Source organism: Paenibacillus sp. P4_A7 (assembly GCF_056402455.1).
In genome coordinates this window covers 1-57671 of record NZ_JBFUHJ010000006.1, presented here as the reverse complement: position 1 = coordinate 57671, position 57671 = coordinate 1, and the positions used below count along the sequence as shown (strand labels likewise).

52 protein-coding genes (1 of these 52 running past the window's edge) are annotated in these 57671 nt (G+C 44.1%); 16 read left to right on the top strand and 36 right to left on the bottom strand.

Going from position 1 to position 57671, the window contains the following annotated elements:
- From AC1DWN_RS01975 to AC1DWN_RS01935, 9 genes are all read right to left on the bottom strand, one after another.
- On the bottom strand, nucleotides 1-305 hold the 5' end (the start) of the coding sequence (locus AC1DWN_RS01975) for an MBOAT family O-acyltransferase (RefSeq protein WP_477557271.1). The gene continues 1129 nt to the left of window position 1, outside the view; 305 of the gene's 1434 nt are visible here — the first part of the coding sequence; the start codon lies at nucleotides 303-305; its stop codon lies off the left edge, out of view.
- 2 nt (nucleotides 306-307) lie between these two features.
- On the bottom strand, nucleotides 308-1315 hold the full coding sequence (locus AC1DWN_RS01970; protein WP_477557270.1) for a hypothetical protein: 1008 nt from the start codon (nucleotides 1313-1315) through the stop codon (nucleotides 308-310).
- A 636-nt stretch (nucleotides 1316-1951) separates the two neighbouring features.
- Nucleotides 1952-4621 carry a pyruvate, phosphate dikinase gene (gene ppdK, locus AC1DWN_RS01965; protein ID WP_477557269.1) on the bottom strand — a complete coding sequence of 890 codons (2670 nt, stop codon included), beginning with the start codon at nucleotides 4619-4621 and terminating at the stop codon, nucleotides 1952-1954.
- Nucleotides 4618-4782 (bottom strand): hypothetical protein, encoded by a 165-nt coding sequence (locus AC1DWN_RS01960; RefSeq protein WP_477557268.1) that lies wholly within the window; start codon nucleotides 4780-4782, stop codon nucleotides 4618-4620. Before AC1DWN_RS01960 ends, ppdK begins: the two co-directional genes overlap by 4 nt.
- Nucleotides 4761-5807 carry a type I glyceraldehyde-3-phosphate dehydrogenase gene (gene gap, locus AC1DWN_RS01955; RefSeq protein ID WP_477557267.1) on the bottom strand — a complete coding sequence of 349 codons (1047 nt, stop codon included), beginning with the start codon at nucleotides 5805-5807 and terminating at the stop codon, nucleotides 4761-4763. Before gap ends, AC1DWN_RS01960 begins: the two co-directional genes overlap by 22 nt.
- 253 nt (nucleotides 5808-6060) lie before the next feature.
- Entirely contained in the window at nucleotides 6061-6927 is an 867-nt protein-coding gene (locus tag AC1DWN_RS01950) for a sugar phosphate isomerase/epimerase family protein (protein WP_477557266.1), read from the bottom strand.
- Nucleotides 6924-7979, bottom strand: a complete 1056-nt coding sequence (locus AC1DWN_RS01945) for a Gfo/Idh/MocA family protein (protein ID WP_477557265.1) — start codon at nucleotides 7977-7979, stop codon at nucleotides 6924-6926. The genes AC1DWN_RS01950 and AC1DWN_RS01945 overlap by 4 nt, the downstream gene beginning before the upstream one ends.
- A gap of 21 nt (nucleotides 7980-8000) precedes the next feature.
- A complete protein-coding gene (locus AC1DWN_RS01940) occupies nucleotides 8001-8894 on the bottom strand; it encodes a Gfo/Idh/MocA family protein (protein ID WP_477557264.1) in 894 nt (297 codons plus the stop codon).
- On the bottom strand, nucleotides 8878-9114 hold the full coding sequence (locus tag AC1DWN_RS01935; RefSeq protein ID WP_477557263.1) for a hypothetical protein: 237 nt from the start codon (nucleotides 9112-9114) through the stop codon (nucleotides 8878-8880). The genes AC1DWN_RS01940 and AC1DWN_RS01935 overlap by 17 nt, the downstream gene beginning before the upstream one ends.
- A 62-nt stretch (nucleotides 9115-9176) precedes the next feature.
- On the opposite strand from AC1DWN_RS01935, the gene AC1DWN_RS01930 reads away from it, so the two are divergent.
- From AC1DWN_RS01930 to AC1DWN_RS01905, 6 genes are all read left to right on the top strand, one after another.
- On the top strand, nucleotides 9177-10094 hold the full coding sequence (locus tag AC1DWN_RS01930) for a helix-turn-helix domain-containing protein (protein ID WP_477557262.1): 918 nt from the start codon (nucleotides 9177-9179) through the stop codon (nucleotides 10092-10094).
- Nucleotides 10095-10279: 185 nt separating this feature from the next.
- Nucleotides 10280-11386 (top strand): alanine racemase, encoded by a 1107-nt coding sequence (locus AC1DWN_RS01925; protein ID WP_477557261.1) that lies wholly within the window; start codon nucleotides 10280-10282, stop codon nucleotides 11384-11386.
- A 32-nt stretch (nucleotides 11387-11418) separates the two neighbouring features.
- Nucleotides 11419-11805: a RidA family protein gene (locus tag AC1DWN_RS01920; protein WP_477557260.1), complete on the top strand. Its 387-nt coding sequence runs from the start codon at nucleotides 11419-11421 to the stop codon at nucleotides 11803-11805.
- A gap of 33 nt (nucleotides 11806-11838) precedes the next feature.
- Nucleotides 11839-13155 (top strand): M20/M25/M40 family metallo-hydrolase, encoded by a 1317-nt coding sequence (locus AC1DWN_RS01915; protein WP_477557285.1) that lies wholly within the window; start codon nucleotides 11839-11841, stop codon nucleotides 13153-13155.
- 69 nt (nucleotides 13156-13224) lie between these two features.
- Entirely contained in the window at nucleotides 13225-13983 is a 759-nt protein-coding gene (locus AC1DWN_RS01910) for an SDR family NAD(P)-dependent oxidoreductase (protein WP_477557259.1), read from the top strand.
- A 15-nt stretch (nucleotides 13984-13998) separates the two neighbouring features.
- Entirely contained in the window at nucleotides 13999-14781 is a 783-nt protein-coding gene (locus tag AC1DWN_RS01905; protein WP_477557258.1) for an IclR family transcriptional regulator, read from the top strand.
- A 224-nt stretch (nucleotides 14782-15005) separates the two neighbouring features.
- On the opposite strand, the gene prmC is transcribed toward AC1DWN_RS01905, so the two are convergent.
- The 3 genes from prmC to ychF form a co-directional block, all read right to left on the bottom strand.
- The gene (gene prmC, locus AC1DWN_RS01900; RefSeq protein ID WP_477557257.1) at nucleotides 15006-15893 is read right to left on the bottom strand and encodes a peptide chain release factor N(5)-glutamine methyltransferase; all 888 of its coding nucleotides are present in this window, start codon (nucleotides 15891-15893) and stop codon (nucleotides 15006-15008) included.
- A gap of 346 nt (nucleotides 15894-16239) precedes the next feature.
- A complete protein-coding gene (gene prfA, locus AC1DWN_RS01895) occupies nucleotides 16240-17310 on the bottom strand; it encodes a peptide chain release factor 1 (protein WP_477557256.1) in 1071 nt (356 codons plus the stop codon).
- Between the two features lie 261 nt (nucleotides 17311-17571).
- The gene (gene ychF, locus AC1DWN_RS01890; RefSeq protein ID WP_477557255.1) at nucleotides 17572-18672 is read right to left on the bottom strand and encodes a redox-regulated ATPase YchF; all 1101 of its coding nucleotides are present in this window, start codon (nucleotides 18670-18672) and stop codon (nucleotides 17572-17574) included.
- Nucleotides 18673-19044: 372 nt separating this feature from the next.
- On the opposite strand from ychF, the gene AC1DWN_RS01885 reads away from it, so the two are divergent.
- Complete coding sequence (locus AC1DWN_RS01885) at nucleotides 19045-19188, top strand: hypothetical protein (protein ID WP_477557254.1); 144 nt, start codon at nucleotides 19045-19047, stop codon at nucleotides 19186-19188.
- 882 nt (nucleotides 19189-20070) lie between these two features.
- Here AC1DWN_RS01885 and AC1DWN_RS01880 read toward each other — a convergent pair.
- The 3 genes from AC1DWN_RS01880 to AC1DWN_RS01870 form a co-directional block, all read right to left on the bottom strand.
- Nucleotides 20071-22437, bottom strand: coding sequence for an S-layer homology domain-containing protein (locus tag AC1DWN_RS01880; protein WP_477557253.1), 2367 nt, complete (start codon nucleotides 22435-22437; stop codon nucleotides 20071-20073).
- A 167-nt stretch (nucleotides 22438-22604) separates the two neighbouring features.
- Entirely contained in the window at nucleotides 22605-22916 is a 312-nt protein-coding gene (gene trxA / locus AC1DWN_RS01875; protein ID WP_477557252.1) for a thioredoxin, read from the bottom strand.
- Nucleotides 22917-22989: 73 nt separating this feature from the next.
- Nucleotides 22990-23409, bottom strand: a complete 420-nt coding sequence (locus AC1DWN_RS01870) for an RrF2 family transcriptional regulator (RefSeq protein WP_477557251.1) — start codon at nucleotides 23407-23409, stop codon at nucleotides 22990-22992.
- Between the two features lie 301 nt (nucleotides 23410-23710).
- On the opposite strand from AC1DWN_RS01870, the gene AC1DWN_RS01865 reads away from it, so the two are divergent.
- Complete coding sequence (locus tag AC1DWN_RS01865) at nucleotides 23711-23920, top strand: hypothetical protein (protein ID WP_477557250.1); 210 nt, start codon at nucleotides 23711-23713, stop codon at nucleotides 23918-23920.
- Nucleotides 23921-24006: 86 nt separating this feature from the next.
- Here AC1DWN_RS01865 and AC1DWN_RS01860 read toward each other — a convergent pair whose 3' ends face one another.
- From AC1DWN_RS01860 to AC1DWN_RS01850, 3 genes are read right to left on the bottom strand one after another with little or no spacing between them, the layout of a single operon-like run.
- Nucleotides 24007-24324, bottom strand: coding sequence for a DMT family transporter (locus AC1DWN_RS01860; protein ID WP_477557249.1), 318 nt, complete (start codon nucleotides 24322-24324; stop codon nucleotides 24007-24009).
- A 2-nt stretch (nucleotides 24325-24326) separates the two neighbouring features.
- The gene (locus tag AC1DWN_RS01855) at nucleotides 24327-24683 is read right to left on the bottom strand and encodes a DMT family transporter (RefSeq protein ID WP_477557248.1); all 357 of its coding nucleotides are present in this window, start codon (nucleotides 24681-24683) and stop codon (nucleotides 24327-24329) included.
- A gap of 3 nt (nucleotides 24684-24686) precedes the next feature.
- Nucleotides 24687-25313, bottom strand: coding sequence for a TetR/AcrR family transcriptional regulator (locus AC1DWN_RS01850; RefSeq protein ID WP_477557247.1), 627 nt, complete (start codon nucleotides 25311-25313; stop codon nucleotides 24687-24689).
- A 254-nt stretch (nucleotides 25314-25567) separates the two neighbouring features.
- Here AC1DWN_RS01850 and AC1DWN_RS01845 point away from each other — a divergent pair, with 254 nt between their 5' ends.
- On the top strand, nucleotides 25568-28627 hold the full coding sequence (locus tag AC1DWN_RS01845) for an FAD-dependent oxidoreductase (RefSeq protein WP_477557246.1): 3060 nt from the start codon (nucleotides 25568-25570) through the stop codon (nucleotides 28625-28627).
- 85 nt (nucleotides 28628-28712) lie between these two features.
- Here AC1DWN_RS01845 and AC1DWN_RS01840 read toward each other — a convergent pair whose 3' ends face one another.
- The 3 genes from AC1DWN_RS01840 to AC1DWN_RS01830 all read right to left on the bottom strand — a co-directional run bounded on the left by AC1DWN_RS01840 (nucleotide 28713) and on the right by AC1DWN_RS01830 (nucleotide 32226).
- Nucleotides 28713-29153 carry a hypothetical protein gene (locus tag AC1DWN_RS01840; protein WP_477557245.1) on the bottom strand — a complete coding sequence of 147 codons (441 nt, stop codon included), beginning with the start codon at nucleotides 29151-29153 and terminating at the stop codon, nucleotides 28713-28715.
- Entirely contained in the window at nucleotides 29153-30214 is a 1062-nt protein-coding gene (hisC, locus tag AC1DWN_RS01835; RefSeq protein ID WP_477557284.1) for a histidinol-phosphate transaminase, read from the bottom strand. The genes AC1DWN_RS01840 and hisC overlap by 1 nt, the downstream gene beginning before the upstream one ends.
- An 86-nt stretch (nucleotides 30215-30300) precedes the next feature.
- On the bottom strand, nucleotides 30301-32226 hold the full coding sequence (locus AC1DWN_RS01830) for an FAD-dependent oxidoreductase (protein WP_477557244.1): 1926 nt from the start codon (nucleotides 32224-32226) through the stop codon (nucleotides 30301-30303).
- A 195-nt stretch (nucleotides 32227-32421) separates the two neighbouring features.
- Here AC1DWN_RS01830 and AC1DWN_RS01825 point away from each other — a divergent pair, with 195 nt between their 5' ends.
- Nucleotides 32422-33603 carry an acyltransferase gene (locus tag AC1DWN_RS01825; protein ID WP_477557243.1) on the top strand — a complete coding sequence of 394 codons (1182 nt, stop codon included), beginning with the start codon at nucleotides 32422-32424 and terminating at the stop codon, nucleotides 33601-33603.
- Nucleotides 33604-33628: 25 nt separating this feature from the next.
- Here AC1DWN_RS01825 and AC1DWN_RS01820 read toward each other — a convergent pair whose 3' ends face one another.
- The 4 genes from AC1DWN_RS01820 to AC1DWN_RS01805 form a co-directional block, all read right to left on the bottom strand.
- Nucleotides 33629-34306: a Yip1 family protein gene (locus AC1DWN_RS01820; protein WP_477557242.1), complete on the bottom strand. Its 678-nt coding sequence runs from the start codon at nucleotides 34304-34306 to the stop codon at nucleotides 33629-33631.
- A gap of 26 nt (nucleotides 34307-34332) precedes the next feature.
- A complete protein-coding gene (locus AC1DWN_RS01815; RefSeq protein ID WP_477557241.1) occupies nucleotides 34333-34785 on the bottom strand; it encodes a VanZ family protein in 453 nt (150 codons plus the stop codon).
- Between the two features lie 129 nt (nucleotides 34786-34914).
- The gene (locus AC1DWN_RS01810) at nucleotides 34915-35628 is read right to left on the bottom strand and encodes a metallophosphoesterase family protein (RefSeq protein WP_477557240.1); all 714 of its coding nucleotides are present in this window, start codon (nucleotides 35626-35628) and stop codon (nucleotides 34915-34917) included.
- Nucleotides 35625-36128, bottom strand: coding sequence for an N-acetyltransferase family protein (locus AC1DWN_RS01805; protein ID WP_477557239.1), 504 nt, complete (start codon nucleotides 36126-36128; stop codon nucleotides 35625-35627). Before AC1DWN_RS01805 ends, AC1DWN_RS01810 begins: the two co-directional genes overlap by 4 nt.
- A 476-nt stretch (nucleotides 36129-36604) precedes the next feature.
- Here AC1DWN_RS01805 and AC1DWN_RS01800 point away from each other — a divergent pair, with 476 nt between their 5' ends.
- Both AC1DWN_RS01800 and AC1DWN_RS01795 read left to right on the top strand, forming a co-directional pair.
- A complete protein-coding gene (locus tag AC1DWN_RS01800) occupies nucleotides 36605-37156 on the top strand; it encodes a PadR family transcriptional regulator (protein ID WP_477557238.1) in 552 nt (183 codons plus the stop codon).
- A complete protein-coding gene (locus AC1DWN_RS01795; protein ID WP_477557237.1) occupies nucleotides 37143-38666 on the top strand; it encodes a DHA2 family efflux MFS transporter permease subunit in 1524 nt (507 codons plus the stop codon). Before AC1DWN_RS01800 ends, AC1DWN_RS01795 begins: the two co-directional genes overlap by 14 nt.
- Before the next feature lie 225 nt (nucleotides 38667-38891).
- Here AC1DWN_RS01795 and AC1DWN_RS01790 read toward each other — a convergent pair whose 3' ends face one another.
- The 7 genes from AC1DWN_RS01790 to cls form a co-directional block, all read right to left on the bottom strand.
- Entirely contained in the window at nucleotides 38892-40565 is a 1674-nt protein-coding gene (locus tag AC1DWN_RS01790) for a glutamine--tRNA ligase/YqeY domain fusion protein (RefSeq protein ID WP_477557236.1), read from the bottom strand.
- Nucleotides 40566-40696: 131 nt separating this feature from the next.
- On the bottom strand, nucleotides 40697-42061 hold the full coding sequence (locus AC1DWN_RS01785) for a sodium-dependent transporter (protein ID WP_477557235.1): 1365 nt from the start codon (nucleotides 42059-42061) through the stop codon (nucleotides 40697-40699).
- A 204-nt stretch (nucleotides 42062-42265) separates the two neighbouring features.
- Nucleotides 42266-42403, bottom strand: coding sequence for a hypothetical protein (locus AC1DWN_RS01780; protein ID WP_477557234.1), 138 nt, complete (start codon nucleotides 42401-42403; stop codon nucleotides 42266-42268).
- Between the two features lie 1197 nt (nucleotides 42404-43600).
- Nucleotides 43601-44146: a glutathione peroxidase gene (locus tag AC1DWN_RS01775; RefSeq protein WP_477557233.1), complete on the bottom strand. Its 546-nt coding sequence runs from the start codon at nucleotides 44144-44146 to the stop codon at nucleotides 43601-43603.
- Between the two features lie 194 nt (nucleotides 44147-44340).
- The gene (locus AC1DWN_RS01770; protein ID WP_477557232.1) at nucleotides 44341-44823 is read right to left on the bottom strand and encodes a CcdC family protein; all 483 of its coding nucleotides are present in this window, start codon (nucleotides 44821-44823) and stop codon (nucleotides 44341-44343) included.
- A gap of 115 nt (nucleotides 44824-44938) precedes the next feature.
- The gene (locus AC1DWN_RS01765; RefSeq protein WP_477557231.1) at nucleotides 44939-45775 is read right to left on the bottom strand and encodes a winged helix-turn-helix transcriptional regulator; all 837 of its coding nucleotides are present in this window, start codon (nucleotides 45773-45775) and stop codon (nucleotides 44939-44941) included.
- Nucleotides 45776-46338: 563 nt separating this feature from the next.
- Nucleotides 46339-47814 (bottom strand): cardiolipin synthase, encoded by a 1476-nt coding sequence (gene cls / locus AC1DWN_RS01760; protein ID WP_477557230.1) that lies wholly within the window; start codon nucleotides 47812-47814, stop codon nucleotides 46339-46341.
- A gap of 158 nt (nucleotides 47815-47972) precedes the next feature.
- Here cls and AC1DWN_RS01755 point away from each other — a divergent pair, with 158 nt between their 5' ends.
- A complete protein-coding gene (locus tag AC1DWN_RS01755) occupies nucleotides 47973-49289 on the top strand; it encodes a deoxyguanosinetriphosphate triphosphohydrolase family protein (RefSeq protein WP_477557229.1) in 1317 nt (438 codons plus the stop codon).
- A gap of 103 nt (nucleotides 49290-49392) precedes the next feature.
- On the opposite strand, the gene AC1DWN_RS01750 is transcribed toward AC1DWN_RS01755, so the two are convergent.
- Nucleotides 49393-50274: a M15 family metallopeptidase gene (locus tag AC1DWN_RS01750; RefSeq protein ID WP_477557228.1), complete on the bottom strand. Its 882-nt coding sequence runs from the start codon at nucleotides 50272-50274 to the stop codon at nucleotides 49393-49395.
- A 211-nt stretch (nucleotides 50275-50485) separates the two neighbouring features.
- On the opposite strand from AC1DWN_RS01750, the gene AC1DWN_RS01745 reads away from it, so the two are divergent.
- Nucleotides 50486-52348 carry an LTA synthase family protein gene (locus AC1DWN_RS01745; protein WP_477557227.1) on the top strand — a complete coding sequence of 621 codons (1863 nt, stop codon included), beginning with the start codon at nucleotides 50486-50488 and terminating at the stop codon, nucleotides 52346-52348.
- Between the two features lie 196 nt (nucleotides 52349-52544).
- On the opposite strand, the gene bcp is transcribed toward AC1DWN_RS01745, so the two are convergent.
- From bcp to AC1DWN_RS01730, 3 genes are all read right to left on the bottom strand, one after another.
- Complete coding sequence (gene bcp, locus AC1DWN_RS01740; RefSeq protein ID WP_477557226.1) at nucleotides 52545-53018, bottom strand: thioredoxin-dependent thiol peroxidase; 474 nt, start codon at nucleotides 53016-53018, stop codon at nucleotides 52545-52547.
- 50 nt (nucleotides 53019-53068) lie between these two features.
- Complete coding sequence (locus AC1DWN_RS01735; RefSeq protein WP_477557225.1) at nucleotides 53069-54145, bottom strand: asparaginase; 1077 nt, start codon at nucleotides 54143-54145, stop codon at nucleotides 53069-53071.
- 75 nt (nucleotides 54146-54220) lie between these two features.
- Nucleotides 54221-55375, bottom strand: coding sequence for an ABC transporter substrate-binding protein (locus AC1DWN_RS01730; protein ID WP_477557224.1), 1155 nt, complete (start codon nucleotides 55373-55375; stop codon nucleotides 54221-54223).
- A gap of 365 nt (nucleotides 55376-55740) precedes the next feature.
- On the opposite strand from AC1DWN_RS01730, the gene AC1DWN_RS01725 reads away from it, so the two are divergent.
- Both AC1DWN_RS01725 and AC1DWN_RS01720 read left to right on the top strand, forming a co-directional pair.
- On the top strand, nucleotides 55741-56340 hold the full coding sequence (locus tag AC1DWN_RS01725) for a PadR family transcriptional regulator (protein WP_477557223.1): 600 nt from the start codon (nucleotides 55741-55743) through the stop codon (nucleotides 56338-56340).
- On the top strand, nucleotides 56340-57671 hold a 1332-nt coding region (locus AC1DWN_RS01720), incomplete at its 3' end, for an ABC transporter ATP-binding protein (protein WP_477557222.1). The genes AC1DWN_RS01725 and AC1DWN_RS01720, both read left to right, overlap by 1 nt.

The window sequence follows — 57671 nt, the reverse complement described above, 5'->3', positions numbered from 1 at the left end:
ATATCCAAAGCACGCTCAATATTTTCGAGCAGGAACATAGAATATTTGAAAAATAACAAATTGCCAAGCACAACGGTTAGACCGCCCGCCAAAGCCCACTTTCCTTTAGCCCCATTCAGAAATCTGGATATCAGGTAGACTACGGCTACAACAGCAGCGAACAACAGGAAGTACCCGACGCCTGCGTAAGCGTAAAAAACAGCATTCGCTATTCCCAGCACGAGCATCCTTGCCTTAGGGAAGAAATAATAGCATGCAAAAACAACGACCAAATAAAGCAAAAATGTCGGTGAATTAAATAACATAGTTACGCCTCCTTACCCGTCCAGCAATCCCAAACCAAACGGGCAAGCTGTTGATAGCCATCCTTAGTCAGATGAACATGATCAGTAAACATCTTTTGGTCAATAAGACCCTCAAGCATAATATATTGAATGGGTTTACTTGCGAGATAGCTGTCTACCTTTTTCAAATTATTTTGATAGCCCGGATTACTAATTTCTTTCTTCGATAACTCTCCATTGCCGCCAGCTACAAACACTAGTGTCCGCTTTCCTTCCTGATGCTCAATGATTCTGTTCATGAAGTAGACGCCCCAGTTAGCTTCCGTCATATCAAACGGAGTAGGATTGAAGAAATTCAAATAGTCACGACTAGTCAGTTTTTTCGCCGTTTGTGTCTTCTCGTACCAAGGCTTTGGATTGCCTAGCAAATCCGTTCCTTTTGCTTTTTGCTTCGTGTAGGCAGGAATGACATCCTTGTATTTTATAATTGGGAGTTCATGAAACACTGTTTCCAAAAGCTCTTCTTCGGCATTCTTCCAGCCCGTCTTGTACTTGTAGCCATTCTTAATCAATTGAGGCAATACTTCAGAAAAAGCTTCTGGGTCTTCCTTACGTAAGTAATCTCCTAGCCAAAATACCGCCCTCGGTCCTGCTTCTCGATTATTGAAAGCCGTGTAGGTCAGTCCGATCATAACGTTATCTGTCTTAATACCTTTCTTATCAAGCATTAGCAGTAAGGTATATGCGTCACCTGCTTGCATGGAAGGTGCAGATAAGTTGAATATAGCTTGAACGCTATCCTTTTCCTCACTAATAGCGAGGTCACTCATGTAACGGCCCATTGAATGATCGGAGCTTTCGTTCGTGCCCCAAGCAACTGAATTTCCTATTAAAATGACATAATTCGATAGATTTTTCTTCTTAATCGTTTTCGCTATTTCGTCAATAACAACTTCAATCGATTGTTGATCCTTTAAGAACATATTATAGTTGATTCGATAGTTATAAACGGTGTTCAGGTTTACGTACATGCTGATTGCCGCTTGGAACAAGATGAAGAAAATCAATGCAAAAATTAGACCGAGTAAGCTTTTTCTCTTCTTTTTAATTATAGAGTAGGTGTATTTTCTTGGCCTTGAACTTCGCGTGGTTATTATCGGTATATCATTCATATAACAACTGCAATCTCCCTTTTTCGTTAATAAGTCAGTCCTAATATAAACTATTTCTTCTATTTGATCCAGAGTTTATTGATAGATTAATACATTTAACCAAGTTTAAATATTTTCTTATATTTTTTGAAAACTTATCCCCATAATCAACATTAACAACTGCAAACATAGAGATAAGCATACTTGCCAGGATTAAATACCTACTAACGTAATTGGACCAATTAAAAAAGACGATTATTATAAGTTATCTAAGTAAATATGTTTTATTCATCTCCAATCTCCTTTTTTACCCATATTAACCATAGACTGATTTGAGTCAGAAAAAGTTGCGAACATAGGAAGGGGGGAGATGCAAAGTTGGTGGTTTTAGGAGAAGGAGCGGTAAGACGCTTGAACGGATTCAGATTAAACTGAAAAAGCTGACACCAATAGAATATCGGTGTCAGCTTTCAGCCATATGGAGCAAACGAAAATGTAACCGATCCGATTAATGGATCACACTGCTTTTACTTCCACCTGCTTCTCTACCTGTCCATTATGTTCAATCGCGGCTTGAGCGGCGGCAATTCTAGCCATCGGAATTCGATATGGGGAACAGCTGACATAATCCAGTCCAGTTTGGTGGCAGAAAGCGATGGAATCCTTATCCCCTCCATGCTCCCCGCAAATTCCTGTTTTCAGTGATGGCTTCAAAGAGCGTCCTGCTGTCACAGCAAGATCGATTAATTGGCCTACCCCTTCAGTGTCAAGCACTTGAAATGGATTATGGGGCAAAAGTTTTTTGTCCAGGTAATGTGCTAAAAATTTACCCTCCGCGTCATCCCTGCTGTAGCCAAAAGTCATTTGCGTCAAATCATTGGTACCAAAAGAGAAAAAGTCTGCATGAGCTGCGATTTGCTTAGCCGTAAGGGCGGCACGCGGCACTTCGATCATAGTCCCAACCTTATACCTGCATTCTCTTTTTTTGTCCGCGCTGAGCACTTGTTCGGCCACTTCATCTACGAGCTCTCTCAATATTTTCAGCTCGCTCGCATCGCCGACAAGAGGGATCATAATTTCCGGATGTACAAAAATTCCCCTATCCATACATACGGATGCTGCCCTGAAAATAGCCTCGATTTGCATATCGTAGATTTCCGGGTAAACGATACCCAATCTACAGCCCCTATGACCAAGCATCGGATTGGATTCATGCAGGGCATTAACTTTGCGGATCATTTGCTGCAGCTGTACTCTTTCCTTGTCTGAATCCGCACTTTGAAGCTTGTGCTGCAGCTCGTTCACATTCGGCAAAAATTCGTGTAAAGGCGGATCAAGAAGCCGAACGGTGACAGGAAGTCCGTCCATAGCTTTAAAAATCCCCTCGAAATCGAATTGCTGCATAGGCAAAAGCTGATCCAGCGCCGTCTTGCGTTCCTCTAGCGAATCGGCCATAATCATTCTCTGCATCACCGTCAAACGAGATGGAGCGAAGAACATATGCTCCGTCCGGCACAATCCGATTCCCTCTGCTCCAAAGCCACGCGCTATTTCCGCGTCTTCTGGATTATCAGCATTAGCGTAAACACGTAATTTGCGGATTTCATCGGCCCATTGCAGGATCTCGAGAAGCTCATTCGTCACGGTTGCCTCTTTTAGAGGGATGGCGCCTTGGATAACCCTTCCGCTCACCCCATCCAATGTAATCCAGTCACCCTCTTCAATGATTCGTTCACCTGCAATCATCCGCTTTGCTTGCATATCAATATGCACACCTTCACAACCGCACACACAAGGCTTACCCATTCCTCGCGCCACAACTGCAGCGTGGCTAGTCATTCCTCCGCGGCTAGTAAGTACGCCCTCGGCTGCAAGTACGCCATGAATATCTTCTGGCGTCGTTTCAGAACGAACCAAAATCACCCTTTTACCCGATTTATTCCACTCATCTGCGGTATCCGCATCAAACGCGACGACACCGATCGCGGCTCCTGGGGAAGCCGGCAGTCCTACTGCTATCACGTCAGTAATTGCACTTTCGTCGATCCCCCTGTGCAGCAGCTGGTCGAGATGGGAAATTTCAATTCTTTGCAAGGCGTCCTCACGGCTAATCACACCTTCCGATACGAGGTCGACGGCAATTTTTAATGCCGCTTGAGCATTACGTTTTCCATTTCTCGTTTGAAGCACGTACAACTTCCCATTCTCAACCGTGAACTCTATATCCTGCATATCCGTGTAATGCAGTTCCAATTGCTTGCACACTCGATCAAGCTGGTCATACATTTCCGGCAGTTTGTCTTTTAATGTCTCAATGGTTTGCGGGGTTCTCACACCTGCAACTACATCTTCGCCTTGAGCATTGATGAGATATTCACCGAACACAGCATTGTCACCCGATGATGGGTTCCTTGTAAATACGACCCCAGTACCGCAATCTTCCCCCATATTGCCAAATACCATACTTTGCACATTGACAGCAGTTCCTTGTTCGTCAGGAATACGATTGATTTTACGGTAGACTTGCGCCCGATGGTTATGCCATGATTTGAAAACTGCTTTCACAGCCAAGGTAAGCTGATCGTGCACATCTTGCGGGAAATCAACTCCTGAATACAGCTTTACGCACTTTTTGTATTCGGAAATGAGCTGCAGCCAACCCTCAGCAGTAACCTCTTGATCCTGCAGGATGCCGAGATTTTTTTTCACTCGATTCAAGAGGCGCTCGAACTGAAAGGCCTCAATGCCCATAACGACACTGCCGAACATCTGAATCAACCGTCGGTAACAATCATAAGCGAATCGATCATTATTGGTTAATGCCGCTAACCCTTCCACCGTCTCGTCGTTTAATCCCAGATTTAGAATCGTGTCCATCATACCAGGCATAGAGGTTACCGATCCCGATCGAACAGATATTAGGAGCGGATGAGACGGGTCGCCAAACCTTTGACCCTTCTCACTTTCGAGCTGCTTCAAACCGAAGTTAATTTGTACTTGAAGATCATCTGTTATTCGATTGCCAGAATGAAAGAAAGCGTGACATGCATCGGTCGTGATGGTGAAACCAGGAGGAACGGGCAGACCTGTACGAGTCATTTCCGCTAAGTTCGCACCTTTACCTCCCAGCAAAGCTTTCATTTTCGCGTTTCCTTCGGCAAAAGAATATACCATTTTCATTGTCATTTTGTATCGTCCTCCTTAGTCTTACCTAAGCATTCCTCATTATTGCAAATGACATAAAACTTTTTTAGACGGTTCGTCGGCAGGGTATATAAAACCTCATTGCATATCTTACAAATGACCATTCCTAACTCATTTTTGGTTACGCCATCTTGATTACGCATTTTTCTCCCCCTTTTAGATGCCGCCTTTCATCTTCCGCGATCAAACGAGTGACATCGATGACTCGACTGGCATATGCCCATTCATTGTCGTACCAAGCTAATAATTTCACCTGATCCTCTTGTATCATGATGCTTAGCCCATCAACTACAGCCGATTTATCATTACCGATATAATCCGAAGAAACCAACGGCAGCTCGTTATAACCGACGTATGCGCCGAGCTCTCCAGTAATCGCTGTTTGAATGGCTTTCTTTACATCCGCTACCTGTACCGGGCTCTTTAAAACAAGCTGTAAATCCAACAAAGAGACATCTTGAGTCGGAACGCGTACAGAAATTCCTTTCATATGCGGAGCAAGCCCAGGAAGTACGTCGATTAAAGCCTTACTCACTCCCGTAGAAGTTGGAATGATGGAACTTGTACAGGAACGCGCACGACGCAAATCTTTATGTGGATTGTCCATATGATTCTGATCGTTGGTATAGGCGTGTACAGAAGTCATCCATCCCCGTTTCACACCGAAAGCATGATCCATAATATTTAGAACCGGTGCCAAACAGTTCGTTGTGCACGAGGCAGCCGATAGCAATCGATGCCTTGACGGATCGTACAGCTTCTCATTGACCCCCATCACGATTGTCAAATCTACATCTTTTCCTGGTGATGTTAAAAGCACCCTTTGAGCTCCGGATGACAAGTGTTTTTCCATCGCAAGACGGTCGGTAAATTTTCCAGTCGAGTCGATGACGAGTTCAACGCCATACTCATTCCAAGGAATTAAACTGGGATCTCTCTCCGATACGATGGATATTCGATTGCCGTTAATCACTAATTGGTCTTTATTGATCTCGATGTCTGCATCCCATTTGCCATGAACAGAATCGTATTGAAGTAAATGTGCCAATGTATGAATCGAGCAAGTCGTGTTAATGACAGTCAATTCAAAATTTCTTGACTTTAGCGACAATGCTTTACGAATACATAACCTGCCTATTCGTCCTGTTCCACTGAGACCAACTCGCAATCGCTTATCCCCCTCTATATGTTATGTACTAATTATATTTATGAGTCATAAATAAATCAATAGGTAACTTTATTCAATATTTATGAGTCATATAAAATGAATAATTTGAATTATGAGTAATAAAGTGTCTATCCCTGATCATAAATAAAAAATAGAGCCACCCTTGGGTGACTCCTGTCTCCGTATTAAATATGCGATAATGGGTGCGAAAACATCCGAAATTACTTACGGGAAAGCTCTATCAATCTTATTTTCAGGTTTCGAAACCGGCTTCTTGCAGCATCCGCTCAAGAATGACCCGCGCCTCCGCCACCCGTTCTTCCAACGTGTCGAACAGTAATCCGGCTCCGAACATTCCGACTGCGCCATCAAGTCGTTCCACGATTACGGGGCCGGCGAAGCCAGCTTCGCGTAGCGTTGCGAACATGGCCGGGAAGTTGGCGTCTCCTTCTCCCATAATAGGAAAGTTTGCCTCCGCGCGTGCACCCTTATGATCTTTCGCGATGAACGATACGGTCTGCTCCGCGATGAGGGGTAAATCGTCAGAAGGCTCGATGCCTTCGTAGAAACGGACGTTGCCGGGATCGTAAGAAGCCTTCACATACGGTGAACCGATCGTTCGCAGCGTATCGGCAATTACGATCGCCGACGCCGTGTTGCCCGTATGCGGTTTGATCGTGACGATGAGTCCATGCTTGCCCGCTTCCTCGCCCACTTCGCGAAACTTTGCAGCAAAGTCGGAGTTTATCGGCTTCATCTCCTCATCCGTTATCAGCTCACTCGGAAAGTTACGGTAACTCGTCGTGCCGAGCGACAGCAATTCCTGCGCGCCGATCGCTTGCGCGAACGCCATTCGCTGCCTTGCTAGTTCAATCGGACGGCCAGGAGCCAAGACGTCCGTGCTAACAAGCGTCACCGGTTCTAGTCCGTATCGCTCCAGCAAACGGTTGATTCTCGCGGCTTCTCCCGCCGCGCCGTCGTCGAAAGCCGGCTTACCTTCATGAGGCAAGCCGAACGATACATAGCGGTATCCGGCACGAGTGATGCTTTCCAACGACCGCTCGAAAGAATGCTCGTTATATATCCAGGTCATACACGCCAATTTAACTTTCTGCTTCATGGCTGCGCCTTGCCTTCTGCCCGTATCACGCTTCCCAGGGCGGAGTAATCAACTTGCACTTCCCTGCGCTCCTTGAGCGAGCGATACGCCGCTTCAGATACGGCAATGACGCGCAACCCGTCCGTCAGAGAGATAAGGGGCGGCTTATCGTCGCGAATGCATTCGATAAAGTGAGAGTTCAGACGAACCCACATGTCATTGTCTGCAAAGGTCGTAGTCCGTCCTGGCCCATCGTCGTCTTTCTCCAATAATTCCCCATTGTTGTTGACCACGGTTAGTTTCTCCGTTGCCACGCCCGTGATATCATATTCGACGCGGGTCACCCATGGCGTGCTGACCTGTCCGATCCCTCCGTTCGCGAAACGAAGCGATACGGTAAACGCATCCGCAACGCTGCCCGGCGGAAGCAGGTACGTTCCCCCGTAAGCGAAAACCGATTCGATCTCACCGCACATCCACATAAACAGATCGTAATCGTGAGATCCATGGGAGAAAATCGGTCCTTTCGCAGTTTCGTCGTCGAAATACCAACTCGGCGTATCGTAATAATGATCGCGGTATTTATCGTATACCCGCTGATTCGGATCGAGAAAATGAGTGCGCATCGACCAAGCTTGAATCGGTTTGCCGGAGCTCTCGCGCGAGACGACTTGCTTCATCGCTTTATACACGGGCGAGAAGCGAAGCGGATATCCGACCATCGCTTTCAAATGCGGATGATTCATGCCCGCCTCAACGATCTCGACCGCATCGGCCATCGAGGTGGCAATCGCCTTCTCTAGAAATAAATGCTTACCCGACTCCAGAACCGCCTTAGAAGCTTCTACATGCAGATGGTCGGGGGTCGCCACCCACACCGCATCCAAATCCTGTTCCAGCAACGACTCGTACGAATCGTATACGATAGCTCCAACTTCGGTTGCAAGCACCTCGGCTTTAGTACGCGTCCGGTTGTGAACGGCTGCAACTTCGACTCCCGGTAATGCATGCAATGTCCGTGCGTGCAAGGATCCCATCAGCCCACAGCCGATAATGCCTACTTTTATAGTCATCACTCACTTCTCCTTCTTGTCTTATAAACTCACTTGTACTCCCATACTACTTGACATCGCCCAGATCGTCCGATGCGATCTTAGCGCTTCATTCCCGTCCGTTTCAGGCCGTTTCCCAGATTCAATGCATTGCAGAAAGTGATCGATTTCAAACGCGACATTCGTATCGATACTCATTTTTAGCTCCGTCGAGCGCTCGAACAACGTTGTCGTCCCCTTATCCGTTACGGCCTCAACAGACCACAGATCTCTGCTCAATTGCAGCATGCCTTCCGTCAAATGGATTTGGCACAAGGCTGGCGGATTTGTGTACTTCATTCCCCAACTGCTGACCAAATGGGCAAGCGCGCCGCTTTTGAATTGGATGATTCCATGAGACGTCCCTTCGCCCTCCATCCATTCCGTTCCGACCCTTGTTCCGAATTGAGCAACGCTTGCAGGCTCTCCTAGCAAGTACAACAAGATGTCGATGTAATGGCAGCCGTGGCTGAACAAGACGCCTCCGCCCAGCTTCTCTTTGCTGGCAAACCATGACCCCGGCATCGGTTCCAAGAAGCCCTGCACCCAAACTTGCGCGCTGATCGGGTTTCCGTACTTACCGCTGTCAACCGCTTCCTTCAATTTCCGAATCGCAGGCAAGTATCTAACGACATAGGCCATCATGAGCGTCACGCCATTACGATCGGCGGCGTCGATGATGCTGAGACAATCTTCCTCAGAGTTCGCGAGAGGTTTTTCCAGTAGGACATGTTTGCCGGCAGCGATCGCCTGAAGAGCTTGCGGCGCATGTAGATGATGCGGAGTGCACAAACTCACGGCATCGACATCATCCAGGATTTTCGTCCAATCAGTCGTATAATTACAACCGAGCTCTTCCGCCGTTTTCGCCGCTTTACCCTCATCCAGATCGACCACCCAGCGCTAATCCGAACGGTCCGCCTTCTTGAATGCATGCGCGTGGGCAAGCCCCATATTCAATCCTATGACAGCTGTACGAATTTTCCCCAAAGCCCTCTCCTCCTATCGATTCAAAACAGTTCTCACCGTTATCATACTGGCACATCGGAATGAAAAGCTTTGGCCAAAACGATTTTATATTTGCATTTTTGTAATTCGTTTGCACTTTTATTGACATATCAAATCGCCCAATTTACTATGAAGGTGCGAAATACAAAAACGTTAAAAGGAAGGTCGCGTATGGGGAAAACGCGTTATCGGTTTATCAAGCTGAAAGAGCAAATTTCGATCGATAAAATTTACTCCATCCATTACAACGAATTTAATAAAGACTTCGTATACAGCGGCGAACAGCATAACTTCTGGGAATTTCTATATGTGGACAAAGGCGAGGTTGAGATTACGACCGATTTTGCTTCTTTCCATCTCATCCAAGGAGACATGATCTTCTATTCACCAAACGAATTTCATAGTCTGAAGTGCAACCGCAGAACCCCGCCGAATACGTTTATCGTTGCGTTCGGTTGCAAGTCGGAAGCGATGCGATTTTTCACGCATAAGACGCTGCGTCTCGGCAACGAAGAACGACAACAACTCTCGTTGCTTATGGAGGAAGCCGATAAGCTGTTTCTTCTACCGGTCAACAAGACGTCCACCAAATCAAGGCCGGATGTTCCGTTTAATCCGCTCACCCGTAAGGATAAACCGGATTTCGGCGCCGAGCAGCTCGTTAAGATTTACTTGGAGGCACTGCTGATTCGACTTATCCGCCGCAATCAAGATCAGACGACAAAGCCAAAGCTCTCTTCGGTATCTGCGGAGAAAGGACAGTGCGACCTCGTCAATCGAATCGTCAAATACTTAGACGCCCACCTACCAGAGCATCCATCTCTTGATACGTTATCCACCGAATTCACCCTTAGCAAGTCCTATCTTCGCTCCTTATTCCGCAACCATACCGGTTGCGGCGTAATGGAATACGTCGTGCGATTGAGGATCGAACGGGCCAAGCTGCACATCCGCGAGGAGACGTACAACATGACGCAAATCGCCGAACGGCTCGGCTATAAAAGCCTTCATTATTTCTCGCGCCAGTTCAAGCTTGCAACCGGCATGTCGCCGTCGGAGTATTCCAAAACGGTGCAGGCACAAGCGTAGGAGGTTAGTCTGGCTTGATTGATAAATAATCGTAATGCGATCAGGCTACGGATTTATTACGGTTAACATAAAGGCTCAAATATAAAATTTTTTATTTACAAATTTTAGTCCGTCAGTTACCATTCAATTATTGAAACATTGGTTTTGTTAGATAAAACTGATTATGCGAGAGGAGGCTGCTAAACGTGCAACAAAATCGACAACCGTGGACGTCCCTAGAAACCCCCACAGTACTGGTAGACCTTGATACTTTGGATAGAAACCTAAGGCATACCGCGGAATTGGCACGCCAGGCCGGCGTAAAGCTGCGACCGCATTTCAAAACGCATAAAAGCATTTGGATTGCCAAAGAGCAGATCCGTTATGGCGCATGCGGGATCACGGTTGCCAAGCTTGGGGAGGCTGAGGTGTTAGCGGAAGCAGGTATCACCGACTTCCTCATCGCTTTTCCGATTGTAGGCGAGGCGAAGCTAAAGAGATTGGCCCGGCTTATGGAGCGTGCCAACGTCATCGTCAGCACCGATAACGTACAGGTAGCACAAGGACTCTCACTCTTAGGACACTCGATTGGCAAGAACATTAAGCTGTATATCGACGTTAATACCGGACTGAACCGCTGTGGGAAAGAGCCAGGCGAAGAAACAGTCCAGCTCGTTCAAGAAATCGCAGCACTCCCTTATGTGCATGTAGTCGGGTTGATGACGCACGGTGGATTTGCCTATGGGAAAAAGTCGCAGGACCAAGTACGAGATGCAGCCAAGATTGAAGCGGAAGGCCTTGTCCGCACCAAACATCTTCTCGAGCAATTAGGAATTTCTATCGAAGAAATCAGCGTCGGCTCCACGCCTACTTCCAAGTTTATTGGCGAAATTGACGGCGTAACCGAAATTCGTCCGGGAGCGTATGTATTCGGTGACATTTCTCAGCTGGCGATTGGTGTAATCACTCCAGAAGAATGTGCCATGCACGTGTTAGCCACAGTCGTCAGTACTCCGCGAAAGGGAACCGTGATCATCGATGCCGGCTCAAAAACATTCAGCAGTGACGTCAGTACACATATGCCCGGACACGGTATTTCGCGCGATTACCCCGGCGTGTATGTGGAGCGGTTGAGCGAGGAACACGGAATTGTACATGTGCCAGAAGGTGTCCAATTTGAAATCGGCGACCAGCTGTTGTTCCTTCCCAATCATTGCTGCACAACGACGAACCTCCACGATGAGTTGCAAGGAGTTCGTGGAGAGCAGATAGATCGTAAGATTAGCGTCGATGCGCGCGGCAAGATTCGTTAACTATTCAATGAGATCGAAAGGATGATTATTTTATGTCAAAAGCTATCCATGTTGAGAATGCACCACAATTTCCGCTACCCTTCTCTCATGCCATCCGTTCCGGCGATTTTGTGTATGTGTCAGGTCAAGTGGGCGTTGACCCTGTAACGAGAGAGGTCGTCGGGGATACGATTGAAGCGCAAACCCGGCAGTGCCTGCATAATATTGAAATCATACTCGAGAAGACAGGGCTTACGCTTGACCATGTCATAAAATCAAATGCTTATGTCAGTCGAACCGAAGACTTCCCTGGTTACAACAAAACATACGCCGAAGTGTTCAACTCGCCTTATCCAGCCAGAACGACAGCACCAGTTGATTTGGGCGCTTATTTGGTAGAAATCGACGTTGTTGCATATGCTCCCGCCAAGCGGGAATAAGTAGGCTGACGAGGGAGAGATCAGACATTGCGAATGAGTCGAGAGGAAATATCACTATCGATTAATCGGTGGATGATGGAAAATGAATCGGAGTCACTAGCGTTTGCTTCCAAGCTGGTGCAAATTGAAAGTGTCAATCATCCTCCAACCGGCAATGAAGCGGAATATCAGCATTTCATCGCGGAATGGATGCGATCACAAGAAGCCGAAGTCGATCTGTATGAACTTTCTGAGGTTCCTGGCTTGCGGGAGCATCCCGCCTATATGGATTCACGCAACTATAACAATCGACCGAATGTTGTCGGACGGTATTTCGGCGGCGGTCAAGGACGATCCTTGATGTTCTCCGGGCATGCCGATACCGTCTATGAAGGAACTGAAGCATGGACCCATCCCCCCTTCTCCGGGACAATAGATTCTGGCAAGTTGTACGGTCGAGGAGCGTACGATATGAAAGGCGGCATGGCTGCCGCATTGATGGCGGTCAAATGTTTGCAAGCGCTTAATATCCCGATTGCAGGAAATGTATTTGTCGAAAGCGTTGTGGACGAGGAGCACGGAGGCGCCAACGGCACTCTGGCAGGGCGGCTTCGCGGACCAAATCCGGATATGGCGATCATTCCGGAGCCTTCGAACATGAAGCTTTATCCGGCTCACCTCGGAGGCGGTATCTGGAAAGCCACTTTCACCGGTCGCAGCGGAATCGGCTTCGCAGGTGAAGAACTGGTGAGTGCACTCGAAGCAACGATCGATTTCGCAAATCTTCTTCGTGCTTATGATGCCTACCGTAAGGAAAGTTTAGAAGTACCGGCGTGGTGGAATGGAGCTCGGAAAGCGGAAGTGACCCTTCTAACGATTAGTTCCGGAGACGTGAATCGCGAGCTGCAAGAGAAGCTCCCTGCAACCGGAGAAGTGAATTTCTGGATTGAAGGCTATCCGGGAATGACCGGCGATGAGGTTATCGCGGATCTATGGACCTTTTACGAAACTCAGCTTTCTAAATATCCGCTGCTGCAAAAGTGCAAACCGCAGATTCGACCCTTAATCCGCTATTTGTCCGCCAGCGAAATGAAGGCCGACGATAAGACCGCTCGGTTTCTGAAGCTGACTGCCGATTGCGGTGCAAAGGTACTCGGTCACAACCCCGAGCCTCCAACAGGGGCACCTTTTGCCTGCGATGGTTTTATGTTTAACTTGTTCAGCCATACGCCGGCGCTAGTGCTTGGTCCGAGCGGGGGCAACGCGCATGCGGCAGATGAATATCTCGATATCACTTCTTATAGTACGTTGATTCGATGGTATGCTGAAATAATAGTTGATTGGTGTGGGATCTTAGAAGAAGACGTGTGAGTCGGTCATTCACACGAACCAATAAACGAACACACACAAACCAATAAACGAAATAAGGAGGTTAATAGGTTGAGACTGTTAGAAAAAGTCGTGCTCGTGACTGGTGGGTCTCAAGGAATTGGCCGGGCAATTGCCATCCGGTTTGCAGCTGAAGGCGCGAAAGTCGCCGTTACCGGTCTCGACAAAAAAGCGCTAGAAGATACTGCCGCTTATATAACTAACCTTGGAGGCCAAGCGATTGCCATCGAAGCGGATGTACGATACCGATCAGATGTGGATCGAATGATCGATGATACATTGCAGGAGTGGGGACAGATCGATGCTCTCGTAAACAATGCGGGGGTCAATCGCACCGCGCCTTTCCTGGAAATCACAGAAGAGGATTGGGACTGGCATATGGACATTAACCTGAAGGGAACCTTCCTCGTCTCCCAACGCGTTGCCAAAGAGATGGTCAAGCAAGAAAACGGCGGCTCGATTATCCAGATGTCGAGTGTGAACGGGCTGTCGGCCGAAGCGGACCAAGCCCATTACAATGCGTCCAAAGGAGGCATTAATTTACTGGCAATGTCGATGGCTGTGGATTTGGCGCCGTACGGCATTCGCGTAAACTCACTTTGCCCTGGGTTTATCGAAACGCAGTTGACGAAGCCGCTCATCGACAATCCTCCTGCCATTGCAGAATACCTGAAATCAATTCCTATGAAGCGTGTTGGGCAACCTGAAGATATCGCTTCGGCTGCTTTGTTCATGGCTAGCGACGAATCGCGGTACATGACTGGACACTGCATGGTCATTGACGGAGGCCAACTCATTAAACTCTCTTAGTTGGGAAGTGTAGCATTGGAGAAAGACAAGCAGGATCGTTATTCGATCCACTCAATCGAGAAAGCATTGGATGTATTCGAGGTTTTATCCGTTCACGATTCATTGAGCTTGATAGAACTGGCAGAACTGGTTAACCAACCGAAATCGTCGTTATACCGAATCATCCTGACATTAGAAAAACGCGGATTCATTGCCCGCAGCGAAGAAGACGGCAAATACTGCTTGGGGTACAAGCAGCTGATCATAACGAAAAACCTGCTGGAGCGAAGCTCTTTACGCAATGCCGCTATAACGGAAATGAACAATCTGGTCGAAAAATATGGCGACACGGTCAACCTTTGCGTACTTATGGAGCAAGAAATTTTGTATGTAGAGATCATTGAAGGAACCTATGCTCTTCGGATGTCGGACAAGGTCGGCTCTAAGTCCCCTTTCCATGCTACCGCAACAGGCAAAGTAATTGCCGCGTTTCTCCGGGAAGATCAAGTAAGGGATATGATTACAGCAAAAGGCCTCCCTCGGCTGACACCTAACACCATTACCGAAGAAAGCTCATTCTTTAAAGAACTGGCACAAATAAGTGAACAAGGCTTTGCGGTTGATATGGAGGAAATAACGCAAGGAGCACGGTGTATCAGCGCTCCTATTTTCGAAATGTTTGGTTACGTCGCAGGTGCAATCAGCATATCTGGAGCCGTTCACCGATTTCCGAATGAACAGCTCCCCGAAATCGCGGCATCCGTGGTGGAAGCCGGCCGCGTCATTTCGCAGAAGCTGGGATATCTCTCTGTGAAGTGAGTGGAGTGAACAAGCGTAAACGGCTGTCGCCGTCCTCTGGCGGTAATAGCTCGTTTCGCGGTGAAATATAGGCATGAGTATTAAAGTGAAACTTATACTTTCCTATATTTTAAGAAGAAACGACTTCGTCGTCCTTATCTAAGGACGATCGGTTTCTCGAAAAAATATAGGCATGAGTATAATAGTGAAACTTATCCTTTCCTATATTTTGAAAAACGCAGCCTCTAATGAGGCTGCGACTGCGTTGCGATAACGTGACGCTCAATGCCAGCATAATCGCTAATGATGCGGATGTCATCCCACGCATTCATACTTCGCATTAGCTCGGCAACAATACGCGGCTGGCCAATGCCAAGCTCAAAAGCTACAATGCGCGGCATTTGTGTGAGCAGCGTAAGCTGCTCAAGCATACGGCGATACGGCACAAGCCCGTCCGCCCCACCATCCAGCGCGAGGTGCGGCTCAAAGTCGCGCACTTCGCGCTGCAGGTCTAGCATATCCGCCGCCGGTATATACGGCGGATTGGATACGAGCACGTCGATGCGAATGCCGACGTGCGAGGCAGTGCCTTGGTCGTGCCGAGGCAGGAACGGCACGAGTAGGTCGCCCTGCACGAATATGATCCGGTCCGCCGCTTCATGGCGGGCCGCATTCGTGCGGGCGACTGCCAGCGCCTCCGGCGATAGATCGGACGCGCACACGCGCCAAGCGTGACGCTGCGAAGCTAGCGTCACGGCGATGGCGCCGCTGCCTGTGCCGACGTCTACAACTGTCGGCACTTCCCCACTAGCAGATGGCCAAAGTCGATCTGCCTCCTCAATCACCGCTTCAACGAGCAGCTCCGTTTCGGGGCGCGGAATAAGCACCGCTGGTGACACTGCAAACGGGCGATCGTAGAACCACTGCTCCCCGATCATATACTGAACCGGCTCTCCCATCGCCTTGCGACGCACAAGCCGTTCCCATTCTTCTATTTTTCCGGCCGGAAATGGCTCACTACCATCACGAAGAAGCATAGCCCTATTAATACCAAGCACGTGCATAAGCAGCAGCTCCGCATTGTTACGCGGCTCTTCCACCGCCTCGGCCTTCAACAACAAAGTCGCACGCATGCAAGCCTCCCTGATCGTTAACGGCCACGCAAACCATTGCCCATCCTTTGACTCACTCATTCGATCAGCACCCCATTCCGTCCAATTATCATACACTCACCACTATATAAGCCTTGAATTTTAACTACTATATCCAGCCCTCAGCACTGCCTGTCACCCGAGGCTTCAACTTAATTATTTTCTTATAATCAATTTTCCAGCTAACTGCATCCCCTAATCCCGCTTCAATGAATCGCCCACGATTTAGGGCAACTAATACCAGTTCTAGTACCTATATGTACCTGATCAAAACAAAGCGCCGGATCACTGCTTGCATATAGCAAACAGCAGCCCAGCGCATTTCATGTTAAGTCATATCACGTTCCATAATATCGGCTTGCTCAGCAATCGTGAGCGACGAAATAATTTCCGAAATATCACCGTTCATTACCGATTCAAGCTTATGAAGCGTCAATCCGATCCGATGATCCGTAACACGGCTTTGCGGGAAATTGTACGTACGAATACGTTCACTGCGATCTCCCGTACCTACCTTGCTCTTCCGTTCGCCAGCATACTTCGCTTCTTCCTCTTGACGGCGAACATCCGATATTCGGGCACGAAGCACTGCGAGAGCCTTCGCTTTATTCTCATTTTGTGACTTACCATCCTGACAAGTCGCCATGATACCCGTTGGCACGTGCAATACCCGAACGGCCGACTTCGTCGTATTAACGGATTGACCGCCCGCTCCACTGGAACAGAACGTATCCACACGAATATCTTTATCGAAAATTTCAATCTCAACATCTTCAACTTCCGGCATAACCGCAACCGTTGAGGTCGATGTATGAATACGTCCGCCCGACTCCGTTACTGGAATACGCTGCACGCGATGTGCACCGCTCTCGAACTTCAGCTTGCTGTAGGCGCCTTTGCCCTGAACCATGAAGATAACCTCTTTGAAGCCGCCAACGTCATTCTCACTAAAGTCCATCAATGAAACACGCCAGCCTTGCGTATCCGCAAATTTCGTATACATACGATATAGCTCATACGCGAACAAAGCAGCTTCATCACCACCCGCAGCACCGCGAATTTCAACGATAACGTTCTTATCATCATTCGGGTCCTTCGGCAGCAAAACAATGCGAATTTGCTCATCGAGCTCAGCCTGACGCTGACTCAATTCGTCAATTTCCATTTTCACCATTTCACGCATTTCATCATCAAGCTTTTCCGCTTGCATCAGCTTAGCCTCATCAAGCTGCTCTGTTACTTGTTTATATTCCGTAAAGGCATTATACGCCTCTTGTAAATCCGACTGTTCCTTGGAGAGCTCTCTAAGTCGCTTGGGATCACTAGATACATCTGGATCACACAAAAGCTCACTCAGCTTCTCATACCGGTCTGCGAGCGCTTGTAAACGGTCAAACACGATCATTCACCTCTGTTTATTCCATTAGGATATTGTTCATTATAGCATAATTGCGCCGTTGTATCGACAACTGGTTTCGATTTACAGCTGGATACTTTCAGATCCCGCTCCAACTCTTTTTCTCACAAAAAAAGTTAGTTGCACGCTCTACTCTTCATATGCTAATAATCTTCCGTTTGCTACAAGCTTCTATTCAGCAACAAAGCCCCGTAAGCGCATAAATATGCACTTCCAGGGCTATTGCATGACTTATTCGGTCATTTAAACGTTAAAACGGAAATGGATAACGTCGCCATCACGAACGACATAATCTTTGCCTTCAAGACGAACTTGCCCCTTTTCACGAGCCGCTCCCATATTGCCTGCTGCTGATAGGTCTTCAAAGGACACAACCTCTGCACGAATAAATCCGCGCTCAAAATCAGTATGGATAACACCAGCAGCTTGTGGAGCTTTCGTTCCGCTGCGAATTGTCCAAGCCCGAACTTCTTGTACACCAGCAGTAAAATACGTATATAGACCAAGCAGCTTGTACGCAGCACTAATCAAACGATTCAAACCTGACTCCGACATGCCTAGCTCTTCGATAAACATTTCTTTGTCTTCGCCCTCAAGCTCAGCAATTTCTGCTTCAACTTTCGCGCTGATCGGCACTACTTCTGCACCTTCAGTAGCAGCAAATTCACGCACTCTTTGCACGTATTCATTATCATCAGAATTGGAAACCTCATCTTCACTCACGTTAGCCGCATACAAAACCGGTTTCATCGTAAGCAAATGCAGATCACGAACAAGCAGCTTCTCATCATCGCTTAGCTCTAAACTGCGAGCAGGCAAATCATTGTACAAAGCTTCTTTAATACGCTCAAGCACTTCTATTTCTTGGGCAACCTTTTTGTCGCCGCCCTTTAGGTTTTTGCGTGAACGATCGATTTTTTTGTCAACCGAATCAATATCAGCTAAGATTAGCTCCAAATTAATGGTTTGGATATCGCTAATTGGATCCACTTTACCGGAAACATGCGTAATGTTCTCATCTTGGAAGCAACGTACAACATGAACAATGGCATCTACCTCACGGATATGCGCCAAAAACTTGTTGCCTAGCCCTTCACCTTTGCTCGCACCTGCAACCAGACCGGCAATATCAACAAATTCAAAAGCCGTTGGAACGATACTTTTTGGAACAACAAGCTCAACCAGCCTATTTAGACGTACGTCAGGCACTTCAACAACGCCTACGTTCGGATCAATTGTACAAAATGGATAGTTAGCAGACTCTGCGCCCGCTTGCGTTATCGCGTTAAATAATGTCGACTTACCGACATTAGGAAGACCTACAATCCCTGCTTTCAATGCCATGCTATTAGACACCCCTATTTTCCCGAAAGTAAACAACTTCAGCTATTATACCCTAGCAACCCCCACATTGAAAGCACTAAGGCTAACAGCATGCACTTTTAAACGAACTTCTAGCCTTTTATGTGCTTATTAAATGAAACGTTTTTTATTTCATGTATCAATTATTCACCTCTAATTCACAACAATAATAAACTCCAAAACAGAGCTTCCTTTCATTTTGGGCAGCAGATCAGAATGGTTTACGCGCCTAAGGAAATACTACAGCATGAACAAGTTTAGATTTATGATACTGATTTGAAACGTAAAGCAGTCGCGTCCTTTTAAGTTTTTTTTGCACATGAACAAACCACACTATATTAGGAGGTTTTTCTTTTGGAAAATCAAAATCACAAAGGCAATTACAAAGGAACTACAAACATGAAGGCCAAAAATCAGGACATGGCTTTCGTCAACGATACCATTGAGGATAGCAAATCAGTCACCAATTACTCGTCAAAAAAGAAGAAAACTGATTAGTGCCGTGCGCCGTGCCATCTGCTCCTATCTCTAAAAAATGCTAACTATCGGTGGATATAATGTGGATACCGAACAAAGCAATATTAGAGAAAATATTTCATTTATAACTTTCAATTTGTTTCCTGAACTAAAGGGATAGTGAAGCAAAGACCAAGAAAGTACTCTTACAATATTTAACGCTCAGTAACACCGTAATAAAGTAACTCAGTAATTCAGTATCAACTTTTAAAAGGACAGTCTTCTAAGGCGTTAACCAGGTTTATGATCATGTTAATGGTCATGTTTATGGTCATGTTTATGATCCCGTGAACTCCCCCTTTCCGCTGAAGTATTCAGTCAAAATACGAGCAAGAAAACTGTAAGCATCATTTTGGTGCTTACAGTTCATTTTTAAGTTATTTTTAGAGCTGTAAGATCGATTTTCGTGTTTACAGACCGCTTTCGGCTAGGCAAATCGTAAATACCGACGCTGTAAGCATCATTTTGACGCTTACAGCTCGTTTTCAGGCTAATTTGACGGCTGTAAGATCAATTTTTGTGCTTATAGCTCTAATTACGGTTCGCTACGGGTGGCTACGGATGGTTACAGGTCGTTACGCATCCTTATGTATCGTCACGAATCGTTATGGTTCATAACGACACATCTCAACCCATCTCGACTCACTTTCGCTCATTTCCGCTCGATATAGACTCATTTCCACCTGATGTCGACTCATCTCTGCTAGCTTTCGGCTATTTTAAAGCCAAGCAATCACAAATCAAAGAAGCTGTAAGCGACTGAGTCGCCTACAGCTTCTTCTCTTAAGCGCTACCGCCTCTTCTCTAAAGTGCTACTACCTCTTCACATAAGTCTATACTACTCCAATTCCTTCGCTTAAAGCGCTACATTCTAATCGGAGCTTCTTGAAGTTCAGCACGCGATTGCAGGTAACGGAAGAAAGCTACCGATGCTTCCGCGCGAGTCACTTGTTTCTTCGGCAAAAACTTGCCGTCACTTAAGCTCATAATTTTCAAGCCGACCACGATTGCCGATTGTCCTTTATTTTCGATCTGAGCGGCATCTTTAAAGGAAGCTTCGAAAATGTAATCGTAATTAGCCAGCGCATTGTATCCTAGCGCGCGTACGATTAGCTCAGCCATCTCGTCTCGCGACACTTTGCCATCCGGATTAAACGAGCCGTCTCCAAGATCAATTAGATTTTGCTCCAAAGCACTTTCTACATACAAGAAATAGCTCGAATCCATACCTACATCGTTAAACGATGCCATTTCCTTAGCAGAGGCTGCCGTGTCAAAATTACCAAGCGAACGACCGCTATTTCTTGCTAGCACCAGCATCTTAATTAACTCACCGCGTGTGACCGCTTCATTAGGACGAACCTTGCCATCCACGACATCCAGTGCCTTATAAGCAACCATCAGCTCCAATTGTCGCTGCGCCCAGTGACCTTCTACATCTAGCGCCTTAGGCTTCTCAAGCTGAGTCAAATCTCCAGTTTCCCGGTTCCGCCAGTTGCCTGTCTCTGCATCCAAAAATACCGATTCTTCAATAATCCGCGGTACAAGTACATACACTAGCTCGGCCTCTGCTTTACTTACAACCTCGTCGCCTTTAATTTCTCCTGATGCCTTCATAAGATTATATTTCTCGAACGGAATCGGTTGTCCGTTCCAAGTATACTGCTGTACAAGGCGGTAAGTTAGCTGGGTACGATAGTAACTCAGCCATTTAGCAATAGCTTGAGACTTCGTGATCATTTTCGGCGCTTTGTCCGCATAATCAAATGAGGAGATGTAAGCATCAAAATTACGAATATCTCCTGTTCGTGCATCAACGGCTACATTGATGTTGTCATATTCCACAACAGCGCCATGAATCTTATGAATAAAATTGAAATAATACGAATCCGTGTTACCTAAACGATCTTCGTATTGTTTAGGATTAGGCTTAACGAAGTACAGCTCATCAGTTAACCATGGCAGTTGCGCCTTGATTGTATCAATAGCAATTACCGAGGCTTGATCCAGAGTAACCTTCGTACCTCCAGCTTGCGCCTCACTATTGTAATTGTAACTATTGAAGCTGCGTATAGATCCTGTTTTACCATCCACAGAAGCATATGCGGAGCCTGTTTCTTTCCCATCCTTTTTCAAGGTCCAACTTAAATTCCAAAAGGATTCCATCTCGCCGCTTTGTCCATTACTATTCTCACTAAAATTGGTGCCGCTTAACTCCGCATTGGCGGGGAGCTTGAAAGCTGCTTTCACTGCTTCCACCGCTTGTTTTTCATTAACTGTTCCCGATTTAGGTGCTTCTCCAAGCGGATTAGCGGTTATAGCTGTATCCGATATCGTCCCGCTCCAATAATTCATATCATTCGGCTCTTCCTTCTTCTCACCAGTTACCGCATCAACGGATATGGGCTGCAGCTCATAGCTGAGCAGCGGCTTGATTTTACCTTGTGAGTTGTAAGGAATAACATAGTTAAGAACTGGGCTAGCCGCAGCACGCAGCTTCTCAGTCGCTTGATCAAGTGTCAGCTGTGTTTTCACCTCAGGGAACACAATGGTATCGTCCCATTGCAAGGAATATCGTAATATATGTCCCTCGCTGTCAACCTCAAGCTCGATAAAGTTATCTACATACGAAATGCCGTTTACTATACGGTCAAAGCGCAATGCATGTCGTACTTCACCCGTTAACGGAGGAAGTAGCTGCACGCCGTACTCAGAGTTAAACTTAATTTGTTTATAATAGGGGGAAGCTACATTCCCAATAAATTTAAGGGCTATCTCCTGTGCATTGTCACGTTCAACCTTAAGCGGATATGTTGGTTTAGCGGTCGGATTGTTAACGTAAGAATTGAAAGCTAACAATTGCCCTGAATCTGCATTTATGCGTACATTAATACTTCCTTGGTCTTTACCATTTACTTTTTTAACAAAATCGAGACCCCAAACATTTTGCTTCCCATTACCCATCATGTCCATAGAGAAATTCGAGCTTTGAAGTAAATACTCCTTTGGAATGCTTACGTATTGCCGTGCAAGTGCTTCTGCCTTCTCCTTAGTCACTGCCAAATCAGCCTTCGGAACTGCTGGTTCCTCCATAGAGCCTCCCACTGATGTTGCTGATTTCTCCAGCCCCGTTTTGTTAACGCTCTCAGCAAATGTCGCTGTTGGCAAAACACTCATCATCATAGCTGCAGCCAACATTACTACAAGCCTCTTCCGGTTATTCTTCTTCACTTCTTCGCCTCCCATGGTTTTCCAGTTTATCGCTATTTAGACGTGCCATGTTATCAAGAAGTTGCGCATTCTCACACAAAAAAAATATCGCAAGGTAATCAGCCAATGACTGATACCGGGCGATATTTGATAAAACCATTTATTCGTAATTGTTGATTACGATTTGATTACATTTGACCAGCAATTTTTGCTTTTAGAGCATCTTTGCTTTGAACGCCAACCATTTTATCAACTGGTTGACCGTCTTTGAACATAATGAGTGTTGGAATACTCATAACGCCGAATTGCGATGCAAGTTCAGGCTCTTCGTCAACGTTAATTTTCGCGATTACCGCTTGACCTTCAAGCTCAGTTGATAGCTCCTCAATGATAGGAAGCTGCATTTTGCAAGGTCCGCACCAAGGTGCCCAGAAATCTACAAGGGAAACGCCGCTTTGAATGCTTTGAGTGAAATTATCTTTAGTCAATGCTACTGCCATTTCAATCATCCTCTCTAAACAATGTGTATGATCAAGGGAAAACCCGTCTCATCAATTACTTATTACTTACCTACTAACCGCACGCATGAATCTGTCTAAGCACATCTTGAATCGTAATCGCGTTAAAGTGGTTCTCTAATTGCTTCTCTGCCGTGCAAAATATTCCGAACATGACTTGATTCATATTCGAACCCACGACGCAATCCATCTCAGGATTGCCAGAACACCAGCTCGGAATAAGCGATCCTTGTGCCATAACACGATAAATGTCGGCTAGTGTAACGCTGCTAGGATCGATTGTCAGTCGGTAACCACCGCCTGATCCTTCACGCGTGTCGACATAACCACTTCTGCGTAAACCACTCATTACTTTGCGAACGCGCGCGGAATGTGTGCCGACATTCTCGGCAATCATCTCACTGCTAGCCATCCGTTCCGGCAAATAAGCTAAGTAAACGAGACTGTGTACGGCTATCGTAAATTCGCTATTCAATGTGAGCGGGCCTCCCTGCTTTATACTGTAATTTTATACATTACAGTTCTATTTGTCAATAGCCAGGTAGCCAATAAATATGACTTGCTTAGCATGCAGCATGGCTTCCTCTCTTATGCACCCCAAGAATTTGGAGCCTTTTAAAACACGAATCTTCGTGAGGTGAAAAGGAGCTTATTTTGTGAATTTTTCGTTGAGAATGACATGTTTACATGCCGTTGCTGAATATATATAAATAGTGCTTTTAGTGCTGTTGAATATTTGCGATTTGCTTCGCATTCTTTTGTGGAGGTGATGCACATTGGCACTGTTCGGGAGTAAATGGTCTGCTTTACGTACGGAAGGTGGTTCACGCTCGGAGGTAATTGATCGCTTAGAAGCTTATTTGAAGACAAATGGCTTAAAAACCAAAATTACAAATGAGGGCACTTCCCTGAAACGAATTCATGTAAAAAAGAATGACTTCGAGCGAGCGCAGGAGCTGCTAAAGGCTTTCGACAAAGATAATTAATCATTTATGGAAATCGAAGTTGATGGACCATCTAAGGAGCTTGGCGAAGCAGCGTCACCAACTATGGTGAACGCTGCTTTCGCATTTTATGAGCTAATGACTTTAAGACCAATAATTCCAGAAATGATCATAGTTAGAAAGATCATTTTACGCCAATCCCGTGACTCACCGAACAGAAACATGCCCAGCACCACACTGCCTACAGAACCAATTCCCGTCCATATCCCGTATGCGGTGCTTATCGGAATGGATTGCAGCGCTTTAGATAAGAAGTAAAAGCTTATAAAGCCTGATATGATTGCACCAACTGTACCCTTCCACTTTTTGAATCCATCTGACAGCTTCATGAAGGTGACACCGCCAACCTCACCCAAGCCAGAAATAATTAGAAATACCCATACCATAATTATACGCCCGCCTTTTCTGGCTCTTGAGCAGGCTTATCTTTGGAGACCAGCTTAAGCCCGACAATGCCTCCAACTAACAAGGCGATAAAAAATAATCGCCAAAAATCAACCGGCTCATCCAGAAAGAGTATACCGGCAATGACGGTACCCACAGTACCTATGCCCGTAAACATTGCGTAGGCAACGCCGATTTCAATCGTACGCATCGCCTTAGCGAACAGCGTAAAGCTGATAACCAGCAGAACAACCGTAATCAAGCTTGGTACAAGCTTTGTGAAACCTTCAGAATATTTGAGGCCAAACGTCCAGCCAACCTCCAGGAAGCCGGCCATCAGCAAATAAACCCATTGCATCATTAATCAATCCTCTCTCGTTGTCATTGTCATCGTCCATAGCCGCCATAATGATTGCCAAACTAATTGCTTCCTTTTATGAAACAGCTGCTCTTCATATAACTGGTTTTCCACCAGCAAACCATCCACGCAAACATAGAAGACAGCAATCTTGTGTTCTTCCTCAGCAGCTTTAAAGATACCCATCGAAATCCCATGCCGTATAACCGAGCGAAGTCCTTCTGTTAATATATCCTCATGCCGCAAAAAATCACTTCGCAGCTGATCCCGCAAATGACGCGGCGGAACAAGAATAGTACGCTTCAAAAATGCTTGCCCTGTTGTTAGATGTGTAAGATCAGTAAAAAAATCAAAAATGCGGTATACCTGCTGTTCTATGGGAATCTGCTTCATAGCTTGAAGAAGCTCTATGTATTGTTCCCTTTCTTGCGTTATCACTTCTCCAATAAGCTGCTGAAAAAGCTGCTCCTTCGACTGATAATGCGCATAAATAGAAGGGGTCTTAATACCGACCGCTTTCGCAATTTCAGACAACGAAGCTCCTTCATAGCCCGATTCCGTAAACATCGTCAATGCTGCCAGCTTAATTCGCTCTGCTGTTGAAAGTAATTGGCTAATCTTCCGCGCCTCCATCCGTTCCACACCCGATTACCTAACGAACGTTAGGCTTAGTATATTTTATTCGTACCCACACCAAAAATCAAGGAATAATTGGATTTACAAATAAATAATAAATTGAAAATCTATTATATTCCCTATCATTTTATCTATCATTTGTTGCCATATATACCCTCTCAAAATGTCTGATTCAAGTTGCAAACCCCACCTTTAAATGATAGTATCTACATGTTATAAACCACAAAAAATAAGAGTAAGAAAGGTTGATTATGACAACTCCATCTATTAGAAAGAACGAACATATTCCAGAGCTTCAACTTGTTCGTGCCTTGGCAATTCTTGGCGTTTTGACTGTACATGCTAGTGCAGCAGCATCTATCAGCATGTTAAATTCCGGCTATTATTTTTTCTATAATTTCATTAATATTTTCATGAAATTCGGCACACCTACTTTCATTCTATTAAGCAGCTTTGTTCTATTTTATAGCTACTACAACCGTCCTATTAACGGGAAACTTCTATTATCTTTCTACAAGAAAAGAATACTTTATATCATTATTCCATATATTGTTTTCTCAGTGATTTACTATGCATTATCGCAATATAATATAGGAAAACCATTATTATCTCCGGAAACATGGAACGGCTTTTTCAATTTGCTGATGGCTGGGAAGGCCTACTCGCATTTATATTTCGTATTTATTAGTATACAGTTCTACTTACTCTTCCCGCTTATCTTGTGGTTAACAAAGAAGAAGCCTATATTCGTTCATTTCCTTATTCCGTTCGGTTTTATTATCCAATGGGCTTTCGTGTTCATGAACTTGTACGATTGGCATGTTAAGAATAAAGGAAGCTGGTCGCTCTCTTATTTCTCGCTCTTCTTTTTGGGAGCAGCGCTCGGTATCTACTATCCCAAAATTAAAGAATGGATCATTATTAGCAAGCAGCACGCAACAGGCTATCGCGTAGCGGCATGGATCGCACTATGGATCTCCTGGCTTATAGTCGGTATTTCTCATGTTACGATTTACTTCAATGCCCGCTCTCATGGTACAAAATATGATCCGCTTTTATATGAGTTTTTATGGGCTTTTCATGCCGTTTTGTCAGCACTTGTTCTTATCCAAGCTGCATTTATCATTTATAGATATTTGCCTGCATTTATTTCAAAGCCTTTATATCGTCTAGGTCAATTTTCGTTTGGCATTTATTTAGTTCATTTAATCTTTTTAAATTTTTACGATAAATATATACCAGGGTACGGCATATCCTGGATGGCGCATTTCCGTTTTCTAGGCAGCTGGATCTTTATGCTCGGAGGATCTTGGCTTGTCGTCAGCATTGCAGCACGGTTCATTCCGTTCTCTTGGCTGCTATTTGGCAGCTTACCGAAGCACGATAACAATGCAAACATCAATAAACGTAGTGTTGTGGTAGTAAGCTCGGCAGTCTTGTTAATAACAGCCTCAGCCGCTATCGGCCTTTGGGTGAAATCGAACGAGACCGTAAATAAGAATGAGCGACAGCCGCTAGCGGTTGTCGAATCTATAGAAACCACTAACACCAACTATGATGTTATTGTAGCCGGTACAGACCCAGAGGGCATTGCCGCTGCTGTATCTGCAGCGCGAAACGGACTGCAAGTATTGCTTGTAGACGGCAGAAACCGCGAAATTCTTGGCGGGCTTATGACAATCGGAGAACTGAATTCACTGGATCTAAACTACTCACCAAAGAAGACAAATGCTTCTGGCAATCATTTGTTTCTAAATGAAGGATTGTTTAGAGAATGGTATGATCAAGTTGAAGGCACATCCTTCGATACGAACACGGCAGCTAATGCCTTCTACAAGATGGTGAAGAATGAACCCAATATCGACTTACTTATGAAAGTTCAGAAGATGGAGCCTATTACAGAAGCAGGCACTAGCGGAAACACCGCCGTTACCGGCCTGCGGATAGTAAAGGAAGACGGTAGTGAAATCAATGTTCTCTCGCATGCGGTCATTGATGCCACGCAAGACGGCGACATCGCTGCAGCCGCAGGAGCTCCATTTACTATAGGACTAGAGGACATCAATGATCCAGAAGCTCAAATGGCGGTCACACTCGTGTTCAAAATGGGCGGAGTTACACAGAAAATTTGGAATTCCTTCGCTGGGCATAAAGGTTCTGGCATCGATGCTACGAGCGCGTGGGGCTTCGGTGACGCTAAAGATTATGTGTCCAGCAATCCAGAACGAGTGAAAATTCGCGGATTAAATATCGGCAGACAAAACGATGAAACGATACTTATTAATGCCATGCATATTTTTAAGGTCGACCCTCTTGACCCTAAATCAGTGGAAGAAGCTTTGGAAATCGGCCGGGCAGAAGCACCGCGGATCGTTGAATATTTAAAGAAGAACTTTAAAGAGCTTAAAGATCTGAAGTTTGCCGGCACTGCAGATGAGCTCTATGTAAGAGAATCTCGGCATTTCCAAGGTGAATATCGACTAACGTTAGCCGATTTACTGAACAACCGAGACCACTGGGATGCGATTGCCTACGGTTCGTATAACGTAGATATTCAAAGCACCAAACATACAGATAACGGAAAAATTATGATGGCACCAATTCAATATGGTGTACCCTTCCGTACTCTAGTACCGCTGAAGGTGGATGGCTTGCTTGTTGTTGGCAGAGCTGCTAGCTTCGATTCCGTGCCGCATGGCAGCGCGCGGGTTATCCCGCTAGGCATGGCTACCGCCGAAGCAGCTGGAATCGCCGTCAAGATGACGATGGAAAACAACATTACACTGCGTGATCTATCCAAATCGGAAGAACTAATTGCCAGTCTTCGCACCCGCTTGACGGAGCAAGGCGTGGATCTAACGATGAATACCTTCGAAGCTCCTTATTATGTCAAACATAAAGACTACGAAGGACTAGTAGCGGCTGCAAGCATGATGTTAACATCGGGAGGAGAACATAACAAAGACTTTGATCTCGACGGTACATCTAACTTCCAACGATTCGTTTACAGTATGAACAAAGTACAAAAAACGCATCCCGACTTTTTCTTTGGAGATCCTAATGAGGCTATTAAAGGCGTAAGCAATCCTACAAAAACGCCCCTAACGTTAGAGCAGGCCATAAAAACAATCGCTTATACGATTGATGTTAAGAAGGCGAACGAGCTCACGCTTGAGGAAATGTTAAACCGTAATTGGATTAAACAAGAAACAATAGACGGTATAACTGACCAATCCAAGTTAACGAATGGCGATGCTTTTATGATCATTCGCGATGTTGTCGAATACTACGTCGGTCGTGTTTACAAGTAGATACATATCCATCTTATATTTATGTAAAAACAGCCATACATACTCTCCAAATGGAGATGCATGTATGGCTGTTTTTTTAATGATATTATACCTTCGCTTGCTTACCCTTATACTTAACCCAAATTACCGTTATCCCATTCACTACAATTCCTAGTGTTATTCCGAGCACCGTAATCATGACATTTAATACAAGGAAATATACGAGTAGTAATCCGAAATCATAATCATAAAGAGTTAGCTTAAGAAGCTTGCTTAACACAAAAGCGAAAAGCACACTAAACGGGATCCAAAACAAAAAGATGAATATTGGGAAATACCAATGACGATTCCGAAAAAAACGTATGATCGGTGCAGCGTATGCCGCCATCAGAAATACAGCTATCAAATAGCTATATTCAACTATACCACCGTTATAGTAAGAGATATAGAAAAACGCATTGCCTGCTAAAGCATAGATGATACTCAATAGAACGACTAATCGCATCGAACGCCCAATAATGATTTGTTCATTATTTTCTTCTTTCATTACTGACCTACAATTTCTTCTATAGCGGTGATAAACGATGCCATCTCTTCATCCGTTCCTATACTGACACGCAAGTATTCATTAATACGCGGCTGATCGAAATATCGGACAAGCACACCTTTTTCACGAAGCTGTTGAAAAATTTGTTTAGCCGCAATCTCAGGATGCGAAATGAACACGAAGTTCGCTTTCGAATCGGTTACAAGGAAACCTAATGCTAGTAATTGCTCCGTAACAAGCTCACGTGTACGAATAACCATCGCCGTTGTTTCTTGGAAATGCGCCTCATCCTCTAGTGCAGCAACTGCTCCAGCAAGAGCTAGACGGTCTAGCGTATAGGAGTTAAATGAGTTTTTGATCCGATTCAAGCCCTCAATCAGTTCCACACTGCCGAACGCCAGGCCGACACGCAGCCCTGCGAGCGAACGAGACTTGGACAGTGTCTGCACAACGAGTAAATTAGGGTAATGTTCGATCAGCTCTATTGCAGACTCGCCGCCGAAATCAATATAGGCCTCATCGATAATGACAGCTTGATTCGGATTCATGTCGAGCAAAGTACGAATGTCCTTCAGTGAAATGACCTGCGCTGTAGGCGCATTTGGATTAGGTATGATGATGCCGCTATTTGGCTGATTAAAATGTTCAACCTGCACATTAAACTGCTCGTCCAGCGTAATCAATTCCGTATTCAAACCGTAGAGCTTAGCGTACACCTTATAGAAACTGTACGTGATATCCGGAAATAACACAGACTTAGCTGGATCAAAAAACGCGGCAAAGGCAAATGCCAAAATCTCATCTGAGCCGTTGCCCACAAAGACTTGCTCGGYAGACAGGCCGTAATAGTTGGCAGCTGCTTGTACTAGCCCATCGCAGGTCGGATCTGGGTATAAACGTAAATCTGCATTTGCGGCTGCTGTAATGGCTTCAATCGCTTTAGGAGAAGGCGGGTAAGGATTTTCATTCGTGTTCAGCTTAATATACGTTTTATCCTTCGGCTGCTCTCCCGGCACATAAGGTACTAGAGAAGCGGTTAGCGGATTCCAAAATTTACTCAACATCAATCTTCCTCTCATCATCAGCGTAACAATAGTTGTTTCTATTTTAGCATTGGCTATGTTAACTCTCAATCAAAGGATATAAACTACTCATACACTACACCAGCGTGATATTCAACAACATCACGGATAAGAAGAAATGTCTCACCATTTGTTAGTCTCTTTTTGTCCTTAATCTGATTCAATGTATCTGCTGTTACCCACTTGCGAGCTTGTAATTTCTGTACGGCATTTTCCGGTGCAATGGTTTCATTGGCTGTAAGGAGGATGATAGACGCTGCTCGATCTAAAGATAAGGACTGCTTTTTCTCTTCTTCCTTTAAAGCCTGTAAGGCAGCGTATACTTCGCCTTTAAACACAGTTGAATGCACTCTCCTCACCTGAGCCATATTGCTATGGAATTTCCCTACTGTTGAGAGTCCGTCAAGATCCCACGATTCATTATGATCTCCGCCAATAGTGACGAACATACTAACTGCAGCCAACAAGCCCTTATACGTTCTATGCTTCGCATAGTCCGGTTTATCAAATTGCTCCATTTCAAGCTTCATACCTTGCTTTTGCAGCATTTTACGTAATTGTGCAATATGTAATTCAGACTTGGAAAGTGCACGGAATGACATCTTATTATCGATTGCGAGCTTCGCTGCCGCACCTGCCGCTTCACCCGTCGCCATTCCTAGTGGAATGACACGCGCACTCCCATGAGGAATCGTATCTACACTCTTCGCACGGCCAACAACGAGTAAACCGTCAACCTTTTGAGGCACAAGCGTTCGGAAGGGAACGCCATATTGCTTGGGATGAACAACAATAGCACCTCTGTCATGTTGGCTCACCCTTTGCATATCCACTTCATATGAGCCATAAGCAATCGCATCCCAGAAATCACGGTTATCCAGAACATCAACCGCCGTTAACCGATATTCCCCTTGGATATGTCTAGTCTCACGAACATAAAGCTCAGGTGCTGTTCCGGCGAATTCCGTATCCTTCAGCTCTTTGAACGTTTTCTTCAGGTACTCTGCAATGAGTGGGGCTTCTTTTTGCCCAATTTCAAATCCTTCCTTTACAGACTCAGGATCAAAGGGATCAATATAAAGGATGTGCATGGCGTTTATGAGAATCGTATCATCATTTTGCCTGCCGATATTAAGTGCTCTCAATCCAACACGTTCAGGGTCAGTAGGTTCGTATAGTTTAGCTTTGCCAAATCCCCACGCACTCATCTTATCCACACCGGTGCCATCATCCATCTTTTTGAATGAATTCCACACCTCCTGTGTCACGCCGCTGAGCTTAAACACCAACGTAACTGCTTGCTGCGCTTCTGGATTTCCGATATCCTCGCGACCTACAGTATATGGCACACCGGCGAGTGCTGCTATATCAGCATCCTGCGTTGCATCTATTACATAAGCCGTATTCACTCGCTGCTCCGTTCCAACTGCCTTCAGCAAACGAATGCCTACAACTGCCTTCGTTCCTTTTTCATCATTCGTAATAGGCTCTATGGATTCCAACCCCATATGAAGGTCAATGTTCGGCTCTGCCTTTACCATACAATAGAATAGATTTGCTGCTGATGTAATGTCTACAGAAGTACCTTCAAGCTGATCATACCATTCTTGGAATATACCTTTATTTAAAAGACTAAGCTTTCCCGGAATCTTCGACTGGACAGGAGAAGTGTTTAAATCTAATGAATTAAGCCACCCAAGTGAAATCAGTCCACCTAGTATTTCCCGCTTCCTGCCATCTATTAGAAGCACTTTAAGCCCATTACGAGCAGCCGATATAGCAGCGACAACCCCTTCGGGATCAGTGCCTACTACAACGACATCATAGTTGTCTTGTATTTTGGCGTTTGATTCTACTTCAAGCAGCGTCTGCATGGGTTCAGTACTCACTATTGAATTTGACCGTTGCCAAAATAAATAGGCACTAGCAACAATCAAAAATAATACGACTATACCAATTGAAACGCTCCACCTTTTCTTTTTCAAAAACATATACTCAACTCCTACAAGATTTTGAGATTTATCCCCATATGTTAAACATACTAAATCCGATAAAAGTTGCAATATTTTTATTATTTCCTTTAATTTAGGAGTTTTTTAAGTTGACAAATTTGTTTCATTTAGATAAAAATGGTATAAATACCAGCTTCCAATTCAATTATAAGCAGAAATAGAAAGGAGACTAGCATGATCCAAAATACGACATTTAAATTACATTTGAACGAGCTATGGCTTGTCCGCGCTTTTGCCATTCTAGGTGTTCTGACTGTGCATGCAACTTCTTTCGCAACGCTTGAGATGAAGGATTATGACAGCTTTATTATATATAACGCCTTGAATATATTTATGAAGTTTGGAACGACGACTTTTATATTTCTAAGCAGTTTCGTTCTCTTTCTTAACTACTTTGACCGACCCATGACAAAAACTCTTCTTCAAACCTTTTATAAACGAAGGCTATCGCTTATTATTGTCCCTTATCTATTATTCTCGGCTATATATTATACGGTTGTGCTTATGACTCATTATTCAGGAGAATCAATCGGGGAGGTTATGACTGACTTTTCAGTGAAATTACTGACAGGGAATGCCTACGCCCATCTCTATTTTATCTTTATAAGCGTTCAATTTTATCTCTTATTCCCCTTTGTTATGCTTACTTTAAAACGCTGGCCTGTCTTGATAAAATGGACAATTCCAATTGGCATTGCTGTACAGTGGGGTTTCCGAATTCTGAATGATTATATACAAATTCCATACGATGGAAGCTGGTCATTTTCATACTTCAGCTATTATATGCTTGGGGCTTGGATAGGCATTAAGTATCCGAAGATTAAAAAGTGGTTCGAGGTCAGCAAGGAGAAATATCGATCGAAGAACATTACTCCTATAATCGTGAAGCTAATCGTTATATTTCTATGGTTAAGTTCAAGTGTAGCGGAGGTATATATTTGGCATAATTTCCGTCTATTCGGCGCGAAATATGAATTGTCACTGTATCAAACGTTGTGGAGTATTCGTACTTTTACAGCTGCACTAGCTTTACTCCAGTTATCCTACATTATTTATAATCGTTTACCATCCTATATGACATACTTATTCCATCGGCTTGGAGAACTCGCCTTTGGCATATACCTCGTACATCCTTTGTTCTTAGCTCTTTATCGTGAATTCCGTCCCGCCACTAACACGGAAGTGATCTTAAATGTATGGTATCTAGGCGGATTCCTATTAGCACTATTAGGTTCATCACTTATCGTGTCTCTTTCTTCTCGCTTTTTACCTATTTACTGGGTTTTATTCGGGAAAGTCCAACGAACTTCCCAAAACGAAAAACGGAACGTCCACATGGACGCTCCGAGCTCGTAATATCGAGTGTGATTGCACTAACGCACTAAAAAGCTATTGAAAGCACAATCCCTAAAAATACAAGGATAAAAATTAGAATAATAACAGGCACTACAACACTCCAAAGCGCTTTCCAGGCAGAAAATTGATGCGCTTCTCCAATTGCCTTCAGTCCAATGATACATCCCCAAATACCTAAAACGACTTCGATTAAGCTGAAAAAAACAAGCAATCCGGATAATACCGCGCTGTCGTCTATTCTTGGTGTATCAGCTGTAAACATCTCTTTCCCAAATAACAAGAGCTCAGGAATCCATATAACTCCAGCTAAAATGAGGACAACGTTTACACCTCGCGTTAATGCAACACGCATATCAACACTTGTACCCGTCCCTCCAAACCAACTTCCCGTCCAGCGTAATATGATGGAGCACAAATATAAACTAATAATTCCGCCAACCATACCCGCCAATATAATGATAATAGTGAGACTAATCCAAGACATTTCATCCAGTTGGTTTTTAGTGGATGCCTGATTAAGACTGCTTATTACACCAGATAACATAGCGATTACGATCATATGCTTTGTAGGATTAGAACTATTCAGAAATTGTCGAATCGTATCCCTGGGGCGAGTCCATACGCTTAGCCATGGGGCTATACCTTTTGGTTCCTCATTAACCTGTAGATCCTTCTGATGTTCATTTAAATGATCATCCTGCAACCTAGCTCAACCCCTCCATATTCTCGTTATCTACGTCGTTTAGTGCGGAATACCATTCTAACCATTCCTAAACCAATTAAGGCTCCTAACGTATTGAGGATAATATCATCGATGTCGAAGCTGCCAACTCTCGTAAGCATCTGTATAAGCTCTATTGCAGTAATGATACATACAGTCACAAACATAAGCGTAAACACCCGTCTATATGCTATGCTCAGCATGGGCAGAATTATTCCAATCGGTATAAATAACACGATATTCCCAAAAATATTTTTGAACCAAATATCAAAGTTGATATGGTCTGTATGCAGCATATATCGCTTTACCGTATCGAAGGGAACCAGATTGTACCTGTAATGATGGCCAAAATAGCGATCGCGATAAAATAGTAAATAACCCATTATAAGTGCGTAACCAATGGCTGCTGCGAGAATAAATAAGTTATGCAGCAAGCTTTTGCTGTATGCTTTTCTAAACATTTATGTACGACCACCTCATCAAGCGTAAACGGCTGTCGCCGTCCTTGTCGGAAAAGCAAAGTTTCGCGGTGAATGATAAGCCTAATATAGATGTGAAACTTATACATTCTTATCGTTTGAAAAAGCTCTCTACCGCTTGTAAGGAACCGCATAGGTTTTGAATTGGTCCTTACCTGTAATCTCCAGACCGTTGAGCTGATGTCCACTCGCACAGCCTCCATCTATTCCAATCTTACCCTCGCCAAACCAAATATCAGGCTTTCCGTGAATATCCATTACTTTGGTATGTCCGAAAATAATCGTCTTGCTCACAGTTGTAGGCCTGCTTAGGAAGGGCTCTTTCATATATAGAAAATCTTTCTTCGGCTGCTTCTTCCAATTCAAATAATTTGGATTCAGTCCTGCATGCACATATATAAAATGATCATCCTCATAATAGTACGGCAGCTCGTCCAAAAAAGTTAAATGATGAGCATATTGCTCGTGAATGACCGCTTTGGCACATGTTATGATGTGATCTACCGTCCCTTGTGTTATACCTGCGTAGCTTTCAGCAGTCTGTCGTCCTCCATGATCTGAAAACTTCATCAACGCTTGTTCACTTCGCTCAAGCATGACATCAACAAGCCGTTCGTCATGGTTGCCTTGAATAGCGATAGCACCTTCGTCTTGCACAAGTGAAATGACCTGCTCGACTACTTGTCTGCTCTGAGGACCTCTATCTACAAAGTCACCAAGCAATATTAATTGATCAGCCCCAGGCTTATAGTTCATTTCAGTTAGCAATTCATTAAACGAGGTGTAGCATCCATGAATGTCACTGATAACTAATGTTCGCTTCATACTCTTCTCCCCATAATCACAAGATCCCGTTCCACATCATCCAGCTTCGCCACCCTCGGCAAATATCCCCACTGATCAAATCCTAATTTACGCAGCAGAGCTAGGCTTGGCTCATTATGTCCGAACACAAAACCCAGAAGCGTATTTAGTCCCAATTTGGGGCATTCGCCTATCGCTTTCCTAATCAATACCGATCCCAACCCGTGCGCACGGTATTCCTCTGCAATATAAATGCTAATTTCAGCAGTAGCCGCATAAGCCGGTCTACCGTAAAAGGATTGAAAGCTAAGCCACGCTACAATTCGCTCATCGATTCGCAGTACCCACATTGGTCTGGAATCCGCCGAATGCGCATCGAACCACGATCTCTTGCTCTCCACAGTCGCAGGCACCAAATCTGCCGTTACCATCCTACTTTCAATTGTAGAATTATAGATATCGACAATACGCTCCAGATCACTTGGCAACGCATCAACGATTTCATAATGATTAACGGTCATGCTCGTCACCTCTAATCTTTTACCGAATTATATCACAAAAAAAAGAAGCTCGACGAGCTTAAAATGAACGCTTTCCTATCGAGCATATAGGTTGACGGACTTTTCCCTTTGCCCTTCATTTTAGATAAATAATGCATATGAAAACCACCTTTTCTACTATTCATTTTACTTTATACGAATCAAACTAACCGGTTATACCATAATATGGGGGTTACCCCCTTTTTAATGATAGGAAGCTAGTCTAGCACGTCACCTTCTGTGAGCAATAAATCATAACGCTGTCCTCTTCGCACTAGCTCCGTACATGTATCTTTATCACAGCAAAAATAGCGGCTTTTCTCTCCTAAGCAATTTTTAAAATACAGATATTGACACTACATATATCGGAATGATATATTATGAATCGTAATATAAAATATGGATAACTTATCCTTTTTAAACGAAGTCATCCATTAGCAAACGACAAGGGGATTTTTATGAATAGTCAGGATGTTATTTTAGGAATGCTCATGAAACGTTCTTTATCAGGATATGAAATCAAACAGCTCTACGAGGATATCTTCTCTTATTTCTATAGCTCGAGCTATGGAACGATTTATCCTATGCTCCATCGAATGGAAAAGGAGGAGTTGATTACAAAGGAATATGTACCCCAGGATGGTAAGCCTAATAAAAATGTATTCACAATAACAGAAAACGGAAAATCACAGTTTAGCTCCTATTTACATAGTCCTGTGGAATCGGATTCCATAAAGTCGGATTTCTTGATGAGACTCTACTTTGGCCAATTTGTAGGAAATGACATGGTAATTACCTGGTTGAAGCAGGCGCAGGCGCATACACAACTGCAATTGGATCAGTTAAGTGAGAAGTACGCCCATTATAAAGATGACATGCATCCGTCGCATATCATCTGCATTGAAATTGGGATTAAGGAATTTAAAGCGAAGTTGGAGACTATTCAAGAAGGCTTGTCACGCATGGAGCAATTAGAACAAGGGGAGAGGGTTCAAAATGACTGGATCTAGTTCAAATAACAAACTCATCGTACTTGCGATGGCATTAGGCTTATTAATGTCTTCCTTGGATAATACGATTGTCGCTTCATGCATTAACAAATTAAGCGAGGATTTTAACATTTTCGATAAAGTAAGCTGGGTGTTTACGGCCTATATGCTTGCAGCTACAAGCACGATGCTAGTATTTGGCAAAATGTCAGATTTGTTCGGTAGAAAGATGTTCTATATGATCGGGATCGGATTGTTTCTTATAGGCTCTGCGTTATGCGGAGTAGCTCAGAGCGCCAATCAGCTCATTTGGTTTCGCGTCATTCAAGGTATAGGATCTGGAGCATTGTTCCCGATCAGCTTCACCATTATTTATACGATATTCAAAGATCCGAAGGATGCAGCGAAAATGTCAGGCGTATTCGGAGCGATCTTCGGTCTCTCCTCCGTTGCAGGCCCTCAACTAGGCAGTTTTATTGCTGAGCATTTGGGTTGGAGATGGAATTTCTATATCAACGTGCCGATCGGATTGGCCTCGATGATTATTTTGATGATCGCGTTAAAAGAAACCCGATCTGAGCGTAAACCGAAAATCGATTATTTAGGCACGTTGTTTCTCATCATCACAACGGTTTCGTTAATGCTTGCACTGGAATGGGGCGGCAAAACATATGCATGGGGCTCATGGCAAGAAATTAGCTTATTCGCTATAGCCGCTGTAATCGGCACTTTATTCATCTTAGTTGAGCGCCGTGCAGCCGAACCTGTACTTCCGCTTAAAATTTTTAAAAACAAGATGGTTTTGGGAACAAGCATCCTTTGCTTCTGCCAAGGTGTGCTCATGTTCTCCGCGATTACGTATCTACCCATTTTTACTGTGGGGGTATTAGGCCATTCTAACTCTAACGGCGTCTTGACCCCTATGATGGCCTCATTAATTGTCGGAGCCATATTGTTCGGCTTCTTACAATCCAAATTTGCCTTCCGCACACTAATGCTTATAACTATGCTAATGACTATCATCGTAGCTACGTTACTTTCATTCGTTGGCGCGGATGCTTCCAGCGGGTATATGATCCTACTTATGATTTTACTTGGCGTTGGAGCAGTTGGACCTTTAATGAGTGTTGCTCAGAGCGCTGTCGCCGCAAACGTTGACCCCAAATATATGGGCATCAGCTCTTCCATTGTCGGCTTCTGGCGCAACATTGGCGGTATATTAGGAGCTACCATAATGGCGACGATTGTGAATAACAACTTAAGCGGATTAATTACCGAAGGCGCTGATAAGGCCGGTATTCCTGCCGATAAAATCAGCACGCTAGCTAATCCAGAGCTGCTTATGCAAGCAGGTGGTGAAATTAGTCCACAAATCCGTGAGTTTCTTCAAACGGCACTCGCAACAGCAATTAATCACGGCTTTATACTAAGCATTTGTATCGGAGGCATCGGCTTCATTACAGCGATGTTTGTGGGAGCAAGCAGACTGGAGTCAACGAAGAAAGCACAAGCGGGCGCTGCTCATATATAGAATGAATATATAGCGCGTAGGACAAAGCGAATAGCCGCTTAAAGCTCGATCACAACATAACTCGTTGATAGAACAGTTGGTTACAGAGTGCCGAATTAATGATTAAATGAGCGCTCTCTCGTCTCCATAACGAAAAACCCGACCGCTMGCGGTCGGGTTTTTCGTTTGATTGAAATGGCTAATGTGCTGCCATCCTTATTTCTATCTCACTGAAAGGCTTGCTTATTATGCTTTAGTTGGGTCAAACGAGCTCTTCATGGACACGATGCGATTAAACACCAGCTTCTCAGCCGTTGAATCCTTCGGATCTACATTAAAGTAACCGTGACGGAAAAACTGGAACTTGTCCCCGCCCACAGAGCTGCTCATGTTCGGCTCAACATAGCCATGCTGCACTTCAAGTGAGTTCGGATTGATACACTCAAGGAACGGCTTGCCGCTCTCTTGCGCTTCGTTTGTAATAAGCGGCTCGATCAGACGGAAATCTGCAGCGAGTGCTTGAGTTCCCTCCACCCAGTGGATCGTCCCTTTCACTTTACGCTCAGAGAACCCTGTTCCACTCTTCGTCTTCGGATCATACGTACAATGCAGCTCAATAACGTTACCTTCTGCATCTTTTATAACCTCTTGGCAAGTAATAAAGTAAGCATGCTTCAGCCGCACTTCATTGCCAGGGAACAGACGGAAATATTTATTCGGAGGATTTTCCATGAAATCATCCTGTTCAATATAGAGCTCACGGGAGAACGGAATTTGGCGATTGCCCATCTCTTCGTTCTCAGCATTATTTTCAGCATCCAGCAGCTCGGTTTGACCTTCTGGATAGTTCGTAATAACAACCTTAAGCGGATTAAGAACGGCCATAGTACGCATAGCTTTCATTTTCAAATCTTCTCTTATAAAATATTCCAGGTTCCGCTCATCAACGAGACTATTACTCTTCGAAACGCCGATTTCACGACAGAAGGTACGAATAGCTTCCGGCGTATAGCCTTTGCGGCGCAAGCCGCTGATCGTCGGCATACGTGGATCGTCCCAGCCATCAACGACACCTTCGTCTACGAGAAGCTTCAAATTACGCTTACTCATAACTGTATTCGTAATATTTAGACGAGCAAACTCATATTGATGCGGTGTTGCTTCCATTTCACACTCGGCAATTGCCCAGTCATATAACGGACGATGATCCTCGAACTCTAGCGTGCATATCGAATGCGTAATGCCTTCAATTGCATCACCGAGAGGATGAGCATAGTCATACATCGGATAGATGCACCAAGCATCGCCTGTACGGTGATGGTGTGTATGTGAGATCCGGTATAGCACAGGATCACGTAATGTAATATTCGGTGAAGCCATATCAATTTTGGCGCGAAGCACCCGCTCGCCGTCCTTAAACTCACCAGCGCGCATACGCGCGAAAAGATCAAGGTTTTCCTCAACGCTGCGATTGCGGAAAGGACTTTCCTTACCCGGCTCTGTTAATGTGCCGCGATACTCTCTCATTTGCTCAGCTGTCAGATCGCAAACGTATGCTTTTCCTTTTTTGATAAGCAGTACGGCACGGTTGTAGTATTCTTCAAAGTAATCAGATGCAAAATGCAGACCATCCCACTCGAAGCCAAGCCAGCGTACATCCTCTTGAATGGAATCTACATACTCTGTATCTTCTTTAAGAGGATTCGTATCGTCGAAACGAAGATTGGTTTTCCCTTTGAATTCGTCAGCAAGCTCAAAGTTCAAACAAATCGATTTGGCATGTCCAATATGCAAATAACCGTTCGGTTCAGGCGGAAAGCGAGTTATTATTTCCTGCACATGGCCGCTCTTCAAATCTTCGGCTACGATATTTTTAATAAAGTTTGAGGATGAGGACTTATTTTCTACTGTATTTTCCACTCTCGACCAACCTTTCCCACGAAAACATTTATCCTCTTATAATACACAAAATTCGATAAAATTATAAGATCCACTCCCTAGCAGAGTTTCTGAGGAGTGACTGTGGCCTTTTAGTAGGAGAAGCTTGTTGTCTAAAAGGAAATAATGCCCGCTGAATAGAGGAATACGAGCAATACGAGTAACGGAGCAACATACCTAAGCATGAACAGCCATAGACGGAACCACCAAGCGCTTAGCCCTGCTTCCTTTTCCGCACCCTTCCAGGCGTACCCTACAAACAGCGTCACAACTAGTCCGCCGATTGGCAAAATAATGTTGGAGCAAATAAAGTCCATCCAATCAAAAAAAGCTTTCCCCCCAAAAGAGAGTCCCGCAACCTTGCCGCCTACTGACAATGCGGACGGAACGCCGATTATAAAACACAGGATAGCTAGAAAGATAACGGAAAAACGGCGGCTCCAATTAAACGCCTCTCGCGCAAAAGCTACCGGCACCTCAAATAGTGATACAGTTGAGGTTAGTGCAGCGAATGCGAGCAGTAAAAAAAACAAACCTCCGAATAGTGATCCTAAAGGCATAGCAGAAAACGCCGCAGGCAGTGCGACAAATACGAGCCCTGGACCTTGTGCCGCCTCTATCCCATACACGAACGTTGTCGGAAATATGATGAGACCTGCCAAAAAAGCATATAACAGATCACCTAGTCCAATTGCCAATGTTGCTACTCCGAGAGATTGCCTCTTATCTACATAAGCACCGTAGGTCAACATCGTACCCATCCCTAATGAAAGGGAGAAAAAAGCGTGCCCAAGTGCTACAAGTGCGGATTCGGCCGTTAGCTTACTAAAGTCAGGCTTCAAGAAAAAAGATACGCCCTCCGAAGCACCCTCTAACGATAATGCGCGCGCGGCAAGTGCCAGCAGTAAAATAACAAGTCCCGGAATAAGCACCTTATTGAACTTCTCAATCCCTGCGGATACGCCTCGCATGATAATCATTGCCGTAAGCGCTATAACGATAAATTGCCACATTACAGGCAGCAAGCTGCCTGTGAAGTTCGCAAACTTTCCTGCATAGTCGCTATTCTCGAATAATCTTCCTGTGAACGATAACATAGCGTAATGCAACGTCCAGCCAGCGACAACGGTATAAAAGGACAAAATTAAAAATGCGCCTAATATCGTTAAAAAACCGAAGCCTCCCCATAGCTTGCTGCCGCTCAGCCGAATGAACGATGACGCCGCATTCCCTCGTCCACCGCGCCCTACAGCGAGCTCTGCAAGAAGAACAGGCAAACCAACTAACAACAAACAAATAATGAAGAGCAAGAAAAACGCAGCCCCTCCGTACTGACCAGTTATGTAAGGAAATTTCCACATGTTTCCGAGCCCTACCGCACTTCCAATAGCCGCTAAAATAAAACCAGAGGATGAGAACCTCTCCGATGTACCCTGCCCATCAGTTTGCTGCCCTGCCGATTGCTGGCTGTTCTTCATATTACTATTCACCTCATAATCATGAATTAGATGAAATAATTGTTCATTTTCGATTCAGTGGATAGTATATCCAAACCTAATGGATAAATTCGAAGTGGAGTGACTATTATGACCCCCTGTGCCCGCTGGCTTACGCACTGAGCCCCCGTAGTTTCATTTTTTGCAACTAAATGAGGCTATAAAAGGAAAAGTTACTTTTTAGTGTCATGGAATGAACTTAAATGGTGGGTTAGCTCGATGTACGCCTCTTTCCAGTGATTTAGCCGCATATTCTGAAACTAACTCGTCTCTAAATCCATAATGTTGCTCATTAGTTTCAGAAAGTGAAATTAAATTATCCATAACTAATTTAACCTCCCTAATGTAATTCGAAGCGTTATGACATCAACAAATAGAGGGGTATCCGAGTCATTTCCCATGAAACACGAGCCTTTTTTATTTAACCTATTACACACAGGTCACTTCATTGATAAAGAACTGACATTTTTCTTCATTCTTCTAGGAAATTCTCGAAAAAATCACTTTTACCTTTTTAATTTTTATATAAAAACAACTACGAATGATAGAGTTATATCGAATATTATCTTTATATATCACATTTATACATAGGTAACCTCATTTTAATTTGCATATTTACACCTTCACTATTGAATGAAGACTCTCTAGCTTTTTCATTTGTTACATCCTTGTAGGGGAACAAAAATAAGTAATTGCTCTTATTTAATTTATAACTCTATTCAACTATATGTTTCTTTGAATATAGAAAGTAAAAAAACTGGGTTGATAGAACAAGTAAAGGGGGAAATGAGTGATCCAGGGTAGGTAGGAGTAAAAAGTAAGGCACATGTTGGTGCGCTGTCGGGATTGATATGGATGTGAATGTTGCTCTGTTGGTGGTGGGGTTGGTATGGATGTAAATGTTGCTTTGTTGGTCGTGAAGTTGATATGGATGTGAATGTTGTTTTGTTGGTGCTGGGGTTGATATGGATGTGAACACTGCTTTGTTGGCGGTGGGGTTGATATGGATGTGAATACTGCTTTGTTGGTGGTGGGGTTGGTATGGATGCGAATACTGCTTTGTTGGTGGTGGGGTTGGTATGGATGACCATGATGATCGGTTGATGTTGATGTTGGATTTAGTGTTGGTGCTCGTTCGTATTTGACTCGTTCGGTTATTGAGTTAGTGTCGTGATGACTCTGACACCTGACTCTGAAAAGGGTCTGTATCATCTCATCCAAATTCATCACCACTAAAACACTGCTATATATACCTCACGCACATTCGCAGTAATGAACAGGATTATAATTTACAGCTTCCCTACTGAAAACAAACGAGCTGCTAAGAGATTTCATTCATCTCGCAGCAGCTCGTCCATTTATTATAGCATTAGTTCGAACCAAATTGTGACTCCCAGCAGCATTAAACGTCGTAATTTACCAGCAAATGATGAGAAAGAGTAATAAAATGGGTATTTTGTCGCCCGGAGGCCGCATAAACGCTTTTTTTAAGTGAGGGAGAGCACCATTATTTGGAAACGATTATAGCAGCTGTTCGATATCGGCGGTCATAGCTAGAGGCTCATCAGTCGATTCAAAGCGTTTTACAACGTTCCCTTCACGATCAATTAGAAATTTAGTGAAATTCCATTTTATTGCATTTCCTTCCAAGAAGTGTGGCAGCTTCTCTGTAAGGAAAGCATTTAGCATTTTACCGCTAGCTTCATTTGTGTTAAACCCATCAAAAGGAGCCTGCTCAGTCAAATAACGAAATAACGGATGAGCTGTCTCGTCACGAACATCAATTTTTGAAAACAAAGGGAATGTTACACCATAGTTAATTTCGCAGAAGCTTTGAACATCAGAATTTGCGCCTGGCTCTTGCTCCCCAAATTGATTACTCGGAAAACCAAGAATTTCTAAGCCCTGATCCTTATATTGTTCATATAGCTTTTGTAAATCGGAATACTGAGGCGTAAACCCACATTTGCTCGCGGTATTAACGACGACCAGTACCTTACCTTTAAATTGTTCCATGCTTACCTGCTCGCCTTTAATTGTTTCTACATCATAGGAATAAATACTCATTAATGATTGCCTCCTCAAACTGAATTAAATTTAACTAAATTATATTGTACACAATACATTTTCTAAAAAAATAATATCACGCTGCTAAGAAGATGTCAAACAAAGCTAATTCGCTTGACCATAGACTCCTCTACAAAAAAAAAGGCCTGCCCCCAGTGATTGAATCACAGTTGGATAACGGCCTTTCTTCCTCGTTATGCTTCTAATTTTTGCAACCTCATGTAATCGCTGACCATAGCCAATCGCCAAGGAATAATCATCCCAAAAGCCAATAAATAAAAAATAGCTCCTGTTTGCGGAATCGTCATGTATTGCTCCACAACACTGTGCAGCGATAGCCTAATAAGAAATAGCGTAATCATAATGAAGATAAAAGCCTTGGAGCGTCTAACATAAATCTCTGACTCTACACGCTCTAAGCTTGTCGTTACGACTAACGGAAATGCGAAGATGAGCATGCCTGTTCCAAAAGCCGCAAATCCCCAGCCCCAAGGAATATGGGTCATTGTAAAGGCAAACATGATGAAGCCAGTCGCCATGCCAAAAGGCGGTATAATAATTTTGCGTAAGGATGTCGGTTGTTTACCCGCTCTAATCCGGAGTATGATGAGCGCAATACCAGCGAGAAGTGAAAAAATAATGGATCCCGTTTGAATCATTTCTGTAGATAGCAGCACAGTGCCCTGCCCCCGTTTATTCGATTTCAATAGCCATTTATTACTAACATCGTACTGTAAAACCATGATGACTGCAAATAGCTAACCGCAAGCTAGAGGTTATCATTTAATTCCTTTAGCCGTCTCCATTTTCAGCGAGCCGATAACCTGCTCCGCGTACCGTTACAATATATTTAGGAGCTACAGCGCTATCCTTTAGTTTTTTGCGCAAACTTTTAATATGGGCATCCACCACATTACTGCCCACGTAAATTTGCAAGCCCCAAACCGTATCCAGCAGTGACTCACGCGTGAGTACAGAACCGTCTGAAGATATAAAATGAAGCAGCAGATCGTACTCCGTCTTCGTAAGCTCAATACGCTGCCCACCACGATCAACCGTCATCCTCTTCAGATTAATATGAATATCTTTAAATTGACGAATATCGGCTAATGCCGCTCCTCCAACAGGTGAGGGACGATTACTTAGCATACGATTAATGAGTTCGAGCGCTTCCTCCGGTTTAGCTGGCCAAACAAGCAGCTCGGCCGCTCCTAAAGCAGTTGTCACACGCTCTTCATATGATTGCTGATCAATTAATATCAATACAGGCACGCCATGAGATTCAGCCGACTGAAGTAAATCAGCACCCGCCTGCAGCGTATTCCCGCTAAGCGAATGATTGACTGGAATAGCATCGTAAACCAGCAGTTCGGGTTGCAGGCTGCGAAGCATACTTTGATCAAAATCATGCAGAGAGAATACATCAAAGCATTCTGCAGCTAGCTTAACAAGTAAGCTTCGAACGCGTTCGGGCAGCGGACTAATAATCATCACTCGCTGAGTCAACGAACAAAGAACTCCGCTCTGCAGCTCATCTACATCTATATGATTGCCATCCCGTTCAAGGCTTACTTCAGTTGCCACTCTCATTTGATCCTCCGCTATAGCGTTTATCATTTCGTTGCGCATGATTCGCATACTCCTTCTAATACGTATACTACATATGATGTACTCGTGCTCTTCTGTTCAGTATAAATTTCTGTACAACTACGGTCAACTGCTTGCCTCAACACGCTGTTATACGCCCTATTATTTCTTTTTAATTTTTTTGTCGAAAACAATAATCTGAATATTTACAAAATTCAAATAAAGGAGTATACTAAGCCTATCTTAACCGAGAGGGGATAGCCCATTGAAGTAGTTAAGCGAAGCATGTCTCATTAAGTCAGGAAGGAGTATCGAATAGTTGGACATGCGGGTAATCAGCGCAATGCGAAATCGAGCCTTTGAGTTAACAGATACTTAATATAAAGAAAGGATTTGTAGCAAATCGAACAGCAATTTGATCAAGGTCAATTAAGAAAGGATCGAAGTCGAAGTGGTTTGCAGCAAATAGAAAGGAAGCAAATGAGACAGTGTAAGAGGCGGATTGGAGAGTTTGAATAAATTGAATAGTCGTAAGCCAAGCACATAAAGGGATTCTGGTTATCTTAGATAAGCAGAATCCCTTTTTATGTTGTTTTTTATGTTGATTACAAAATGGGACTAAGAAGACGGGAAATCGATTCTTTAAATCGATTAAATAAGKGACGAGCCTCATATAGCTCAACTGTAAGCTGCTTACAACTTTCTATATCTTTCTCAAAAATGCGTTGCAGCTTAGCCGCTGTCCACGTATCATATATGAACGCATTGATCTCAAAATTTAACTTGAAGCTGCGAATATCGAGATTAGCTGTACCAACCGAAGCGATCTTTCCATCGATAACCAGTGTTTTCGCATGGAGGAACCCCTTTTCGTACAAATAACATTTGACCCCGCCTGCCAGCAATTCTCCTAAATACGAATGAGTGGCCCAGTAAACGAAGAAATGATCCGGCTTGCTCGGAAGCATAATCCGCACATCTACACCGGATACGGCCGCAATCTTCAGCGCTGTCATCAAGCTCTCATCCGGGATAAAATAAGGCGTTTGCAGGCAAATCGTCTTTTTGGCCGCATAAATCATTTTGATATAAGCGTCTTTAATCTGCTGGAATTCCGTATCCGGCCCACTTGCTACCAGCTGCATACCGATCGTACCTGTGTCATCGCTAATAACTGGAAAGTACTGCGCACTTAGTTCCCTTTGGCCAAAAGCAGCTAGGTTCCAATCCATCAGAAACTGTGCTTGCATTTGAAGCACCGCGTTGCCTCGAACTCTAAGATGCGTATCTCTCCACTCGCCAAAGTGCTTATCCAGGCCTAAATATTCGTTACCGATATTAAAACCGCCAATGTAGCCGATCTGTCCATCTACAATAACGAGCTTGCGATGATTGCGATAATTAACTTTCAAATTAAGATAAGGAATTCGCGAAGGGAAGAACGCAGCCGTCTCACCACCCGCTGCTCTTAAATCATAGAAAAACCGCCTGGTTAAGTTCGAGCTTCCAATATGATCGTACAAAAACTTAACCTCTACGCCCTCTGCCGCCTTAGCTGTCAACGCCTTAACCAGTCTCCTGCCGAGCTCATCGTCACGCACGATATAATAGACAAGGTGTATATGGTGCTCAGCTGCCTCGATATCCTTTAGCAGCGAATCAAATTTCTGATTGCCATCCGTAAAAATATCGATTGCATTATTGCTTGTATACATCGCATAGCTCGTTTTCAAATTCATATAAATCATGTCTTGATAATGGTGCATATCGCTATCTTTAAATATAATTTCACGTCCAAGGAGCTGACGCCCTTGCTTCTCAATCGTATGCTCAATAATCCGCTGGCTTTCTCCCAACAGCTTAGAAAGCTTTCTCTTTTTCATTTTTTGGCCAAGAACCAAATATAACACGAACCCCACAACAGGAATGAAGAAGAGGATCATGATCCAAGCCCATGTCGTACTCGCATTGCGGCGCTCTAGAAAAATAATGGTAACCGCCAAAAAAATGTTTAGCAGCATAACAATGATAGTGGCGTTTTGCGCTATGATCGTGTATGCATTATGTATAAAGGTTGACATTTGTTTATAACACCTCAATTATTCTAAAAGTTAATGAGATCATACTTCAAGCACCTTGTATGTTCAAGCTTAATAAATATGCTACAATTTTAAGCATAGGCAGATTTCGCCTATTAAGGCGAGCCATGATCAGTAGAAATGGCACTGGAGGAACTCGTATGGACATAAGAAAATTCCGACTAGATGAGAAAACGCTCGTCACTCCTAGTGAAGAACGGGATGAATATGAACGTGATTATGCACGGCTAATCCAATCACCCGCCTTTAGACGGCTGCAAGGAAAATCTCAGGTTTTCGGAGCAGGTACAGGTGACTATTATCGAACAAGACTGACCCATTCACTCGAGGTATCACAAATCGCTCGTGAAGTAGCGCGACGTCTAAATAAACAATATGCTTTTCTGGGACGCAAGGAGCATCCTGGTCTAATACTTGACCCTGTTGTAGTTGAGATTGCCGCTATAGCGCATGACCTCGGGCATCCGCCATTCGGACATAGAGGCGAAGAAGTGCTCAATCATTTATTAATGAAAGAATACGGAATGCCTTACGAGGGCAACGCTCAAAATTTCCGTATTTTAATGTTTTTGGAGAAGCGTGYTGGCAGCGGCAGCGGTTTGGATTTAACGGCGGCCACACTTCTTGCCGTCAATAAGTACCCTTATGGCCTCAATGAACCCGGCAGGCTGAAAGGTTTGTATAACACAGAATGGGAAGAAATTGAGCAGCTTCGCCATTCTTGGGGCATGCCTGCCGGATGCTCGACATTAGAAGCCCAGCTCATGGATTTATGCGATGATATCGCCTATTCTACGCRTGATATTGAAGACGGTATCCGCGCGGGAAAAATTCAAATGAATCAAACCTTTTTCGAGGACAGCCGTCTGATTGATCATCTGGTGCAGGAAATTGTCGACGACAAAGGCAATACTGGAATTGGCTGGGATAAGGTTGATATTCCAGCGATGGTAAAGCGCGTGCTGGTCTCCTATTGGGAACAGTGGGAGGCTTTGTATGTTAGCTGTGACCGTGAAGCCTCGCGCACAAGACGTGAGATGAAAGCTCGCTGGGTAAGTCTCTTTGCCGGCAAGGTAGGCATTATTGATGACACTTTGAGAGGTTGGAAAAAGGTTACGTTCGTTCAAGATGGAAAGCAGGACATTGATTTACTTCGTACGATGGAAATATTGAAGAAGCTGGCTTGGGTAACACTTATTAAAGACTTCCGAGTGCAGCGGCTGCAAATGCGTAGTGAAATTATGATAGGCAAACTGTGGGATAGCTTTAAGATTCAAGAGTCAGGCAGACTTATTATCCCCCCTGATTGGATTGAAAATTATGAGCTTCACAAAAATAAATGGAGCTGGCCACGTTTCGTTGCCGATTACATCTCCGGTATGACCGATGCTTACGCTGAGAAAGTCTATGCCGAGCTGTACGCCAGCAAATCGGGTTCTATTTATGAAATGGATTAAGGGCTAAACCTGATAGTGATATAGCCGTAAAAACATCAACCAAGGGCCCCTGTTGCATACAATAAATAGGAGCTCTTGGTTAATTCATTCAAACCCGTGCGTATTAGTTCGATACCGGAATCGCGTCAAAGTACTCCTCAAGCGATTGTCCAGTCTGATTGATCTCAGTAGATATCTCAGTACCGACAAACCTGATATGCCATGGCTCATATTGATAGCCGGTAATTTCTTCTTTTCCTTTCGGATAGCGAATAATGAAGCCATATTCATGCGCATTTTTCTCCAGCCATTCCGCTTCGGGTGTGCCGCCAAAACAATTTGACGCCGCGCATTTTCCGTCACTTCCGGATACATCGATTGATAAGCCTGTTTCATGCTCGCTTGTACCTGGGAGAGCACTATACGTCCTAGCCTTTTCTAAGCCGTCTTTCTTTACATAACGATCGAATAATGCCGTTTGGGTAGCATGGGATCGATAAGCCGAAACGCCAGCTAGTTTGATATTATCTTCGTCTGCAGCATCAAACATCTTTTTAAGCGCCTCAGCCGCTTCCTTCCTCATCTTACGCTTGTCCAATTTCTCCTTAAATATAAAACGTACATCTGCATACACCAAGTCTGTCGGATTATAATCATCAGGTAATTTATTATGTTTATTAACCAACACCGCGACCGCTTCCGGCTGTGCAATAACCGCTATTCCATCTTCTGTTTCTGTTGGTTTATTCGTTACTGGTGGTTTCGTTGTCTCAGTTGGATTTGGTTTTGATGTTTCTGTAGGTTCCGTGGTTTCGGTTGGCTCAACAGAACTACCATCACCATTCGTTTCACCCTCAATTGTACCGCCGCCACCTACTGTTCCCTCAATCTCAGAGTCTTTTGGCGGAATCGTAGCGGATTCGCTTCTCTGCATCACCATGTAACCAATCGTCAATAGTACGCATACCGTAACAAAAAATAAAAATCTTCTTCTTTTCTTTCCCATGATAAACCTCCTGATGATTCAATAAATTTTTCCCATAATATTGTAAACGACTCTACTTCCCATTATACTTAGAGGTGCCATTTGCCTTTTGACATCGGACTGCTAGCTAGAGCATAATAGATAGGAACTTGGCGTACGAATATAATTACTCGAAGCGAGCTGGCTAACTCATTAAGACGGCTTGTTTTTGCTGTGAAAGGTAGGCGTTGATATGACATTTTTTACTTCAAAAAAAGGGCTGGGCACTCGTCCCATTTTATTTTTCTCGCTCATCATGCTTCTTAAAAGCTATCTAGCCTGGATGGTTATTTTCGAAAATGGGCCATCTTGGACGACCTTAGTCAAGGAAATTCCCTTTGTCCTTATTGTCTATTGTCTCATTGAGTGGTTTACGTCCAAGCGAAAGCTTACATTCTATTTGATCGCTAATCTAGTAATGACTTTAATTCTATTCGCTGTCATTATGTATTACAAGTATTACGGTGTTATCGTCACATATTTAGCTCTAGAACAAGTCAATCAAGTAACAGCTGTCAGCAATAGTGTATTTTCACTTATGGATCCTTATTTCCTACTTATTTTTATAGACATTATTATAATGGGTTTCTTGTTGTTCCGTAAGAAAAAGGCAGTCATTTGGAAGCAAGAAAGCTCGCGTAAAGAGAGTAAGAGATTAGTTCTAGCGCTATTCACCATTTCAATCGCGCTTTGTCTGTTTAACATTTTACCAAACCGCGCCAGCATGAATGAGATTGTTAAAGCGGAACAAATGGGTATTTTGAATTACGAGGCTTATACTATTTTTTCTAGCAAAAAAGTCGCTTATGTCGATCCAAATGAAATTACACAAGCTAAGATCGATGCTACGAAAAAGATTCAACAGCCTGCCGCTCCACAGCTATGGAAATCGGCATCCGGCAAAAACGTCATTATTATTCAAATGGAATCCTTTCAAAACTTCCTAGTTAATTTGAAAATAGACGGAAAAGAAATTACGCCAAACATTAATAAGCTTGTTAATGAAAACTATTATTTTAAACATTTCTATCAGCAGGTCGGTCAAGGCAACACTTCCGATGCTGAATTCGTAGTCAATACCTCGTTCTTCATTCCAGCGCGAGGCGCCGCTACGATGATATATGCGGATAAAGAGCTTCCGAGCTTACCGAAAATGCTTAAAGCGCAAGGCTACGATACAACTACTTTTCACACGAACGTTGTTGAGTTTTGGAATCGCAGTGAGCTTTACAAAGCACTCGGCTTTGACCGTTATTATGACAAAGCCTTCTACGGAGAAGAAGACAATATATTCTTTGGAGCATCAGATGAGCAGCTCTATAAGAAAACCGCGGAAGAGCTTGAACGGATGAATGAAAGCGGAAAACCGTTTTACTCGCATGTCATTTCTATGACGGCACATCATCCGTTTACTATCCCAGCAGAGAAATACCAAATGACACTGCCTGCTCGCTATGAAAAAACATTTGTTGGCGATTATATACGCGCACAAAATTATGCAGATTTTGCGCTAGGTAAGTTTATCGAGGATTTAAAGCAACGCGGCATTTGGGATGATAGCTTGATCTTGCTTTATGGTGATCATCTTGGTCTTCCGATATACTCCCTTGACCGAGACGACAAAGATTTGATGGCTGAAATTTATGGCCGCGAATACAGCTACACGGATATGATTAATATACCGCTTGTAGTGGCATCTCCTGGCCTTACAGAACCAAAAGTTTTTGATCAATTAGGCGGCCAAGTTGATGTTCTTCCGACAATCGCCAACTTGCTAGGCATTTCCTTGGACGATCATATTCACTTCGGCCAAGATTTGTTCAATCAATCGTATAACGTTCTTCCACAGCGATATTATTTACCTACTGGCTCATTCCTAAGCAGTAAAGAGCTGTTTATGTCTGGAAGCGGCTTTTCGGATGGCAAGCATTACTCACTCGCAGGTGATGGCGTTACAGAGCAAGAAGCTACTGAAGATGAGTATCAACGCGCACTGGAATTGCTTAATTTGTCTGACAGCTATGTAAGTCAGTTGCCTAGCTGGAAGAAGCCATAATCTCTAATAACAAGCGTAAACGGCTGTCGCCGTCCTCTTCGGCAAAAGCATTCGTTTCACGGAGATATATAAGCACATTTATAAGTGAAAACTTATAAATTCTTATATATTAAGAAAGAAAGCTCTCCTTCGGCTGATCACTCAGCTTACGGGAGAGCTTTTATTTCGTTTTTTAGTTTACTTAGATCGGTTTAGATCAGATACTTTTTACCGATTCAAGTACTTCCTTCACATGACCTTCTACTCCGACACTCCGCCATTCCTTGACTAGCTTGCCTTGTTCATCAACAATAAATGTCGAACGCTGGATTCCCATAAACTCTTTGTCATTCCAATGCTGCAGCTTCCATACGCCAAACAATTCGGATACATGATGATCGGTATCCGACAAAAGTAGAAATGGCAGCTCATGCTTGGATACAAATTGCTCATGCGAAGCTAAATCATCCGGGCTGATACCGATTACTTCCGCATTATTTGCACCGAACTCACCGTTAAAGTCACGGAAATCGCACGATTCCGTAGTACAACCAGGCGTCATATCTTTTGGATAAAAGTAAATGACTAGCTTCTTGCCAGCATAATCTGTTAGCTGAACCTCCTGGCCGTTCGAGGCTTGAAGCTTAAAATTTGGAATGGTGTCTCCTATTTGCGGGTTTGCTTGCTCCATGAATACACGCTCCTCTTTGTTATGTAATTAAAGACTAGTCTCTACTTACTCTAATGTCCATCATCATGCTGCACATCATTACGCTCGTAGTACAACGAGGTGTCCGTCACAAATGCTTTAACCTGCTCGCTCGAATCAAATATACCATAAGCAAGCATCAGCTTCGTAATTGCTGCTTCGATCGACATATTTTCAATAACAATTGCCCCCGCTTCAATGAGTCGCAGCGACGATGAATAGAGCGCATCCGAACGGTCTCTAATCGGGCAAATATAGAAATCGATCCCCAGCGTTTGGCAACGGGATATAAACTCCAGCAAAGAAAAGGGCCCTGAGCTAATCGCACAAGCTGTACCAGAATGATGTAAATCATGAAGCACAGCCTTCGGAGTGTGTCCAGAAAAATCATAATACGAATAATTCAAGCCTGGATATGGTTTTATGTATACAACACTAGCATCAATAGTCAGTGCCTGAGGCTCCCAATCAAATGGTGCTGCATGCTTCTGCCTAAGCTTATCCTCGCTTGGATTCCGTTTATCCGCAGACCAGACAAACCTCCTGTTCACCATCTTTCCATATGGCACACCATATGGCGAGCCAAATTGATCCGTGAAGGAGACAGCCTGTGTGATGCGCGTGGATAAATAAACTAGCGGTGATCCTTGATCATTCTCATATACAACAAATACGCCTGGTAAAGCGGTATCCACAATAAAGTCGATTGCATTCGTGAAATTGCGGAGACCGTTGCTCCGCTCATCAGCAAGCGGATAATTGCTTGCAGTGAATACGATGGGCACATTCGTACCCGCAAATAAATAACCAAATATCGCAGCCGTATAGGCAAGCGTATCGGAGCCATGTGTAACGACAACACCATCGTATGCTGCCATGTCTACCTCGCTTATAGCCGCGGCCAACGTGCGCCAGTCTTCAGGTATAATATTTTCGCTAAGCAAGTTAAGGGGTTGTATCGTTTGAAGTGTCACATCTTCATTGTGCATTGGACTACCCTTATACGCATCTATTAATCCATAGGAACCCGCCTCATCCACGCTAATTCCCGCTCCTTGCTTCCTGCTTCCAATCGTACCGCCAGTAAATATAATAAGCAGCTGCTTCACTTGTCTATCACCTTTCTCCTAAGTCAAAATATCCGAACGTACTATAAAAGGTTACCCTTGCCGCTACGGATCATTCTAACGATGTTGTTCTAACCAAAAGCTGTCGACTTGATCCAGCAGCATCTCGGCTGATTGTTCTCCCTTTAAATACATTTTTCCATACTCCGTAGTCATCTTCAAATAGTCGCTGATATTTGCATAATGGGTCGGCGGCTTCACTGCCGTATAACGGGAAGGATTGTCATCCATAAGGATATAAGGCACATATGGTCCCGTTTTATAGCTCTCTTCCTTCTTCACATTATTATAAACAGAAATAACACCCGACGCCTTCGTAAAGGCGTTGTTATTGTCTACTGAGGAAAGGAATGCGATCAATTCCCATGCCTCTCGCGGGTGAGCCGCCCCCTCTGCAATGCCCCAGCCGGCAGCTCCCACATTATAATGAGCGATATTATCTGGTCCTGTAGGTAAAGGGGCTGTCGCCCATGTCCCTTCCTTCCAATCCTTTTCTAGACGCTCAATCGCATCCGAATCTTGGATCAGCATAGCTGCTCGTCCTTCTGCGAAGGCTTTTACTTGCTCGTTATAGCCCCAGTCTATTGATTCAGGAGGCGATATATCCGTATAAATACTTCGATATACTTCTACAGCTTTTTTTGCAGCCGCATTAGAAAAAATAGTCGTTCCATCCATTCGGAACATGGATTCATGTTGATTAACGTAATTCCCACTGTAATCCTGCATCATTTCAGTAAATAAAGCAGACGCTCCAGTTCCACCGCGGAAAGCAAATCCATATTGATTCATTTCCGGTTTCGTCAGCTGTTTCCCAACGAAGTAAAGCTGCTCCCACGTTTCCGGCACTTGAAGCGCTTTTGCTTCAAATAAATCCTTACGATAATACAATTGTGCCCGATACAGTCCGTTAGGTATGTAATAAGCCGTTTCATTCAAATCCCTTGCCATCAGCTTTGCATTGTAGGTCATAAGCTTATATTCGGGCCATACCGCAATATAGGGCTCCAGGCTTTGTATAAGGCCGCGTGAAACATAGTTGTGAACCGTAATATCACGGACTTCCACAATATCGGCTTGCTTCGCTAACAGCATGGAAGCAATCGTATCATCGGCCGTTTCATACTCCGGTGAAATGAGCTCTACTTTAATTTGCGGATGAATCTGGATTAAGTGATTTGTGCAGGGGACGGTTAGCTGCGGTGCAGCCACTTAACAAAAGAGTAAACATGATGAACGAGAGCGGGTATAGAGCTATGCTAAGCCGTCTGAGCTTCATTAAATCACCCCTCTGCTTCATAAAAGGTTCTTAAACCCTCACATTATCTATCGGCTGCACTTCAAACAATCTATACAGCTCTTTTTAGCAGTATGAAATCCAGCGCTTCGCCATGGAGGATAAGTCAAGCGCTTCGCCAATTTGAAGTAAGCGCTCCTTCCTGGGTAATAACCTCAATAGTTCCATTCTATCAAAAGTTCGGCTTCGAATGTATCGTAAAAAAAGTGGTTGACGAGAATACGATATATCGTTTATTTTTATATTACGATATATCGTATTAAGAAAAGAGGTGCTATAAATGGGTGAAAGAAATGAAAATAAATCGACCGAGCAGCAACAGCTCGGCGAAATAACCGAAGAGAATTCGCGGCGCGGCTTCGGCAAGCGTTATTTTGGCAGAGGYGGTGTGAAGTTTGCCTTGTTGAAGCTGCTTGCTCATGAGCCAATGCATGGTTATCAGATGATGAAGGCGCTTGAGGAGCAATCCGGAGGACATTATGTTCCTAGTGCGGGATCTATTTATCCTACTCTGCAGATGCTGGAGGAGCGCAGCTTTGTTTCCATTCAAGAGGAAGAAGGCGGCAAAAAGGTTTATTCCATTACGGAGCAAGGTCTTGCCGTCTTAACTCTATTGCCTGACAAATCAAGACACCACGGCGCATGGCATGACCGGCATTCGCCTGAAGCGAAATCGTTCCGAAACGAGAAGATCCGTCAAAAGCTCGGACTATCAAATGACTCGTTTGACTTGCTTCTGCTTATAAAGCGCGCAGAGCAAGCTGCATCATCCAGCAAAGAACGGGCTAATCAGCTTCAATTGCTTCTAATTGAGCAACAAAATCAGCTAAATAAGTTTCTGGCTGCTGCCGAGCATACAGACGAAGGCGAGTTGAATTAATGGAGATGCATTCAGCTCCGCAGCCTATGAGAAACCGTCATTATCATACTTCACCTGCCCGACCTGCGCGCGGCAGCATATGGGCGATGTACAAACGAATGTTTTTTCATGTACGGTCCCAATGGCTTCTACTTACCGCCGCTTTTATTTGCATCATATCCGTAGCCTTGCTTGAATTTATAATCCCACGGCTTACTCAGTTCACCATCGATGACATCATACCGAATAAACAATATCATTCACTCGTTTGGGTTKGTGTTGGCGTGCTTGGCACAGCCTTGCTGCTCGGTCTGTTCAACTTTCTAAGCAGCTTGCTTATGGCATCTGTCGGCCAACGTGCCGTATACGATATTAGAAATGATATGTATAAGCATATCCAGAAGCTTGATGTTAGTTTTTTTGATCGCAACCGTACTGGCGACCTTATGTCTCGCTTAACGAGTGACGTTAACATGCTCCAGCAAATGGTTTCATCCGGCATGATGTCGATCGTAACCGATTGGTTTACCTTTATTGTTGTCGCCTCTTATATGTTTTGGATCAATTGGCAGCTAACGCTAGTTGTACTGATTACCTTTCCAATTATGATAGGCATGACGCAATTTTTTGGTAAAAGAATGCGCGCAACCTTCAAGAAGGTACAGGAAACTGTGGCCGAGGTTAGTAATCACCTGCAGGATACGTTATCCTCCATTCGTTTGATTAAGTCCTTCTCGAATGAAGATTATGAAGCGCAGCGCTTCTCCATACGCAGCCATAACAATATGACTGCGAATCTTAAAGCTGTAAAGCTGCGAGCGGGCTTCGAGCCTATAATTGACCTGCTTTTATTCATCGGTTTAGCAGCCGTTCTGTTGTTCGGAGCCAAGCTTACAATGGATGGGGCTATGACGACCGGAACCATTGTCGCTTTCCTAGCTTACTTACGACTGCTGCAAGCTCCAATTCGCCGATTTAGCAGAACAATTAATACGATACAGCAATCGGCTGCCGCTTATGAGAGAATCGTYGAAATTTTGGAAACTAAGCCTGGGGTGACTGATGCGCCTAATGCTATCACACTCGAGCATGTGCATGGCAATATGCTGTTTAAAGACGTCAGCTTCGCCTATCATAACGGCGTTCCGGTGCTGGAGCAGTTCAATTTCGAGATTCATGCAGGTAAAATAACAGCGATTGTCGGCTCATCAGGGGCAGGGAAATCGACGATAACGCATCTGATGACCAGGTTCTACGATCCTCAGGAAGGTGTAATCTCGATTGACGRCAAACCTTTAACTGGCGTTACGCTCAAATCACTGCATCAGCATATGGGTATTGTCTCCCAAGAT

Excerpts from the sequence above, each read along its gene's own strand:
- AC1DWN_RS01930 (WP_477557262.1), top strand. The coding sequence starts at position 9,177 with ATGGGGAAAACGCGTTATCGGTTTATCAAGCTGAAAGAGCAAATTTCG.
- AC1DWN_RS01775 (WP_477557233.1), bottom strand. The coding sequence starts at position 44,146 with ATGAGTATTTATTCCTATGATGTAGAAACAATTAAAGGCGAGCAGGTA.
- AC1DWN_RS01830 (WP_477557244.1), bottom strand. The coding sequence starts at position 32,226 with ATGTTTTTGAAAAAGAAAAGGTGGAGCGTTTCAATTGGTATAGTCGTA.
- ppdK (WP_477557269.1), bottom strand. The coding sequence starts at position 4,621 with ATGACAATGAAAATGGTATATTCTTTTGCCGAAGGAAACGCGAAAATG.
- ychF (WP_477557255.1), bottom strand. The coding sequence starts at position 18,672 with ATGGCATTGAAAGCAGGGATTGTAGGTCTTCCTAATGTCGGTAAGTCG.
- prmC (WP_477557257.1), bottom strand. The coding sequence starts at position 15,893 with ATGCGTGCGACTTTGTTGTTGAAGGCCGAGGCGGTGGAAGAGCCGCGT.
- AC1DWN_RS01800 (WP_477557238.1), top strand. The coding sequence starts at position 36,605 with ATGAATAGTCAGGATGTTATTTTAGGAATGCTCATGAAACGTTCTTTA.
- AC1DWN_RS01840 (WP_477557245.1), bottom strand. The coding sequence starts at position 29,153 with ATGAAAGAAGAAAATAATGAACAAATCATTATTGGGCGTTCGATGCGA.
- AC1DWN_RS01860 (WP_477557249.1), bottom strand. The coding sequence starts at position 24,324 with ATGGTATGGGTATTTCTAATTATTTCTGGCTTGGGTGAGGTTGGCGGT.
- AC1DWN_RS01810 (WP_477557240.1), bottom strand. The coding sequence starts at position 35,628 with ATGAAGCGAACATTAGTTATCAGTGACATTCATGGATGCTACACCTCG.
- AC1DWN_RS01950 (WP_477557266.1), bottom strand. The coding sequence starts at position 6,927 with ATGAAGCAGAAAGTTAAATTGGCGTGTATGACCTGGATATATAACGAG.
- AC1DWN_RS01855 (WP_477557248.1), bottom strand. The coding sequence starts at position 24,683 with ATGATGCAATGGGTTTATTTGCTGATGGCCGGCTTCCTGGAGGTTGGC.
- AC1DWN_RS01750 (WP_477557228.1), bottom strand. The coding sequence starts at position 50,274 with ATGGGAAAGAAAAGAAGAAGATTTTTATTTTTTGTTACGGTATGCGTA.
- AC1DWN_RS01795 (WP_477557237.1), top strand. The coding sequence starts at position 37,143 with ATGACTGGATCTAGTTCAAATAACAAACTCATCGTACTTGCGATGGCA.
- trxA (WP_477557252.1), bottom strand. The coding sequence starts at position 22,916 with ATGGCAGTAGCATTGACTAAAGATAATTTCACTCAAAGCATTCAAAGC.
- AC1DWN_RS01970 (WP_477557270.1), bottom strand. The coding sequence starts at position 1,315 with ATGTACGTAAACCTGAACACCGTTTATAACTATCGAATCAACTATAAT.
- AC1DWN_RS01745 (WP_477557227.1), top strand. The coding sequence starts at position 50,486 with ATGACATTTTTTACTTCAAAAAAAGGGCTGGGCACTCGTCCCATTTTA.
- AC1DWN_RS01920 (WP_477557260.1), top strand. The coding sequence starts at position 11,419 with ATGTCAAAAGCTATCCATGTTGAGAATGCACCACAATTTCCGCTACCC.
- bcp (WP_477557226.1), bottom strand. The coding sequence starts at position 53,018 with ATGGAGCAAGCAAACCCGCAAATAGGAGACACCATTCCAAATTTTAAG.
- AC1DWN_RS01805 (WP_477557239.1), bottom strand. The coding sequence starts at position 36,128 with ATGACCGTTAATCATTATGAAATCGTTGATGCGTTGCCAAGTGATCTG.
- AC1DWN_RS01915 (WP_477557285.1), top strand. The coding sequence starts at position 11,839 with ATGAGTCGAGAGGAAATATCACTATCGATTAATCGGTGGATGATGGAA.
- AC1DWN_RS01815 (WP_477557241.1), bottom strand. The coding sequence starts at position 34,785 with ATGTTTAGAAAAGCATACAGCAAAAGCTTGCTGCATAACTTATTTATT.
- AC1DWN_RS01960 (WP_477557268.1), bottom strand. The coding sequence starts at position 4,782 with ATGCGTAATCAAGATGGCGTAACCAAAAATGAGTTAGGAATGGTCATT.
- AC1DWN_RS01945 (WP_477557265.1), bottom strand. The coding sequence starts at position 7,979 with ATGACTATAAAAGTAGGCATTATCGGCTGTGGGCTGATGGGATCCTTG.
- AC1DWN_RS01850 (WP_477557247.1), bottom strand. The coding sequence starts at position 25,313 with ATGGAGGCGCGGAAGATTAGCCAATTACTTTCAACAGCAGAGCGAATT.
- AC1DWN_RS01935 (WP_477557263.1), bottom strand. The coding sequence starts at position 9,114 with ATGTCAATAAAAGTGCAAACGAATTACAAAAATGCAAATATAAAATCG.
- AC1DWN_RS01765 (WP_477557231.1), bottom strand. The coding sequence starts at position 45,775 with ATGCGCAACGAAATGATAAACGCTATAGCGGAGGATCAAATGAGAGTG.
- AC1DWN_RS01780 (WP_477557234.1), bottom strand. The coding sequence starts at position 42,403 with ATGGATAATTTAATTTCACTTTCTGAAACTAATGAGCAACATTATGGA.
- AC1DWN_RS01825 (WP_477557243.1), top strand. The coding sequence starts at position 32,422 with ATGATCCAAAATACGACATTTAAATTACATTTGAACGAGCTATGGCTT.
- AC1DWN_RS01845 (WP_477557246.1), top strand. The coding sequence starts at position 25,568 with ATGACAACTCCATCTATTAGAAAGAACGAACATATTCCAGAGCTTCAA.
- AC1DWN_RS01785 (WP_477557235.1), bottom strand. The coding sequence starts at position 42,061 with ATGAAGAACAGCCAGCAATCGGCAGGGCAGCAAACTGATGGGCAGGGT.